Below are 57,671 nucleotides of genomic sequence, written 5' to 3' on the forward strand. Positions count from 1 at the left end.
TTAGGAGAGAAAACAGCAGTTTTATTAGGAATTATGTACCAAGAGAGTAGAGGTGAGGGAAACGACCCTATGCAGTCATCCGAATCACTTGGATTAAAGCCAAATGAAATTCAAGAGACAAGCTTGAGCATTAAACAAGGGGTAAAGCACTTTGTTAAAATGTACAAGTATGGAACGGAAAAAGATGTTAGCATGGATACAATTATTCAAAGCTATAATATGGGGCCAGGGTATATTGATTTTATTGCTAGTCAAGAAGTTAAACAACACTCGGAGGATTCGGCCAAAAAATTTTCTAAGATGAAAGTTGATCAAAATCCAGCAATGTATACTTGTGGTGGAAATAAAAATAATTTTAGGTATCCATATTGTTATGGTGATTTCACATATGCCACAAAGGTAAATGGAAAAACAAAACTTATTGAAGAACTTCTTCGAAATGTACATAGCTCTTCTAAATAAGTTGCAGAATGAAATATAATGATACCGTCAGTCATTAACAATAATATCTAAGAAAAAACTATTTTATTTCTTAATTCACATAATTTTCAAAAATAAATTCTGTAGATGTTAATATTTGTTATATAATATATTTGTCAAAGCATTACCCTTGAAGTTTCTACGGTCAATCTGTAAGATAGTTTGTTTGGTCCTTATATTCGCCTTAAACTAAAAAGAACTTGTAGAGATTCCTACAAGTTTTTTTGTTTTAAGGGTTAAATGTGGATTTCAAATATAGTTGTAATTTTTTGAGGGGGAAAAGTAAATGTTTATAAAAACAGAAAGGTTATTAATACGGAAATTTGAGTTCAAAGATTGGCAAGCTGTTCATGAGTATACATCAGATATCAATGTTATGAAATACATACCTGAAGGGGTTTTTACTGAAGAAAATACAAGAAACTTTGTGAATGAAAACATTGGTGAAAACGCTAAGAACTTTCCTGTAGTATTAATTGATAAAGATATTCTGATTGGTCATATAGTTTTTCATAAATATTTTGGTGAGCATACATATGAGATTGGTTGGGTGTTCAATCCTAAATATTTCAATAAAGGATATGCTTCTGAAGCAGCACAAGCTACATTGGAATATGGCTTTAAGGAAATGAAATTACATAGGATTATAGCTACATGTCAACCACAAAATACCCCATCATATCGAGTAATGGAGAAGATTGGAATGAGAAGAGAAGGCTATTTCAGGAAGTGTATACCACATGGGAATGAATGGTGGGATGAATATTATTACGCTATTTTAGAAGAAGAGTAGTGTTTCAGAATGCATCATTTAAATTGACACTCTTATTCCTAAATAGGCAAGTTGACTATCTTTATTGGGGATTCTTGCTACTAAAGGCGAAGTTTATTTTCAGTATCGCTGACGTGCAAAACTTTGTATAATCTGATCTTATCTCTAAATCACAACTGTTACCCCATCACCATCAAGTTAAAGTTTCATTTTATTTTGCTAACTTGATCGTGATGTGACGTAACCTTAATTATTTAAAAATTTTAAAAAGGCCCCTTAGTCATGTTAAAGGGACCTTGATCACGCAAATGATCTGTAAACCAATTCATTTTTTATATATAGATCATTTGTATAATAATTTTTATAAATAATTGCTAAATAGTGAATTTACATAAATGCTTTTAGTAGTTCTTGAATTAATGGGATTGCTCCACCTATAAATTTTAAAACTGCCATTGCGATTTCCATATTATTCTCTCCTCTTTTTCGTATTAAGATGTAATAAATCTTTATAACCTTATTATAGTAAGCGCTTACAATTATAACGATACATTTTCGTATGCAATATTGCATATTTATACATTAGATCTCTATTATTCATTTTTTAATGGTACTATAGCGAGGTGAGAGTCTTTAAGGGTTCTGCTTAATAGGAGGAAATATGGAAAGAGTGCAAGCGATTTACAGTAATCAAAAATTTAAGAGTTGGGTTAAACAGGTATTAGCTGTAGGAGGAGTAATAGGGTGCTGTTATTTGGTGTTATATGTTTTCTGTTTCTTAGTTATCATGTAAATAGTATACAACTAAACTAGTAGAGTCTTGCCTAGAAAGGTAAGGCTCTTTTATTGTAGTACCTGGAGATGAGCAAACTACATACAATATCTCTCAGGTTTTTCAGATCACTTTGTACGGTTTCTTGTTTAGAACACTAATTCCTAGCATTGAAAACAGAATTCTATGGATAAAAAATATGTTTTTACTAGATACATATTAAAAAGACAAGCATAAATTATATTAGATTTTGACAAAGTCTTTTTGATTTCGAAAAGGATTTAAATCTTACTTATAGATTTGATTCCTTTTTATATAATATAATCCTTATATTGATACGTAAATATAATACAGTAATAATGATTTAAAAGCAAGAATTTTAGTAGCGGTACATTCACACATCCATCAACTTAAGATTTTAAAGTAGCTCTTAAACAAAAAAATTCTTTTTTTAATTAATTAATAGTAAACAAAAAAGATTGGCAAATTAACAACTAAAGAGATTTATTCAGGTAAAATCTATCAAAAGGTCCTTTACAAAATTTATACATAATTCAATTACAAAATAATGTAAAAATTATTCATTTTTGTAAAATAAATTCATTGACACTTGTGTATATAAGTAACTATACTCGTTACATCAAATTGGATGCGTGTTAATACGATTTCATTATTATGACAAACATGTAAATATAAAAATAGAAAATCTCAATTTGATAAATACAATGGTAGAGGTGTTTATTTTAATGAAGCACAAATTAATTGCAACAGGTATCCTTGCAGGAGCTATATTATCCTATTCTTCTAATATTTTAGCAGATACTCATAAATTCCCTGATGTTCCTACATGGGCTGATAAATCCGTTAATTATTTAGTTGATAAACAGGTATTAAATGGTTATCCAGATGGAACTTTTGGTTCAAATGACTCATTAGACAGAGCTTCGGCTACAAAAATTATGACAAAAGTTTTAGGTATACAAATTGATCCTAATGCAAAACCATCTTTTACAGATTCACAAAACCACTGGGCTACTCCTTATATTGCTGCTGCTGAAAAAGCTGGGATTGTTAAAGGTGAAGGTAATGGAATCTTCAATCCATCCGGAAAAGTAACTCGCGCTGCTATGGCTACGATGCTAGTAAATGCATATAAACTACAAAGCACACCAAATCATAATGATCAGGTTAGATTTGAAGATTTAAAAGGGCATTGGGGAGAAAAATATGCCAATATTTTAATAGATTTAAAAATCTCTAATGGTACCGAGAACGGTTGGCAACCAAATAGATTTATAACACGTGCTGAAGCTGCTCAACTTACTGCAAAAACAGATATGTTACAACAAAATTTAAACGATGAAAAAGAGGTTATTACTGCTACCTCATATGAAGATTTAAATTTAACAGTGGCTTCGAAAATTACAGCTCAAGAGATTGATAGTTTTATTGCGAAATATCACTCGGATAGTCCTTTAGTTGGACATGGGCAAGATTTTATCAATGCGCAAAATCAATATGGCGTGAGTGCTCATTATTTAGCAGCGCATGCGATTTTAGAATCTGGATACGGAAAATCAGAAATCGCATATCAAAAACATAATCTATTCGGTCTACGTGCATATGATGGAGATCCGTTTAAATATGCAAAATATTTACCAAGCTACGGGGATAGCATTGCTTATAACGCTAATTATGTACGAGAAAGATATTTAGAAGAAAGTGGTATGTATTATAACGGCCCAACATTAACTGGCATGAATGTGAAATATGCATCAGATAAAGGCTGGGCTAAGAAAATTGCGGGTATTATGGAACGTATTAAACCGTTTCATGTAGAAGACTATACATATGCAAAAAAATTACCAAAGAATCCTGAAACATTAGATGTCGACGCGTTATCGAATGAAATTCCATATAAAATGTATGCAGACGGTTCAAGCTCAAATGTTGTATCATCAGCTGCTTACTACCAGGTACCTTATCCATTTAATTTAAAAATTAAAAGTAGACCAGATGTAGCTGTCGAGGAGAATAAAGTTGGTACAGTAACCCCTGGAACAACCATCTTTATTTATCGTGAAGATCCAAATGGATGGGTAGAATTCTCTTTTGAAGCTAATGGAGAAAAATATTGGACATTAAAAAATAAATTAAGTATGTAATTAAAAAGATCTATTTCATTAGTTTTAATCGTTTAGATTTTAATCTCATATAATTGGGAGACAAGTTTTTTAATTTCTTAAAATAAAATTAAGTATACAAGAAAAGTTAGAGAATTATTTTCTCTAACTTTTCTTCGCTAGTATTTGAAATTAAAAAGATGGTGGAGTTACCCCAAATATAACAGTGACTTTGTTTAAAGAAGTGTTTTCCCATTTATGCTTTGTATAAGGTGGGATTTTAACACTATCACCTGTATTGAGAAGTAAAACCTCATCATTTAGATATAGTTTTACTTGTCCCTCCATAATAAATGCTATTTCTTCCCCTTTATGTGCCACAGGCTCCATAGATGAAGCAGTTTCAGGGAACAGATTCATTAAAGCCAATTCTAGTGCTCCATCTAAATTAGGAGATAATAACTCATATGAAACATTGCCGCTTTCAGGAAAAGTTATTTTTTTCCTTTGGTTAGCTCTTACAACTAATTCTTCTGTATTGGTATCCTCTAAGAAAAAGTTAAACAATGGAATATTTAGTGCTACAGAAATTAATTTTAGTGTTTGTAATGAAGGATTTGTGATTCCTTTTTCAATCTGACTTAACATGGAAGGTGTTATATCAGCTAACTCTGCTAAACGTTTACTGGTTAATCCGGCCCCTTTTCTAAATGCCCTAATTTTGTGACCAACATTAATATCGTTCATATATGTAATCCCCTTTAAATAAGTAAATAAAATTAAATTATTATTAATTTTATTTACTTATACTTAATATATTGTTAATATATACTTAATTATAATAAATTATTATTAATTTTAAAACATCATATGTACATATGGCAGCAGCTGCGAAAAAATGGGAAAAAGATTTAATTAGAAACAAAGGGGTTACTATTTTTAAATATACAGCGGGCTATAGTAAAGCAGTAGAAGAAGGAAGAATACAAGTTAATAAGAATCAAATGTGCTATTTGATTGACGATGAAAAATCAAAGCATTTATTTTAAGGTTATGCAGTAGCTGATACTCGTCTGAATAATTGATATACAAATAAAAGTTGGTGAATGGCATCCTCTTTTTGTATATCTACCATGTGGAATAGGATTTGGTGGAGTTTCATTCAGTTTAAAAATTATGGTATGTGATCATGTACATGTAATTTTTGCTGGGCCTACCCATTCTCCGTATATGCTATTAGGTATGATGACCGGATTATATGATGGGATTTCCATACAAGATTTTTAATGAAAAGGAATCTAATAAGTAAAGGACAACTTAAGAGTAGACTTCAATGCTGTATTGTAAAATTTTTAAGGAAGTGAAAATAGTATGAAATCAGCTTTAAATAGTATTATGATCTCTTCGATTCTTGCAGTAGGAGGGATCATTGCGCTTTTGTTTAATTTAATGGGGGATCAAGATTGGATCTGGAATTGGGTAGGGCTATTACTGGCATATCTATCTTTGGGCATTTTAATCGGTTTATATAATAAAACTGTGGATCACAAAACATTTCCTAAAATACTAAAAAGAACTTTGTTTATTTCCTTTAATGCTACTATATTAGGGATAATAATAGGGGTAACATACCAACTATTAGGAAAGTGGAATCTTACTATAATGATGTATTATTGGTTGATAATTTTATTACTACATTTAATTACTATAATAACATTAGTCATCCTAGTATTTGAAAACCGTAATAGTAAAAATTATAGCTTACTATATAGTTTTATTATAATTTTAAACATTGTCCTTACCTTAGGACCAGTATTATTTCCAGTAGTTCTGACTATTATAGGAAATGCCATGAACGCTAGTGCAGGGCACTAATTTTCACCTATACAGATTATTATTAAGATAGAAAGAAGATTATAATATGAAAATTAAGCTTAAGAAAAAGAGAATTATAAGTGTATTGTTGGCTATTACTTTAGTAGCAATAGGGTATTACGTGTTTCAATCTATTACGAATCCTAAGCTGGTAAATGCGGAAGAGGCAAATAGTGTTCAGCAAGTGAGCAGTCTACCTAAAAATGAATTAAAAAAATTGATACCTAATCGTTTTGATGGTAAAGAAAGAAAAGTTGCATATTTAACTTTTGATGATGGACCTGGAAAATATACAGCTAATCTATTAGATGTACTAAAGAAAAATGATGTGAAAGCAACATTCTTTTTAATTGGCGATAATGTGAAAAGGTTCCCAGATTTAGTGAAACGAGAGCATGTAGAAAACAATTATGTGGGCATGCATAGTATGACACATGATTTTAAAAAGCTATACACCAATCAGGAATATGTGAAGGAAATGAAAGAAGATCAATCTTTAATTAGAAACGTTATTGGATACACACCGAAATTAACACGTCCACCATATGGATCAATGCCTGGCTTAAATGAATCACTTCGAAATGAAGTGGTAGGAAATAATTTGAAAGTATGGGATTGGACAATTGATTCTTTAGATTGGAAATACAATAAATTACCCGTTGATGTAGCAGCTGCAAAGATTGTTCAAAATGTCTTAGCAGGTGCGACGTCTTCAAAGGAAATTGTTTTAATGCACGATATTCATCCACAATCTGTCGCGGCAGTTCCAGCAATTATAAAAGGGTTAAAAGAAAAAGGGTACGAATTTGAAGCTTATGATGAGAACAATCATTTTCCAATAAACTTTTGGCATGATAATCGTATATAAAGAGATATATTAGTTAAAAGAAAATCAGAATGGAATAAGCAATTCATATAGGGTTTAAATATTTGTAAGAGCGTGTTTAGATAGATGAAAACACGCTCTTTTTACTGAACTATTTTATTGTAGATTTAAGTATAGGCTTTCTAATTTTAGAAAAATTTATATGATTTTTTCATTCATTTCTACATAAGCGTTGGATATTTCGTATGTTTGGCCAGAATGAAAAGAGTTTATTAAACCATTCATTATTCACGTTCTTCTTCATATATTTGTACCACAATTATTTTTTTGTTGTTAAAACTAGTTTTTAAGAAGCATATGTTTTAGCAACTGCAGAAATTCTGTATCACTTTTATCATTTTTTATATAATCCTGTTCGTAGTTAAAAATCATTCGTACTAACATAAAAGCTGTAAGCGGTAATGGTACCTTATGCAAAGCTCCTTGCTGATAACCTTTTTCGAGCAAATTACTTATCATGTTAATTGCTTCTTCTTCAGATTGTTTAAAACAAGTTGTAATTTCAGGTGAATGGTACTCTTTATATTCTTGAAAGAGTGTAGAAACAAACGGATCTTGATGATATTCTAGGCTGATATAATGAAGAATTTTTTGTATTCGAAGTAAAACATCTTTTTCTTCTTTATATAAATTAAATAATTGTGAGCGTTTGAGCTGAATATGACGCATATAGCAGTCACATAATATTTCAGTTTTATCTGTATAGTAATAATAAATAGTACCTTTACCAACTTTAGCTGTCTTTGCAATTTCATCAACCGTTGTGTTACGGACACCACGCGTAGAGAACAGTATTGTGGCAGATTGAATGATTTTCATTTTTTTATTTTCTTTTTCTAATTTGATCATTGTCTACACCCTATCCTTGAACTATTTAGCGAAGTTTTCTATCTTTACATTCTGTATTAGTTCATTTGTAATTTTGTAACTCCTAATAGAAAGTCCTCTATTTGCTTCTTATAGAATAACATACACCATTCTTATTTCTAGTATATAACTATAATAGAATGCAACTGTATCACTTAAGATAAAAATGAAAGTTTAAGGTAATAATTTTTTAATCGGACGATGATTTCTTTCTTGATTGAATTATTTGATTTTTTATTCAATTCATTTTATTATATAAACATGACTAAAAGATGTTTTTAGTCGGATTTTTTTACGGAAAACCGACTGATATTCAATTTTAGTCGGTTTCTATACTATTTGAGAGAAGGTAGACACTATGTGTGGAATTGTAGGGTGGATAGACTGGTCTAAAGACCTGTCTAATGAACAAGAAACGTTAAAAAAAATGACAGATGCTATCATTCACCGAGGACCTGACGCAGAGGGGCATTGGTTTTCAAAACGAGCGGCATTAGGTCATCGACGTCTCATCGTCATTGATCCTGAAGGTGGCCTTCAACCTATGCTCTATAAAGATGGAAATGATATGATTGGCCTTACGTTCAATGGAGAAATTTATAACTATCAAGAATTACGTAAAGAACTTGAGGAGAAAGGTCATAAATTTCAGACCAAGTCGGATACAGAGGTATTACTACATGCTTACTTAGAATGGCAAGAAGATTGTGTTCAACATCTAAATGGGATTTTTGCTTTTGGTATTTGGGATGAAAGATTTGGGAAATTGATGCTTGGTCGTGATCATCTAGGTGTGAAGCCTTTATTTTTTGCTCAAAGGGGAAGCGCAATTCTTTTTGGTTCAGAGTTAAAAGTTTTACTTTCGCATCCATTTGTAGATGCAGAGGTAGATAAAGAAGGACTTTCTGAAATATTCTGCCTTGGACCAACACGTACTCCTGGTCATGCTATTTTCAAGGATATACATGAAGTGCGTGCTGGCCATTATATGACGTTTACCTCTAATGGCTCGACTACGACACAGTATTGGAAACTTGAAAGTAAAAAACATGTAGATGATATTGATACAACAGTCGAGACAATCCGCTCCATTTTACAAGATACGGTTAAACGGCAGTTAATTGCTGATAAACCAGTGGTATCTATGCTTTCCGGAGGTTTAGATTCCAGTGGTTTAACAGGTTTAGCAGGAAATGAATTTGGGAATAAAGGGGAACGCCTTCATACATATTCCCTGAATTTCATCAATGATGAAAAAGACTTTGAGCAAGACTTCCTTCGTTTTGATCGTGATGAACCTTGGGTGAAACGTGTGGCTGAATATGTAGGAACAAAGCATCATTCTATAGAGTTAGGATCAGATAGTTTAATAGAGTATTTATTAACTCCAATGCGAGCGCGTGATCTACCTGGAGTTGGAGAACTGGAAACGTCTCTTTATTTGCTATTTAAGGAAATGAAAAAAGACGCAACAGTTGCACTTTCAGGCGAATCCGCAGATGAAGTATTCTCAGGATATCCATGGTTCCATCAAGAGAAGTTTCTAGATGCAGAGATATTCCCTTGGAGTGTTAATTTATGGTATAGTACAGAAATTTTATCAGATGATTTTAAAGCGAAGATTAGCCTTGAAAAATATCAAAAACAAAAATTTGAAGATGCAGTTGCTGAGGTTCCCTTTTTAGAAGGTGAAAGTGATCTGCAAATGAAGCAACGTCAAATGTCTTACATGTTTATTACACGTTTCTTGCCATTTATGCTAGAACGAAAAGATCGCACAAGTATGATGAATGGCTTTGAAGTACGAGTTCCATTTTGCGATTACCGGCTTGTAGAATACCTATGGAATGTCCCATTCGAAATGAAAAGCATAGACAATATTGAAAAAGGTATTTTACGTAGAGCTTTTGAAAATGTACTTCCAGAGGATGTACGTTATCGCAAAAAAAGTGCATATCCAAGCACTAAGGATGCCTCTTATCTACAAGGTATTAGTGATTGGATGTTACATGTGTTGAACAATCCTGAATCACCTATTTTGCCATTAATTAATGTAGAAAGAGTTCGTGCTATTGCAGAAGGAAAAGACGAAGTAATTTCAGGTAATGATGCACGAGGTATAATAGATTATTTACTTCAAGTTAATAGTTGGCTAGAGGAATATAATATTAAATTAATATGGTAGATGTAATTTTCAAATAAAGAGAATAGCTGAAACATCAATGACCTAAGTGAACCGCACCTCCAATGTATTAGATAGTTATCTAATAATTGGAGATGTGGTTTTATTATTTTGATTTGCAATAACCCTAATCAGTTAGTTAATTAGAATCAAATAAGAAACATAGAAATAGGGGTAATAATATGAATTGGAGGTTCCTTCCTGAGAATAGGGAGTCTCTTTAATCTCGCTACCGATAATTAAATAATATGTTAATTAGATTTGATTATTGTATGCATCGCCTTTTCTTCAATAAATATTAAGTGATAAACTTCATATATAGTATATAAGGAGATTATCTCATGGGTTATTTGTAAATATTAGATGGGGAGTATTTGACACATACATAACCTAAAGATTTAGATGAAATTAATATAGATAAGTATTTACTACGATTGCCTTCCTATTTTTCTTAGAATTTTTTTAGTGAATCAAAATTTAAATTGCGTATACATCTTTTGTACTAGTAGACCTAAGTCTAAAAGTATGTACAATTACACCATTTGACTAATGGGTAAACTTCACAAACTGATATATACTAGTATTGTGTCTTGCCTTTTTAGGTGTAGTACACAGCCGGTGATTGGCTAGTGGATGTTCTTCCATTTTGCCAGTGCCGGTTTTTTGTTGGATAATAGAGAAAATGAAGTTTTTATAGGGAAAGAAGGGGTTGTTTTGAAAGATGTAAATTCTATCTTTATGAGAGAAAAGATTGCTAGTTTTTATCTTTATTTTATTTCTTTTCTTGGTTTGGTTACTATAACTATATCTTTACTTGAAATTAAAATCCCTTCTCATCTAACAATACTAATATTGTTGTTACTTTTTATGGGGATTGCAGAGTATTTTCCTGTAAGATTTTGGAGAGGAACTAGTTCGCTTACCTTTCCGATAATTTACGCTATGAGTTGGCAGTTTGGAATCCATATAACTATTGTTGCTATTGTACTTGTGACGCTAATTATTCACCTGCATCGTCGTTCACCGATACAAAGAATGTTATTTAATAGTACTCAACATGCACTTAGTTTGATCTTTGCCAAATGGTTTTCAGACAAATGTATGTCCTTAATAATTAATAAGATAGGTATGTCAGTTCTGTATGAGAATTTAATATCTTTGTTATTATTTTGCATGTTTTTTTGTTTTTTCAACAATCGCTTTTACGATTTGTTAATGATACTTCTTCCGCAGCCATATTTAATTTATCAATGGTATAAAAAAACTATTACGGTATTTCTTTGCGAAACTTTTGGTTTCTCTTATGCGGCACTGATGCATGTACTAATTAGTACATATAGTGTGGAAGTAAACGAAGTTACAGTGCTGTTTTTCTTTTTTCCACTTGTAGCAACTTCCGTTATTAGTTCTTTTTCTGTACGGATAAGGATGGAGAAAGAACGATTATATGAGTTATTTCTTATTACGACCGAAATTAGTCGAGGATTAACTGGAGGAAACTTGAAGCATATTAAACAAGCACTTAAAGGTTTTTTTGGCATACAAGCATATGTAATATGGACAAAAGATGATGGAAACTGGAATATTCTATTAAAAGATGGGAAAGTTCGCCCTGATATTTCTGATCATTTAGAAAATTACGATGCGTTTGAGGGACTTTCTAAAAATCTTGTATTTAATGATTGGAAAATTGGTACGGCTCCTGGAGATGAAATATTTGAAAGTGTCATACGCTCACTTGTATATTTTCCTCTTATTGTTAATGATGAACTAGTCGGAATGTTTGTTGCAGGGAAAAGTAGAAATGCGGGCTTCTTTCCAGAAGATGTACAGTCGTTAGCTACATTTTCTAACCAATTAGCTAACGTAGTTAAAACAAGGATATTAATTTCTGAACAGGAAAAAAGAATGATTTTAGAAGAAAGAAATAGAATTGCTCGAGAAATTCACGATGGTATTGCGCAAACATTAGCCGGGGTGATATTCCAACTAGAATCCGCGCAGAAAAAATACCGTGATAAACCAAAAGATATGCAGCAAGTAGTAGAGAAAAGCATAAAAGATTTAAGAGGAAGCCTAGGAGAAGTTCGCTATTCTATTTATGCTTTAAAACCATATCCGACACAACAATTGGGACTTAAGCAGGCGATAGCAAGTAAAATAAAATCTTTAAGACAAGAATATGAACTAGACATTACATATCATGAAAGAGGTCATGCACGTGCGCTTAGTTTTTCAAAAGAAAGAATTATATTTGATACATTACAAGAGAGTTTGCAAAACATTGTAAAACATGCACAGGCAAAAAAGGCTGATGTTTTACTCAGCTATCAAAGTGAACACGTGCTTTTAAGGGTTAAGGATAACGGAGTTGGCTTTTCACTATTTGAGTCTATGGTTAAAACGAAGAATGAGCCACATTATGGTATATTACATATGAATGAACAAGCTGACCAATTAGGGGCTACTTTACAGATTGATAGTTCTGTAGGAAAAGGGACAGAAATTACACTGTTAATTCCAGATTCACAAACAAGGGGTGCGTAAAATGATTAAAATATTAGTAGTAGATGATCATGCTTTTTTACGGGATGCAATTCGGAGCATACTAGAGGATGAATCTGATATGAAAGTGGTTGGAGAAGCTAGCTCTGGGGATGGAGTATTGGGAAAAGTAGAAGAATGCCGACCAGATTGTATTTTGATGGATATTAATCTTCCAGAGAAAAATGGGATTGAAGCTACAGAGTTAGTGAAAAAAAAATATCCGAGTTGCCGTGTACTTGTGTTTACAATGTATGAACATGACGAGTATTTAATGGATGCACTCCAGGCCGGTGCTGATGGTTATTTATTGAAGGATTCATCATCAGATCAGGTAGTAGCAGCAATTCGAATGTTATATCGAGGCGATTCAGTCATTCATCCGCGTATGACTAAAAAATTAATTACATATCATCAGCAAAAAATGAAAGTAGAATCAAATGAAAATGAACTGACGGAACGTGAAAAGGAAATTCTCTTTGAACTAGTAAAAGGACTTAGTAATAAAGAAATTGCTGAAGTTTTATATATTAGTGATAAAACAGTTAAAATTCACATCAATAAAATTTTTAAAAAGCTAAATGTGAAAAGTCGATCGCAAGCAGTGATTTATGCAGTCCGAAATCAATTAGTTCCGCTAGATTAAATAAGAAATCTATCAAAGAACTATCGTGTCGCTTTATTCTGTATTACAAAGAATAAAGGACAAGGTAGTTCTTTTGTACTATGTAGGCATAGAATCCTTAGAGAAAAGATACTCCTTTTGTTTAATTTTCAGAATAATCAAAATGTGAAATAATAAAAATAGAATTACATTTTAATCTTGTTAATAATTCATTTTGTGAAAATCTTTTGTTGGAAATAAATGACGGAGGGCTCTTATAGAAAGAGTAAAGTGAGTGGTTAGCTATGTGAGGTATGGGGATGGTAGTAGTGTTGGAAATCTTTCATGATACAAAAGATTAAGATTAATAGAGTTTCCAATGCTACATGGGAATTTAAGAATCAATTTGTTTCAAAAAATAATATTAATAATGGGGAGATGTAATATGAAACGAGGGAAATTTGGAAAGATTCTTATTGGAACGTTAACAGTTGGAATGTTATTGTCTCAAGGAATTCCATATAACGTATTAGCGGAAGAGGTAAATACATCTACTTTAACTGGAATTGATGATGCAAATGCTATCTTAAAAGGTCTTACAAAGGAACAACGTAATGCCTTAAAAACGTTAGATACAAAACCAGGTTTTGTTATTTCGCCAGGTATCAATACAACAAGTCCTAATAATGTGAATGTGATTATAGAATTTAAGCAAGCGCCTAGCAAAATAGAGGTATTAAAACAAGCGGCTAAAGGGAAAAAATTAGCTCTTTCAAATGCGGAACAAAAGGTAGAGGCATCACATAAAGGATTTAAAGCAGAGCTTGAGCAGCTTCAAAAGAATAAAGAGAAAGGGACAAATGTAAAATCTGCAAAAATAACAAGAGAATATAAGAATGCTTTTAATGGTGTAGCGATTTCTTTACCAGCAAATATGATCGAAGACTTAGTTCGTACCGGTATCGTTAAGCGCGTATGGGAAGATCATGAGGTTAAAATTGATTTGCCGAAAGAAACAACTAAGACTGTTGTTGAACCGAAAATGGCGGATAGTGTACCGCAAATTGGTGTGGACAAGCTGCATGATGAAAAAATAACAGGGAAAGGAATTAAGGTAGGTGTACTGGACACAGGTATTGATTACAACCACCCGGATTTGAAAGATGCATATAAAGGATATCGTGCAAAACAAGGTGAAGATCCAAGTAAAATAGATCCGAACTCCATAAAAGGATGGGACTTTGTTAATAATGATGCTGATCCAATGGAGACAACGTATAAGGATTGGCAAAATTCTGGAGGATATCCAGAGATTTATGAGGGGAGTGCATATTATACATCCCATGGTACGCATGTAGCTGGGACAATTGCTGCAGACAAACAGAATAGTGTGGATTATGCAGTGAAGGGTGTTGCTCCAGATGTAGATTTATATTCATATCGCGTATTAGGCCCATATGGAAGTGGACAAACAAGCGGTATTCTTGCTGCGATTGATAAAGCAGTGAAAGATAATATGGATGTTATCAATTTATCACTAGGTGCGTCTATTAATGATCCTTTATATCCTACTTCTGTCGCAGTGAACAATGCGATGTTAGCTGGTGTTGTTACAGTTGTAGCAGCAGGTAATAGTGGTCCGGAAGAAGGTACCATTGGATCACCTAGTGCAGCGGCACTTCCGATTACAGTTGGAGCCAGTAACGCTGCAATGAAAATCCCAACGTTTTCCGTCGATGCAGGTGATTTACATGTGGATAAGATGATGCTACTTGGAAAAAGCTTTACTGATAAGATTGAAGATTTGAAAGGTCAATCCGTATCAGTTGTATATGCAGGGCTCGGGAAATCAGATGATTTTACAGGAAAAGATGTAAAAGGAAAATTAGCTCTTATCCAACGCGGTGAGATTACATTTGATGAGAAAATTAAGCATGCTAAGGAAGCAGGCGCAAAGGCGGTAATCGTATATAACAATGTAGATGGTGAAATTACAAGTTATCTTGGGGAAAGTACTGCATCTATTCCATCGTTCCGCTTAACAAAAGTAGATGGTGAGAAATTACAAGCAAAAGCTGTACAAGGAGATGTGTCGTTAGCGTTTGGGGAACTAAGTAATATAAAAACAGAGGGAGATCACTTAGCTGATTTCAGCTCCCGTGGTCCTGCAACTAAGACAGATGATATTAAGCCAGATATTGTAGCACCAGGTGTGTCTATTTTCTCAACTGTTCCTGAATATATTAATGATCCAAAAGATGGAGAAAATTATCCGATAGCGTATGGACGTATGTCAGGTACCTCTATGGCAACTCCTCATACTACAGGGGTAGCGGCACTCATTTTACAAGAACATCCAAATTATAGTCCATTTGAAGTAAAAGAAGCACTCATGAATACCGCAGTTGACTTAAAAGAAGAGCGTTCTGTATTTGAGGTGGGCTCAGGACGAATTGATGCATACCGTGCAGTTCATGCAGATACATCAATCGAAGTTGTTGATAAAACATCAAACGTTGTAGGTGATGAAGAAGTAGAAATTGAAGAAAAAACAGGTTCTATTGCATTTGGGTATAAAAATCAAATTGAAAATGGTCCTATTAAAGATAGTCGAAAAGTTTTAATTAAGAACAGCAGTAAAACAGATGGGAAAGAGTTTAAATTAGAGGTGAAATTTTCACCTACAAGTGTAGGTGTGCAAGATGCAGCGAAGAATGGTGTGAAGCTAAACGTACCAGATTCTATTAAAGTAGCTCCTGGTGCATCAGAGGAAATTAGCCCTGAAATTACCATTCCAGAAAACGCTGAATTTGGTAGATATGAGGGCTATATTCATATTTCAAATAAAAACAATGAAAAAGAAGTATATCAAGTACCATTTGCAGTTAAATTCACAGAAAAAGGGATTGCGTCTGTAGATTTACTGAGAGATGCAATGGCAACAGATGCTTCTAAATTCCATCCATTTATGGAAAGACCAAGTTCGCCGTTGACATTTAAATTAAATAGTCCTCTCGAAACCATTGATGCAATTGTAAAGGACCGAACGACAGGGAAGGCATTAGGAGTCGTTGGTACACTTAATGCAAGTAGTCTAACACCGAATGTTGAATATATGATGTTTTCTGGTATGGGAGGGTATGTACTTCCATTCACAGGAGATCCAGCTCATCCAATTGCGGATAAACCTGTTATGTTGCCTGATGGAGATTACGAATTGAACTTCGTTGGATATGATAAAGAAGGAAAATCTTATACAAAAGGCGATAGCATTATCATTGATAATGTAATACCTGAAATGAAATTTAAGGATGTACAACCTGGTATACACGAAGTCAATGATTCTATGTTTAAAGAAGAAGACGGCCAGCGTGCATTATGGGTGCATGGTAATATTTATGATTCTACAGTAGATGCATTAAAGGCAAAAGGCTTGCAATATGATCAAAAAGCGAATCAAATTGTATATTATCAAAACTCAGCCTTCCCATCAGGATGGTTGAATACAATTCAAGCAAATGGTGATTTTAAATTTGGAGTACTTCCAGAGGAAATAAATGAGCCGTTAAATTTAAAATTATTTGGATATGATCTTGCAACTGCAGGGAATATGGCAACTGGATATAAAGATTACGTCTTTGTAAAAGAAGGGACAGAATACGCTGTTCCAAGTTATGACAAAGATAAAATCAAATTAGGAGAGAAAATTACATTAACTTTGAATCTTAATAATGTAAAACAGCTTATGTCAGGTACATTTGAAATTCCTTATTACAAGCAGCTATTTAAATTTACAGATGTGAAACCGAATCCAGCACTTACGGAATATGTAGAACAACATGGATTGAACCTTAAATTAGAAGATCCGAAGATAAGTGAAGCAGGAGCTTGGGAAAACAAGGTGAAAGTTGGCGCATCATTGGAGGGAAAAGAATTTAAAGGATTAGATGGAGATAAACCATTTTTAGATGTTACATTCGAGATGACGAACGATGAATACTTTAATGATTTGACTGCATTTGGAGTAGATAAGTTCTCTTATACAAAAGTTGGTGCATCAGAAGGCATTGAGATTCCTGCGTTTAAAGATAAATCTTTTGCTATTGTTTCGAAACATTCAACGGTTACAGGATATATTGGCCCGGAAGCTTTCTTGAATGAAGAGGGGTATTTAGGTAAGAAAGACTATACAAAACTAGGAGCAAAAGTGTACGCAGTTGGCAAGGATGGAAAGAAATATACAGGAACGATTGGTGATAACGGACAATTTGAAATTCATAGTGTTCCAGTAAGCGATAAGGAATATGATATTTTCGTAGAAATGCCAGGTCATTTAAATAGTAAATTAACAACAAAAATAGGGAAAATGCAGGATGGAGAATTAGTGGGACAAAACTTTAGAGCTGACGTGGATGATAACCTTGCGGGTGATGTAAACGGCGATAAAATGGTAGATATTCAAGATGCTAGAATAGCAGCTTTATCGTATGGAAAAGGAAAAGTATCTGTAAAAGATGGAGATATAAATCAAGATGGTGTTGTAGATGAAATGGATGTTCGTTTAATTGAGAAAAACTTCTTGAAAAAGGGCCCAGATGCTAAAGGAAACGAGAAACCGAAAGAAAATGTAGGGCCAGTGACGTTAGAGAAAATTTTACGCTCTATCGGTTTAGAACCCAAAAAATAAGTGGACAAACTTCTAGAGTAAATAAAGCCATCAGACAATGGATATTAAATGAAATGGATTGGTTAACAAATGACCGGTAATGATTTACGGTAACATTACCGGTCATTTTAAGAGTCATAGTCGTTTGGGTACATGAAGTAACTAGTTTAAAGTAAGTTCGCTTTCATTATGGGACAAGGAAGTTGCTTAATTATTATTGTTGTTTGTGGGATGGAAATAAGGTTTGTAGTTTAAACTTTAACAATAGGGGGACTTGTGAAATGGGTATGAAGAAAAAACTTGGTATGGGTGTTGTAACTGCAGCGCTTGGCTTATCCTTAATTGGCGGGGGAACATATGCATATTTTAGTGATAAGGAAGTATCACAAAACACGTTTGCAGCGGGTACTTTAGATTTGAGTGTGAATCCAGAAGTTGTTATTAATGTCGACAATCTGAAACCAGGTGATGAAATGGAACGTGGTTTTCAATTAGTAAACAAAGGAACCTTAGCAATAGAAGATGTGAAACTCCTGACAGATTACAGTGTAATCGATGCGAAAGGGGATAATGGAAATGCTGATTTTGGTGATCATATCCGTGTTGATTTCTTGTGGAACTTGGATAAAAATGAGGTTCCAATTTGGTCTACTACATTATCTGAATTAAAGGTAGCTACGCAAAATGGAAATATTCCTAATCTTGTAAAGAACGGTATTGTAGATCGAGAAGGAAATGGACTTGCTCCAGGTGATGATGATACATTTTATGTAATGTTTACATTCGTAGATAACGGTGAAGAACAAAATGTATTTCAAGGAGATGCGTTGAAATTAAATTGGACTTTTAATTCCATGCAAGCAAGCGGTGAAGAAAAGTAAGGGTAATAATTTGTATACTATATGTGTGAGACATATCGTATACAAATGAAAAGAACTGTTTTGAAATGAAGGCGTTTATCCTCAATGGTAAAACTCCTTATAAAAATATGGGTGAAAAACTTGATGATGATTTCCCTTTTAAAACACATCGTAAAAATATTTTGCGATGTGTTTTGTTGTAAGTTGGAGAGTATAGAAATATTAAATGATTATCCAAATTTTGAGATATTTTGAGGGAATTTAGCACCTTACGCTAGCTTAGCAACTTTCCTGTCCCCTTTATCCCCAAGAAGACGTAATCCAGTTATGATGAGCATACATCCTCATACGCGAAATTGAAAGTAACAACTAGTGCATGCTCACAAAACTTTTCATCCTATGGCAGAGAAGTTCTAGAAAATCAAGAACACCCTGCAGAGAATAAGCTGAGGGACTTACTGGCTCATGTAAAAGAGAAGTATATGAAAGTGAAGGGCTAAATTTTAAAATTCTAAAAAGGGTGAATGGATGATGTTAGGGATAGGGTTGATTGTATTAAGTATTTTACTTGTCAGCATTGTATTTTTACCATGATGCTTTATTCCAAGTGAGACAGAAAACATGTAGTATTTTTATTCGTAATCATCCAAAAAAGAAAGAGGGATATTTGTTACAATCACGGCATTGTAGAAGAAATAGAATAAAAGAGGAAAATATATACTGTTACAAATTAATATTCCATGTGTTTTTTGAACATACATTACTTATCTTTAATGTATATATTGAATATATAAATATATTGTGTTATGATGTGAATTAGAAACTCGCGTGTTTCAAATACAACATTTTTATCTTTTTGATGACCTCTTATCTTTCCGTAAGAGGTCCTTTTTTTATCCCTCCGTATTGTATAGCCGCTAAAATACTATGAAAAGATACTAGAGACTACTACACTGTGATATCCTCTAGTATTTTTTCTTTATCTATATTATCTATTGTTAGGTAAACGAAGAATTAGTACTTTTTGTATAATTTTCACAAAATAACTTTGAATCATTATTTATTTCAATATAAAGTAATGAAAGAACATATTTGACTATCGTCTTTAATTTTTCCGACAGCAAGCAAAGTTAGCATGTTTAATGCATAATCAGACGCCTGTAAATGAGCATTACTATTTAAATTTTTACCAGAGAGTAATTTAGTTAATTAGTAGAAAAAGGAAGGGGCCTATTTGGCTCCTTCCTTTTTCTCATACATACATAACGCTTGTTGACAACTTATGAAATAATAGCATTCATCGCTATTAAAATATAACATTAAAAGCAATTAATTAGATATGTAATTTTGCATATATTGTACTATTTCATGAATAGGAACAAAACTATTTATTCCTTTCTGTATGGAGACAAATAGATTTAGGTTTACTTAGGGTAAGAAGACCTGATCATTGATTGCTGGTTAAACCATATTTCTACGTATTTGAAACAAATTATTTCACTGAATTGTATGTTAAAGAGAGTGCGGGATTTATGAAATGTAGATTATTCCTTGATTTCTTACTCGTGATTTTACTTGGACATCGGAAAAGAAGTTACGTTATATACGATTTCAAAAGGGGATATTATTCAGTGCATCCAAAGATGCACTCCGTTTCCTGTTTCCTATCCTACTAAATTACCATTCCAAGCAAATTTCTTCTCTTTCAAACAATTCATCCATTGAATAAAGATAATTCGGCCATACGTATCGGAGGACATGAAACTTTCTTAATACCATTTGGAATATATTTCAATATACTTCCGATACTATAACAGATCGAAAATTTCTTTATTGGAGGTATATAATGGCATATCCATTTCGTAACTTAGTATTTGAAGGTGGCGGGGTAAAGGGAAGCGCTTATATAGGTGCCATCCGTGCACTAAATGAAGAAGGGATTTTACCAGAAATACAACGATTTGGAGGGACTTCAGCAGGAGCGATTACTGCATTACTTTTAGGTCTTTCCATTCCATTCGCAGATCTTGTAAAAATCCACAAAGACATGAATTTCAAAGCGTTTAAAGATGATGATTTTTCGATTGTACAAGATAACATTCGTTTGTTTTTTGATGGTTTTGGTATCTATAAAGGGGATTTCTTCACTGAGTGGGTAGGAAAGATCGTTGAAAAGTGGACAGGGAGTAAGGACACAACTTTTCAGCAGTTGTATGACAAAACAGGAAAAGACGTGTTTTTCCAAGGAACGAACGTTTCTACACACCAGCTTCGTACGTTTTCTCGCGAAACGACACCTGATGTCCCGTTAGTAGTTGCTGTGCGGATTTCGATGTCCATCCCATTCTTTTTTAAATCTGTGGAATGGGATAAAGATTATTATGTAGACGGAGGTGTACTCGATAACTACCCAATTCGTTTATTTGATCGGAAAAGTTTTGTGAATAAAGAAGAACACTTCACGACCACAGATACGATTGACGAGGTTAATAAACTGATAAGCAATATAGAGGATCATTCTATACTAAGAAGCTTACACACGAAATACAATGCATCTTTCTTTGATCCTACAGATGAAATTGTCTACAACAAAGAAACACTTGGTTTCCGTTTAGAATCTCAGGCGGAGGTTGCCATGTTAAAACATATCGCAACCTCAACAGAACATCATATTGGCCATTCTCTTATTCATTTTGCATGGAATTTGTCTCAAACCATGATCAAAGGTCATGAGAGCGGAAAAACCACCAAAGAAGATGCTGCCCGCACTGTATTTATTAATACATTCTTTACGTCGTCGTTTAATTTTGATATCACAGAAGAAGAAAAGAAAACACTCATGAATTCAGGTTATACTTCTACTAAAGACTATCTACATCAGTTTAATACGTCTGAAGTAAAATTGTTTAATCGACCATAAAGCCGAGTGCAATGCACTTGGCTTTTTTTTATCGTCCTGTAAATTCTTTTTTTAGTAGCTAATAAAAATTTAGATAGACTATGCATAGAACAAGAGAGAGGAGATAACAGAAAGTAATAAATATAAGTTTTGATGACTTCTTATTTTGTAAAACTAGGGTGTAGAAAGGGTGAAACAGGTGGAAGAAAAACGAATTATGATTTATACAATTTTTCGGCTAACACAGTACAAAAGAGAAGCCTAAAACGGTGGATAGGAATGTATCAAAAAATGAATAGAGTAGCAAGGCGGATTTATTGTGAAAGTAGGGATTTTCCTTTTTCTTTCTACTGATAATAAAGCGTTATGTAGACTGGGAATGTATAAGGTATTCATTGCTATTCCTTCAAAATGCTGATGTTACATCATATTAAAATAACCTCTAATTTAAGTATTGAAATTCTCTAGATCTCGATGTATTATATTCTTGTATTTTCTCACTTTGCTAAGCCTAGAAAACATCATCACTTCTGAAAGAACTCGAACTCCAGCGGGTTCTTTGAATTTACTTGAACTTATTTTGAATCATTGTATTATATTTCCGAGTCTTACTCATATAAATCATTATCAGGAGAATCTGCAAATTTGCAGGTTCTTTTTTATTTTATTGAAAGTAAAATTTTAGCCAGTCGTTTATTTTCATATTGTTGGTTTTTATACGTGTTTGGTAAAAATCAATGAGTTGCAAAAAAATACTATGCTGAAATCTAGTTCGGTATAGCAATGTGCATATAAAAGATCCCACTTTGCTATATCCCCTAAAAAGAGTCATAAAAATCTATATTTTTTTAATTCAGTTGCATACTACAAAACTTCTTTTAAAAGAAATGTATGTACATACACATTATATTTTGTTCCATAACTCTCTAACTTTCGTTCACGATAGTCTGTTAAGTACAGGATTATTGGCGGGTGGTGCAATAGGTGCAGAAGATGTGAAAACAAATGAAAAAGTACAAGTTGCTGTTGCAGGTAAAGAGGGAAATATAACGTATAAAGAAATTGATAAAGCAGAATCTCCATTGTTATTTGGAATGTATCCTTTATGTTAAGATCCTAATAAGAAGTTAGTTTTTTTTGATAATTAATATTTATACAAAATGTATAATTAATATACTAAAACGTTTTTAAATTTTATAATGTATTCCTTTTCATATGAATGAATTATTTATTGCAACAGGTTTCCCGTTCAAAATAAGATGTTCAAACAAAAGACAATATAAGTATCTTTATAATGATTTTTCAATATAATCAATGTGTTTATGAAAGGAACTCTGTGTTATTTTTGCTTTTTTACTAACTAATACAGCTTCAAACAAAGGACACAATTGCTACATACTAAGTGTAATTTATTACCTATTCAAAATTCTGTCTATTCAATCTTTCTAAAAATAAAAAAAGATTAAACTTATAAATATACAAGTTATAATGAGGGCGTCGAGACACAATTTATTACCTCTAGAGAAAATATCAAACCTCGTTTTGGATTAAAAATTCTAAAGAACTTGCCAGTAATTTTTTAAAATTGGACATACTGATATGATTACTATACGGAGGATAGCAGATTAGAAGGGAAGTTTATTCAACTCAATAAAGAAAGCGTTATCAAACAAAACTTGTTTTGAATCGATCATTCTAATAACTTAGATTCAACTACAGCTAAAAATAATAAATTATGGGGGTGCTTATATGAACATGAATGTAGCATCTATTAAAGAAAAAAAGATTGTTAAATACAAAAGTTGTTTTGATGTGATTGGGCCCATAATGATAGGCCCTTCAAGTTCACATACTGCAGGTGCTTTGGCTATTGGAACAGTTGCTAATAAATTATTTCAAGGTCTTCCCAAAAAAGTTGTGGTAAAGTATTATGAATCATTTGCTGAAACCCATAAAGGTCACGGAACTGATTTTGCAATTATTGCTGGTATATTAGGCTTAGCTGCTGATGACAGCAAAGTGCCAGATGCTATTAAAATAGCAGAGTCTAAGGGAATTGACATTACCTTTATTGAACAATTGGGTAATAGTCCTGCTGGTCATCCAAATACGGCAGATGTATATGCAGAGGATGAAAGTCGAAGTATTAGAGTAATGGGTATTTCGGTCGGTGGTGGGTTGATTGAAGTCAAAAATGTTGAAATTGATGGATTTAGCTTAAATCTGCAGGGGCCATTGCCAGTTGTTATTGCGATTTCAGAAAGAGCTGACTTTGAATTTGTTTTACGCAGGATCTTTAAACAATATGATGTGGAAATTAACAACTTTCATAGTTTGGAAGATAAAACAAAATATTTATATGCATTCGCTTTGGATTCGATATTGCCAGGTAATGCTCAGAAGGAATTAGGAGATTTAAGCAATATAGCTAATCTTATTATTCTTTAGTCACATTAAGGAGTGAAAAATATGTATATGGCCATAAAAGAAATTGTGGATGCAGCTAATAAAAGCCAAAAGCAAATTTATGAATTAGCAATCGAACAGGAAATCAAACAAACTAAAACTTCTTATGAAGAAGTATGGAGTAAAATGGAACGAAATTTAGCGACTATGCAACATGCAATAAATAAAAGTATCGAGGGCGACGGTGTATTTTCTCCAACAGGTTTGACCGGAGGGGATGCTGTAAAAATTAAAAACTATCGAGAAAATAGGAAAACTCTTTCTGGAGATTTGATGGTGTTAGGGATTCAAAGTGCTATCGGTGTTAATGAAGTAAATGCTGCATTAGGAGCTATTTGTGCAACTCCAACAGCAGGTGCGAGTGGGACGATTCCGGGAGTCCTATTTAGTATTAAAGATACGTTGCAGTTAAGTCATGAAGATATGATTCATTTTCTATTCACTTCAGCGTTATTTGGAACGATAGTCGCAAACAACGCTTGTATTTCAGGAGCGTATGGAGGATGTCAAGCTGAAGTAGGAAGTGCCTCAGCGATGGCGGCTGCAGCTGCGGTAGAAGCTGCGGGTGGAACGCCACAGCAATCTTCTGAAGCTTTTTCGATTGCATTACAAAATTTACTCGGTTTAGTTTGTGATCCGGTCGCTGGTTTGGTAGAAATTCCTTGTGTAAAGAGAAACGCCATTGGAACGGCAAATGCTTTAGCAGCAGCGGACATCGCATTAGCTGGCGTAAACAATCTCATCAATGCTGACGAAGTGATTGAAGCCATGTATAGAGTTGGAAGACAGATGCCTCGCGAATTAAGAGAGACAGGTTTAGGTGGTATTGCAGCTACACCTACAGGAATTTCCATTAAAAATAAAATCTTTGGGGAGAAACAATCAAATCAATAAGTTATCGAATATATTGTGAAGTTTTTAACAATCTTTACTCTATTGTTCGCCTAAGGATGTCTGTATATTGGGGGAGTTATCAATAAAATATACTACTATATAATTAAAATATTTTATAAGTGGTAACAAACCCTTCAGGTTGATGCTTCGCTAATTTTTTGATTTTTATTAACCTAGAAGGGGGATATTCGTTGTGGGGCACTATATAAGCTATTCATTTTTCAAGAACGGTCTATATTCCTATATCTTAAAAAGAGAATTAAGAATAGGACACAAGGAGGAATTATTATATGGATGGGAATACTGCAAAAAACATAGAATTTCAAGCTGATAACACTGCAGTAAAAAATGAGAAATATCTAGACCCTAAAAAGTGGCATAAACAGGATACTACCTGGGCATTGAGCCTTTTTGGAACAGCAATTGGAGCAGGAGTACTCTTTTTACCGATTAATGCAGGTTCAGGTGGTTTATTATCATTGCTGTTAATTACATTACTTGCATATCCTGTTATGTATTATTCACATAGGGCGCTTGCTAAAATGATTTACGCTTCGAACTCTGCCGATGAGGGGATTACAGGTACAATAAGAGAGTATTTTGGAAATAAGGCAAGTATCATTTTTAATCTTGTATATTTTGTCTCCATTTATACGATCGTGCTGATGTACTCGGTCGCACTTACAAATACCGCTAGTAGCTTTATTGTGCATCAATTGCACATGTCGGAGCCTCCAAGGTCCATTTTATCGCTTGTTTTAGTACTCGGTCTTATCGCTATACTAAATTTTGGTCAAGATATAACTGTAAAGATCATGAGCATGCTAGTGTATCCTTTTATAGCTTCTCTACTTTTTATCGCAATATCTTTGATTCCACAGTGGAATACGTCAATGCTTAGTTTTTCAGCTGTTTCTACTGCTTCAACAGGAACAGGATATTTAGGAACGATATGGATGATACTTCCAATCATAGTATTCTCGTTTAATCATTCGCCTATGATTTCGTCATTTGTTATGAAACAGAGAGCTACGTATGGAATAGATGCTACTGATGCTAAATGTGCCCAAATACAAAAAGTTTGTTATATTATGACATTCGTAGTTGTTATGTTCTTTGTTTGGAGCAGTACCTTAAGTTTGACTCCAAATGATCTTAAGGTGGCAAAAGAACAGAACTTGTCAATCCTATCATATCTTGCTAATGAGCTTAATTCGCCAGTAATCACTATTGCAGCTCCTATCATTGCATTTGTGGCTATTACAAAGTCTTTCCTTGGTCATTATATAGGAGCGTATGAGGTAATGCGTGACATGATTATCAAGTCCAGTAAAAAACGTGGGAAAGATATAGGAGAAAAAACAGTTAAGACAATGATTCTTACTTTTGTCGTATTAACATGCTGGTATGTTGCTTATACAAATCCAAGTATTCTTGGAATCATTGATGCCCTTAGCGGTCCGCTAGTTGCTGCTATCTTATGTATACTACCAATGTATGCAATCCATAAAGTATCAGTACTTGCTAAATACAAAGGGAAATCTAGCAACGTATTTGTCATTATTATAGGTATTCTTACTGTCCTAGCAAGTATTAAGTCATTATTCTAATCCACTATTGTTAGTATCGATGCAAAAACCGTGGGATATGGAAAAAAGAAAGATTCTTATCGGAACTGAATTCTATATTGTTAAACTAAAGAAATCATATTTTTGGACAAACTCCTCACATTGGAGAGTTTGTCTTTTTTTATTATATGCATAACTTTTATCATTTTAGCCAAGAAGACCCCTTTCTCAAGGAACGCGAAATAAGTAGGTGGGAGATGAATTGGCTAAAATGATAAATTGGTGACCCAGTATGTAGAAGTAAAAAAGGGGAAAACTATTGTATAATTATCGATAATTTAGGGGGCGCCAAATGAAGCATAATAAAGAAGTAACACTTGGGGATTACGTTCAATTTTCATATCGTAAAAATCCTAATTTGCAATTAATGGGATTTGTGGTGAATGTTTTACAAAATACAATTGTTGTAGATATTGCCGAAAGAATGGATATCCAGGTAGATGATTTTAGGCAAGTTGTAAAGCATGGTTATTATAATAAAGTGGTTCATAAGGAAATAAAGAATAGTGTTTCATAAAAAAGTGCTCCTATATAAATTTAGGAGCACTTTTTATGGAGAGAATTTCCGCAAAGATTTTTTTCTGAGGTATAAAATTTTCATATGAAAATACGTTTTGAAGATATTTTCTTATTTGTTAATTAATAATTTTTTCAATCTTTATAGCTGTTATGGATTTAAAATATTATTTATAAAGATTTCACATAATTTTATTAAAAAGAAAAATACTAATACTTGTTTTAATACTTTACTTCGAGTCATTAAAACAAATTTACTAACTACGAAACAAGGAGGCATCACTGTGGACATTCGTGAAGGATTAATTCCAACAGCTTTAGGTACAGCAGTGACAGCAGCAGGTTATGCTCTTAAACAAACTCGTGGAACTAATAAAATGATTGCAAATACAGTATTTGGTTTTGGTTTAGCACACGTCGTTTTAGGTGTAATCGATCTTGTTGAACATCGTCGTTAGAACGAAAGGCAAGCATTGATATATGCTTGCCTTTTTGGGAGTACATTTATTATTCATTTTTCAAAATATGTTTGTATGGCGTAATCATTATCAATGTAATTAAATAGTTACACTACAAGGAAATTAGAAAGTAAAACTGTGAGCATTGAATTTTATGAAATGAGATGGTGATGGAATGGAATTTTCTTCTGAAAGTAATACGTATCATGCTGGTGACATTGTCTATATTTTTTACCGAAATCCTCATACTCAAGACGTAGCTAACATACAAGCTGCAGCAGTTGTAAATAATCCTGAAAGACCTAATGAATTAGCACTATTTCTTTACGAAACGTATTATCCACTAACAAATGAGATGGCTATATATGCTACCGAAGATGAGGCAAACCAAGCTTACACTTACTATTATGGTGATATTTCAGAGGGGATGTTAGAATGAATAAGCCATTTATGCCTAAGCTCGTATATTTTGAACCTAAAGCATTAGATTATCCTTTGGGGAAAGAGCTGTTTGAGAAGTTTTCAAAGATGGATGTTGAAATTCGACATACTACTTCCCATAATCAAGTAAGAGATTTGCCAGGGGATAATGATTTTCAAAAGTATCGAGTAGCAAAATCCACGCTGGTTGTTGGTGTTAGAAAAACACTGAAATTCGATACTTCCAAGCCTTCAGCAGAGTATGCAATTCCTTTTGCAACGGGATGTATGGGGCATTGTCATTATTGTTATTTACAAACAACGATGGGAAGTAAGCCTTATATACGAACGTATGTAAATGTTGAAGAAATTTTAGATGCTGCTGATAAATACATGAAAGAGCGTGCACCTGAAGTAACAAGATTTGAAGCGTCGTGTACTTCAGATATTGTAGGAATCGATTATTTAACGCATACCCTTAAACGGGCCATTGAGCATTTTGGAGAATCTGAATATGGGAAATTGAGATTTGTTACGAAATTCCACCATGTAGATCATTTACTTGATGCTAAACATAATGGAAAAACAAGATTTCGCTTTAGTGTAAACGCTGATTATGTGATTAAAAACTTTGAACCAGGAACTTCTCCCTTAGCTAAACGAATTGAGGCAGCAGGAAAAGTAGCTAGAGCTGGATATCCTCTTGGTTTCATTGTAGCTCCTATTTACCTGCATGAAGGCTGGAAGGAAGGATACTATCATATGTTTGAACGCCTAAATGCTGAATTACCTCTTGATGCACGGGATGATATTACATTTGAATTTATTCAACATCGTTTTACAAAGCCAGCTAAGAGAGTAATTGAAAAAAACTACCCGATGACAAAACTAGAATTAGATGAAGAGAAAAGAAGGTATAAATGGGGGAAATATGGAATCGGAAAATACATTTATCAAAAAGAAGAAGAAGAGGATATAAAAAACTATCTGTATTCCTATATGAAACAGTTCTTTCCTAATGCAAAACTAGAATATTTTACATAAAAGAAACGAACAAAATTCATTACATCATCAATCTAAAAAATTACTCACTCAAAAAAGTGATATTGGTCAACAATTCGCTAATAAATCATTTGAAAAATTTATATACGAAAGTCTTTTATGTAAAAATATGTTTCATTATGAACTGAATCCCAACAGTTAAACAGAAAAATACAGCGGTTGTATGAATATAAGTCCGGTATTGTACCGGGCTCATTCTTTTTAACGTTGCATCAATTCTTTTGTGAACATATTAATTTGAACATGTTTAAAAACGAACCATCTTTTGACAATGGTATTAGCGCTTTAGAAAGAACTTTCATAAAAAATGGTACTAATAATCCCTCCAAGTATTACTCCCATAGTAGAACCTAATAACAAAAATCTAATTGTTTAATTAGTAATTCTAATCTACCATTTTTTGCTGTACTATCAACTAAAGAAACAGTAAATGGTTGTTGAAACATATTAGAAAATCGAGCAATTAAAGACATAATATTATATTTAGCAAAAGCCGATGCAACTAAAGCTAATTTCGCCCCAACAAGTTGAACTCCATATCCTAAAACTTCTATAGAAGTCGTAAGCATTAAAAATAAAAAGATACAAATTACTTTAAAAGTAATAAACTCCATAATCATACCCCTTAAGTTTCTATAAATACATAACTCAATAATTATATTAAAAATATTCAATATTTTCATTAAAATGCAAATCAATTTCTATTTTATAATCAAAAACTATACTCCTTTATTTTGAATGATGGCATCACCTTTTATTAGAATTGTCCCTTGGTTTAGCAAATGTTTTTTTGTAAATAATATATTTGTTAAACCATTAATTAAGGGGGACTAGTATGCCGCAGGATCGAAAAGAAGAAGTGCAAAACGATACATATGAAGGAAAAGAGGTTATGCCAGATAATCCACAATATCTACCGCGTCACGTGCAAATGGAGCTGCCTCCCGAATTTTCTATAAATCCTCTTTTTGCCCGCAAAGGAGAATCAGTCGTTCCGCGCTTTCACATGCCTGATGAAGGCATGTTACCAGAAACAGCGTATCAAATCGTCCATGATGAAATGACTCTTGATGGCAATGCACGCTTGAATCTTGCAACATTCGTTAGTACATGGATGGAACCTACCGCAGAGCACTTATATGCTAAAGCATTTGATAAGAACATAATTGATAAGGACGAATATCCACAGACAGCTGAAATTGAGGAGCGGTGTGTCCGCATTTTAGCCAACCTCTGGCATTCCCCCAGCCCCCTTACAAATATGGGCGTTTCAACAACTGGATCGTCGGAAGCCTGTATGCTCGGGGGGCTTGCGTTAAAGAGACGCTGGCAAAATGTACGAAAAAGAGAGGGTAAGCCGGTGGATCGGCCTAATATTGTGTTTAGTTCTGCTGTTCAAGTCGTTTGGGAAAAATTTGCGAACTATTGGGAGGTTGAACCACGCTATGTGAAGGTTAGCCCTGAGCATCCCCGATTAGATCCTCAAGGGGTCCTTGCAGCCGTGGATGAAAATACGATTGGTGTGGTACCGATTCTCGGTGAGACTTATACCGGACTTTACGAACCGGTTGCCGCCATTGCAAAAGCGTTGGACGATTTACAGGAGAGGACGGGACTCGACATTCCTATGCATGTAGATGCGGCTTCGGGCGGATTTATAGCACCGTTTCTTCAACCAGATTTAGTCTGGGATTTTCAGTTGCCGAGGGTGAAGTCCATCAATGTATCGGGACATAAATATGGATTAGTCTATCCTGGCTTGGGTTGGATAATTTGGCGGGAAGCTGATGATCTCCCTGATGATTTAATCTTCCGCGTCTCCTATTTAGGCGGAAACATGCCGACTTTTGCCCTGAATTTTTCACGTCCTGGCGCACAAGTGCTCCTACAATATTACAATTACCTGCGTTTGGGGAAAAGTGGGTACTATGATGTCCAAAGGGCTTCTCAGAATGTCGCTCTTTTTCTTAGCAAGGCAATTCAGGAGATGGAACCGTTCGAACTTTTGTCCGATGGTTCGGATATTCCGGTTTTCGCTTGGCAACTGAAAAAAGGTTACACATTAAACTGGAACCTTTATGATTTATCTCGACAATTGCGTGTGTTCGGCTGGCAAGTACCCGCATATCCATTGCCTCCAGATCTAGAAGCAGTGACGATTATGCGCGTTGTGGTTCGAAACGGATTTTCTATGGATCTCGCGCATTTATTTTTGAGGAACCTCAAACAGGCCGTTGCCTTTCTGGATTCCTTGGATGGACCTATGCCACATGATACGAAATGTGATAATGGGTTTCATCACTAATTAGGGAGCAGCTCTCGTCGTCGTTAAATTGAGCTCAACACCCATAACTTTTCGAGCTATCGACTGGGAAGTGGTACAGAAAAGCTGATGGTTTCAACCAAGGGATACATGATGATAGGTGATGAACAAATTGATGCCTGAGGGCTTTACAATATCAAATCATACGCCTAGTTTTCAGAAATCTATTGGCTTTTCTTCTGGTTTCAAAAGACACAATTCAAATCTGTTGAAGAGTTAAAGAAATTTGTAGCTAGTATTTCCTTTTGGGAGGTACCATTAGCTGCTTTAGGAGTTACTCCACCATTACATTGGATTTTAGCGGATAAATGGGGTAAATCTATTGTATTAGAATCGACAAGGAGTAGTGACTAATAGTCCTGAGTTTAATTGGCATTTATAAAATTTAAGACAATATATAGGTCTTAAATCGCAGCCATGCGCGGGGGATGTACCATTAAGTGCTTTTGGACAAGGTTCAGGTTCAATGGGACTTAATGGAGATTTCACCCCACCATCAAGGTTTATACGGGCAGCGTATGGTAAACAAAATATTCAGGGTATAGATAACGAAGAAGAGGGTATATCGGTCATTTTTCGTATTTTGTAAAATTGTGAGGTTCCAAAAGGAGGAGTAATAACGGAAGAAGATACATTAGATAATACTATTTATACAAGCGCAACGTGCATGGAGTCTGGTACATATTATTACCATATCTATGATTGTAGATAAATTATTGCCCTTCGATATTAGTAACAGGATAGCTGCTTAACGATAAAAATGAATTTGCCAATTTTCTTGCAAAATGTAACGGGTGCTCTACCGATTGGATATGAATATACATAATTAAGGGATTCATGTATAACCAGTGATTATGTAAAGCACTGACAATAATTCCTTGTTGTACAATTGATTTCATAAATGCAGGGATCTCTTCTTGTAGAACCGCGATTTCTCCTAAATTTAATGCATTGCCATTTTGATCCAACGATTCAAAACTTACTCCGACGGGAACTACATAGGCACTTGGTTTTCCTTGAACCAGGACCTTAAAATTGCGGTGAAAAGACACCGAACAACCACCTTGATTTATTTTACTCTTTCCTTTAAGAATTGCAGCAAATTGATCAGAAATGAAATTTAAATTAGACATAAGTTCAATTCCTTTCTCGTGCTAAATTTATTCATTTAGAAATTTAATTTAAAAAATGTAGTTCCTTCTTTTAAAGAAAAGAACTACTTATAAACAACTTTTCTCTAAAATAAACAGGCCGATATGTGCAATTTGTACCCTGTTTATTTTAGAAGAAATATAAATGCTATTTCCCAACAAACATAACTTAATGAACCCTTTCTATATATCGTTATAAAGAACTCATAAAGTAGGCAATTGTACATCTTTATTTTATGTAGGTTAGATAAATATGTGCCTTAATAAGTCTGTGCTTTCTTTATGAAATTCTTATTGGTAATTAAACAATAAATTTAATATATTTTAATGATTGTATAGGGTAAAACTTAATTTGTTTTTTCATTTTCTCTTTTACAATTGCTTGTGGTCCTTTGTTAAAATTGTAGTAATATATTGAACTGTATATAAAGATAGATATTTTAAATTTTTCATCCTAAAATAACTTACTACATCTAGCTAAAAATGTTGTTTTTTCAATGAAGAAGTAAATTTTGGGTGTATGGTTTATTGGTTATATTAAGTGTTTTGTTAATGTTAAACATAACTCTTATTGCACATACATTTTTTTAGATTGCAAAGAAGAATTTATTTGTCTGTCAAATTCTATGTTAACTGGTAAAACAGACTAATTTTAGATGAAAGATTCTATAATAAATCTGGAGAAACAAAAATAATTGAAAACATTTGAGCATGGAGATAAAAAACGCTTAACGAAGGATATTTCAAAAGAGATGGATCAAAGAATTCAAAAATCAATAAAGCTTGTTCAAAAAAATATAAGGTGGATGTATTAGCATTAGGAGAAGTATATAAGCGGAATAATTATAAAGAATGGAAGAAAATAAGTAAGAATTGGGATCAAGGTGAAAATTATTTTAGTAATGCTGACATTAATGTTTATGTTCATCCAGTAATTGAACATTCAGGCTCAGCTTTACCGAAGAGAGTGAAATAAGGTGATTTAAGTCGTTAGCGGATTAGGAATACGCTAAACGATATTAATGCTGGTTCTGCATTTTCAATCAGTGCAGACTTATGTACTTTAAACGTGATTAATAAATTATATTTGGCTTATTATGATCCTTTGGTTAGCACTAGTTAGAGTTATAGTAAAAATATTAAGCAGAAACGACTTATTTTTAATAATAAGAGGAAATATGTTACTGAAAAGTAAGGAGACAAATTATTACTTTTTTAAAGAGTAATTAGGTCCGTACAATGACGCATTAAAGTGATTCATAAGGGATTCTGAATGCTAAGAGAGTGAGAATGAATTACAAAAGAAAGGTGCATAGGCGCCTTTCTTTTTTTGAAGGGATTTTTTGTTACGAGTTAGTACAAAATTGGGTTCAGGGGGTACTATAAAATTTTAGCTTGATGGCGATGGGGTAGCATCCACGTCTATCAACATCACTACACCTATATTTAATACTGCGTTACGTGCCTTGAATCAAGTGAAAAACAAGACCTATTTTGTAAAAACTGAAACCAACGTTTTCTAAACTGAACTTGAGCCATATCTGCATGAACATGGGCCTCCATTTTTAAAGCTTCTGGTATAGGTCTAGGATGTTGACTTTCTACAATAATTTGATCCTCTTTTAGTACTCTTAAACTAAATTTAGCTAAAATTTGGTCTAGTAAAGGGAAGTACTTTAAAAATGTCCTTCCGGTATATCCCATAATTAATGTCTCTTCTTCATCAATTGGTGTAAACGTAATGTACTGAATAAATGACTCATTCTCCTGTTTGCCACTGTGAAGCATCCACTGATGTGGGAATTTGTATTCAAGGTAAGCATCACCATTTGAGAATATAAACTGATCCAGTGTTCCCTCCAGCTTATAATTGGTTGATTCGGCTTTTGTTTTTCTACCAATCGTTTTTTTATGTACATAAGCAAGATGAGCAATATCCAGCACAGATTCGATTGATCGAGTAAGGTGTGCATTCCAAGTGGCGTGGAAGAAAGAGAGTTTAAAAGGAGTGTTCTCCATTACATGAAAAGTTTGCCATTCAGGTGGAGTTTCCTCATTATCAGGATATATCCAAATCAACCCAATCTTTTCTTTTACAGGGTATGAGAGGGTATGAGCAAATTTCGGGATAGGTTTATTGGGTTGGGATGGAATTCTTACACAAGTACCACAACTATCGAACTCCCAACCATGGTAGGGACAGACTAGTTTACCATTTACTACTTGTCCCAGTGATAAGTCAGCGCCACGATGAGGGCAGTAAGGTGATAGGGCCTGAACTTCGTCTTTTTCATCCCGATATAATACAAAATCTTTGCCAGCAACTCTTTTTTTTACTGGAATCTTTTTTATATCTTTTGCATAACTCACAGCATACCAATTACGTGGGAATACTCTATTTATATTTAGAGTCATTTATTTTCTCCTTCTTTTTTATTCACCTAGTAGATATTAGTGGTGTCTACTGTATACTGTCTATTCTATGCTATAAAATATTTTAAATGTTCGTCTAAAATTAAGAAATCTACAGTTTGATCAAATCATTATGAAAGCCTGTATAATCTCTCTAAATGTAACAAAAATGACTATAGTACAATAGATTTTAAAAAGGAGAATGTCTTATTTTATTGAAAATTGAGATATTAAGCAATATTCCTATTGCTATTAAATTGACCATTAAAGAACTTCCACCAAAACTTACAAATGGAAATGGAGTACCTGTAAGAGGAAATAGTCCCGTAATACCACCTAAATTTACAACTGATTGCATACCAATCATACATCCTATACCAATTGCTATAAAACTGCCGAATGGATCTACACATAATTGTGCAATTTTTAAGGAGCGAAGTACTATAGTCAAAACTCCCACCAATAGAATAAATACACCAATAAATCCTAGTTCTTCAGAAACTATTGCCATTATAAAATCAGTATGTGGTTCCGGAAGATACCCTGTTTTTTGTATGCTATTTCCAAATCCGCGACCAGTGATTCCTCCAGAGCCAATGGCAATAAAAGAGTTTACAAGCTGATATCCATTTCCTTGCGCATCAAGAAAGGGATTGAAAATCGTAGTAATACGTGTCTTTTGAACTGCTGATAAACTATATTGAATCAAATAATATAAAATAGGTAACCATAAAATAGAACCGATGGTAGTTCTTTTGATTAGTAGATTTATATTTATTCCTGAACAAAGAAATATGCTAATACCTATACCTAATATTAAAAGTGCAGATCCTAAATTTGGTTGTTTAAAGATAAGAAAAAAAATTGTAGCTAAAAAAAATAAAAGTTTTCCGATACCACTCCAGTTATTTTTAGCTTGTTCTTGTCGCAATGCAAAAAAACGGGCTGTTACAAGTATTGTTCCTAATTTAAGAAATTCAGCTGGCTGTATTCCAAAGATCCATGACTGAGCATTATTTACCACTTTTCCTTTCCATAAAACCATAATTAATAAAAAAATCCCCCCAACCATAATACAGATTGAGACTATTCGTTTTTTCCATATTTCATATGGGAGTAAAGCACAAATTATTAATCCTATTGTTCCTAAAAGTAGCTTTGTTAATTGAGAATCAACAAAATGTCTACTGTTATAACCGTAATGTTGGACAGCGACAATGGAGCTTGCACTATACATCATGATAATACCTAAAGTACATGTTATGAATAGAGGAAGGAGCAATAGATAATCGAGTTTTAATATTTTTTTCATTTTAATATCCTCCTGATTTAAAACAAAACATAATATTACATTTGCTAATGAATAGAATCTTGTTCTCGTCAATTACTAAATATGACTTTTGTTTAGAAAGATTCTATCACTTATTCCCTGTTTTTTACGCAAAAATCCCCCTAGTATGTAACTAGAGGGATTCAAAATGGCATGACTAAATAAGGCTTTTTCCCCCTAGTAGAGCTTTGGCACTATACAACGTAAAGTAATGAAAATTCATTACTTAGCTATCTTAAGAAGAGCCTTAATCCGACAATTCCTGTTCTACCCATTGGCGTCTTTCGACATTTTTGGGCAATAGCCTGTGTTTGCATAGGAGCCTCACCTAACAGGTTAAGCAATATAAATTTTATGTGTTTGTTTCGTGTAGCAAGCATAAATATATTTTTTTTGCTTGTCAAGCAACCGTATTGCTAATTTTATTTGTTTTATTGCTTTATAGTCCTTTGAGAAATGATATAAAAAAATGTCTGTAATCATTCTGTATAAGTACATATTTTTGACTTGTAGTGTATCGTTTGATTAAGTAGTTTAACCATATAAATTTGATAAACAGTAAAGAAGATTTTAATCATAAAAGAAGATTTTTTGTGAATGTTCTTTTTATATACAGAATGACTAATTATTCATCTTTTGTTATAAAGTTGGAATTTGATTAAAAATAATAAGTTTCATATGTTTTATTACGTTTCTTCGAATTAAATCTATTTGAATTCTATGTTTTTTAAGGGGAATTTTAAATTTATAATAAAATATAATTTCATTTTCTATAAAAGATTTTTTTATAAATGGAATTGAAAGTCAGTTGACAAATATTAAATTCTGGTTTAAATTTTGAAGTAATTCAATAAACTTTGTTAGGTGAGGCTCCTGTATAGAGAAACGCTGCTGCCCAAAAATGTCGAGAGACGCCAATGGGTCAACAGGAACGGTCGGATTAAGGCCCTTCTTAATGTAGCTGGTTATAAAAACCTATGCTATACAGTGCTAAAACTCAACGAGGGAGTGGTATACGATTTGATAGAAAGGCACCTCTGTGATTTCGGCAGAGCTGTCTTAATAATCATTTATTTGTATTGTGAAAAAACCTTTACTCCTTTTTGAGTAAAGGTTTTTCTGTTTAATGTTATTTATTTTTATCTTGTCTATATTCAAAAAGGAGGTAATTCTAACTAATGAATTGATTGCAATGTAACTATTATTGCTCTAATAAAAAATTTAAGACAGATAAAATAAAACAAAACCACTCATGAAACTCTAGAGTCTCCCTTAGCAATATGAGGAGGAGTTAACATGAAGAAATTATTAAAGGAATTACTTATAACCAAAAATAACTTGGATGCAGAGAAAGTTTTACGTCTTCCGTCGTATGATATTGCGCAAGAAGTAAAACAGTTTTCAATTGAAGATCAAGTCATATTACTAAATATGATTCCTGTATTAAAAAGCTCTAAAGTTCTTCAATATATGAGTGCAGAAGAAAAATATAATATCTTAATTCACTTATCTGAAAATAAAGCTAAAAAGTTACTGAATTTACAACCGATTGATGAATTAGTAGATTTACTTCTAGCGGTTCATCCGGAAAAACAGGCTAAATTAATGGCGTATCTAGATAAAATTACAAAACATAACGTAAAAAAATTAATGACTTTCAAACCTGAAACGGCAGGAAGTCTTGTTACAAGTGATTTTGTTGCAGTTAGAGGAAATTGGTCAGTAAAAATGACATTGAAGTACATTAGGGAACATTCTGAAAATGTAGAATCAATATCTTATAGTTATGTTCTTGATAGTCATGGTTATCTTGAGGGAATCGTTTCCATACATGAGTTATTACTAGCAGCAGATGAAGAGATATTATCTACTATCATGATGCCAGAGGTAATTTCAGTACACGCTGAAATTGACCAGCAAGAAGTTGTAAAAAAGCTACTGAATTATAATTTAGCAGCAATACCTGTCACAACAGCAAATAATAAAATGATTGGTATTATAACATTTGATGACGTAATGAATGTTATGGAAGCAGAAGCTACAGAAGATATTCAAAAGTTAGGCGGAAGTGAACCATTGAATCAATCTTACTTTGAAGCTAGTATTTGGAGCATTTTCCTAAAACGTCTACCATGGTTATTACTTCTTTTTGTTGCTGAGGCATATACAGGTACAGTATTAAAGTATTTTGAAGACGAAATTGAAACTGTAGTTGCCCTTGCTTTCTTTGTTCCATTATTAGTAGGTACTGGAGGGAATACAGGAACACAGGTTGTAGCAACAATTACTCGTGCAATTGGTATTGGAGAGTTAAAATTTAAAGACATTTTCCGTGTAATGAAAAAAGAATTTGCAATTGGTATGCTTCTTGGACTTGCACTTGGGATAGCTGGGCTCATTCGTGCTTATATGTTAGGAGTTGGAGCAGAAGTTGCGCAAGTTGTAGCAATTACTTTATTATTTATTGTTATTTGGGCTTCTCTTGTAGCAGCTGTTTTACCTTTAATTCTAAGAAAATTAAAACTAGATCCTGCAGTTGTTTCAGGTCCATTTATTACAACATTTGTTGACGGAACAGGATTAATAATTTACTTCATGGTTGCAAAAACGTTATTAAATTTATAAATATACACTAAAAAAATGAAATCCGGAATAAGTGTGTTGCCTTAATTGCTAAAACATAGTGGGGAATTCAGGCATGAGGAAATCAAACACTTTTGTCTTTAGATAAATAATATTTTAATGGATTTATTGAATGTAATGAATGCTGGAGGATAAAACTATGAAACATCTAAGAAAAATCTTCAAACGAATTTTGCTTCTATTTTCTATTTTAATGATTATTGGCGTAGGAATACTATTTGGTACTAGCTATGGCCGAGAGCTTCGTATAACAATCGCTGGGAGTATATTAACTTCTCAGCATCCACAATATGCGAAATATACATTCCTATCCCAAAAGGAACTAGATAAACTGCAAGATAGAATTAATCATCCAAAATGGTCAAACAGTGATGAGCATATTTATAAAAAAATAGTAGGAAAAAGATTAGAAGAATTAAAAAATCAGCCATTAGAAATTGATGTAGAAACAATTAAAAGTAATAAAGATAGTCGCTTTCTTTTCGAAGGAAAGTTAGTAACAATTAGTAATCCTTTCAATGTTAAACTTGTTAGCCATCAAGGAACACAGGGTGCTAACAGGGGAGAAAAAATTAGTGTAATGGCAAAACGTAATCATGCACTTGTTGCTGTGAATGCAAGTGGATTTGCTGACGAAACAGGAAGGGGTGGAGGAAATGTTGCTACTGGAATTGTGATAGAAAATGGGAAAGCTATTGATACAAATATGGATAGAAATGCCCCTACAATTATTACAGGATTAACAAAGTTTGGTCAAATGATAACAGGAAATTATTCTACCCAACAACTGTTGGATAAACAAGTCGTTTCCGCAGCTGGATTTATGCCACAGTTAATTGTAAATGGAGAAAAAATGATTACAGAAGGAGACGGCGGTTGGGGGTCGGCTCCAAGAAGTATTATGGCCCAAAAAGAAGATGGTACAATTATGTTTCTAGTTATTGACGGTAGACAGACACATAGTATAGGAGCTACGTTGAAAGAGTGTCAAGATATTCTATATGAAAAAGGAGCTATAAATGCAATGGCAATGGATGGAGGTTCTTCTGCTACGCTATATTTAGGAGGAAAGGTTATAAATTCACCGTCTACATTATCCCATGAAGATCGTTATTTACCGAACGCTTGGGTGGTAACAGCAAACCAAAAACAAAAAATAAAGATGACAATTGATGGGAGAAAAATAGATACCAAAACATCAGATGAATTTGATGCGAACATTTCAACGAATTTATGAATTATTAAAAATAGAACAAATACATGATTTTTATCTCGTTAGTTGGAAAATTAAAATTATTTTTTAAAATTAGAAATTATTATTTCATATTCATGATTTGCACAATATCAAACGAGAGTGATGAGGATTCCAAATTTACGGAATTCTTATCACTCTTTTTTAGTTTTTTGTAAATATGGAACAATATCCTTACTTTCACTGTCTATTAAGCGTTAAAACATTTTTTATTAAATAAATTAAGAAAGGAATCATCATTTTTAACTAAGGGAGAAGATTGAATTGAAAAAATTATGGATGCTGCTTTTCGTTTGTTTCGCGGTTATGTTGGTAGGATGTAATAAAAACGAACCGCCAAAACAAGCATTTGAAGAATATATCAATTTATGGAATGATAGAAAATTTACAAATATGTATGATCATTTATCAGATCATGCAAAAAAATCAATTTCTAAAAAAGAATTCACAGAAAAATATCAAAAAATCTATGAGGGGATTGGAGCTAAGAATTTAAAAGTTAAAATGAAAGGAGAGAATACGAAAGATAAAGAGCTTTTTCTTTTTGAAGTTAAGATGGATACCGATGTAGGATCAGTTTCATTCATCCATGAAGCAAAACTTGTGAAAGATAAAGAGTCTTGGAAAATAGATTGGACGCCAGACTTCATTTTTCCAGGAATGAAAAAAGATTACAAAGTACGTATGCAAATAGAGCAAGGAAAACGCGGAGAAATATATGATCGAAATGGAAAAGGGCTTGCAACGAATGGTAAAGCGACTGAGGTTGGAATTATTCCAGAGAAACTAGGCGAAACAGCAGCGCAAACGAAAGAAATAGTAGCACAATTACTTGATATGTCTATAGAAGAGGTCGAACAAAAGCTCACAGCAAAATGGATAAAACCAGACTCCTTTGTACCAATTGGTATTTTAAAAGAGGGAACCAGACAGAATGATTATATTGAATTAGAAGGAGTTTCATCTCACCCAGTAAATATTCGTACGTATCCATTAGGTGAAGCAGCGGCACACTTAACTGGATACATAGGAAAGGTGAATGCGGAGGAGTTAAAATCACTTCAAAAACAAGGTTATCAAGCAGATGATTTAGTAGGTAAGACCGGTTTAGAGAAAGTGTTAGAAAATAAATTGCGTGGTGAAAAGGGTGGACGCGTATTTATAGAAGATGAGAAGGGGAAAGAGATTAAAAACGTAGCAAAAAAAGAAGCAAAAGAAGGAGAAAATGTTACGTTAACAATTGATGCTGCAATTCAAGAAAAAATCTTTAATGAGATGAAAACTGAAGCAGGGTCTAGTGCAGCGGTCAATCCTAAAACAGGTGAAACAATCGCACTTGTAAGTAGCCCTGCTTATAATCCAAATATAATAGTTAGAGGAGCATCGAAAGCCCAACGAGAAGCATGGAGTAACGACTCGAAACTACCAATGACGAATCGCTTTACACAAGCATTTGTACCAGGTTCCGTATTTAAAACGATCACAGGTGCAATTGGTTTGGAAACAAACACAATAAATCCGAAGGAAGAATTTAAAATTCAAGGATCGAAGTGGACAAAAGATTCGTCTTGGGGAAATTACTATGTAACGCGTGTAAAGGATGCAAGTCCAATTGATTTTGATAAGGCAATGAAGTACTCTGATAATATTTATTTTGCTCAACAAGCTTTGAAAATGGGAAAAGATCAGTATGTAAATGAATTTAAAAAGTACGGATTTCATGAAAAATTACCAATCGAATACGAACTTCCTATTTCAATCATTGCAAAAGATGGGATAAAAAACGATATTCAACTAGCAGACACGGGCTATGGACAAGGACAAGTACTAATGACACCACTTCATTTAGCATTAACATATGCACCGATTGTAAATGAAGGGAATATTCCGTCGCCACATCTTTTAAAAGAAGCAAAAGTAGCGGGGAATTGGAAAGAAAATGTGGTTTCTAAAAAGAATCAAGAGATATTAAAGAGTGCATTAATCAAAGTCATTAATGACCCTGATGGCGCAGGGAGAATTGCACAGGTTGATGGTGTGACGCTTGCTGGTAAAACTGGTACAGCAGAACTGAAAGAGTCGAAAGAAGCAGACGGAAAAGAACTGGGATGGTTCGCAGCTTTCGATGCAAATGCGCCAGACATGATTGTTACAATGATGATTGAAGATGTAAAAGGAAGAGGAGGAAGTAACGTTCCAGGTGAAAAAATAAAACATGTATTTCAGAAATAATACTTAATTATAAGGTGAATTTTTCACTAAATTTATTACATGTTTGCTTAACTCAAAGATATAAATTGGGGGAAATATAGAACAATTAAATTTCAAAAAAGCATTCTCGATTAGAAAGAATGCTTTTTTGCTGTCATTCTAGAAAAGTTGACATTGTTAATGGCAAATAGAAGGAGATAGCAAATTGAAATGGACAAGTGGAGTGTTACGTTAAATTCAAAAAACAGATTTTCATGAGTAGAATTTTATCATTGTATGCTTTACTTGTTTTTTAGTATTATTATTCTGCTTGAAAAAGATAAACAATGGAACAAATGAAACTTGTATCTTGTCTATATATTGAAACCATAATAAAAGTGAGGGCAGTTTTTATGTTTATTCAAATAAGTTTGAGGTGTGGAAATGGAACAGACGTTTATTGAAAAGTGTAATCATGATGAGCTGGACTATGTTATAAAAGACTATTGGCAAGATGTATGGAATTATTCATTTATTATTACGAAAGATCCACACTTATCAGATGATATCACGCAAGATGTATTTATAAAGGTGTTTAAAAATTGGAATTCATTTCGAAAGGAGTCATCTATTAAAACGTGGATATTAAAAATCACAAGAAATACGGCAATAAACTATTTGAAATCCTCTTATTTTAAAAGGATATCTTTAATAGGATTTTTTAGTGACGATAAGCAATCCCTGTCAGCAGAACAAGAATTTTTTAAGCAAGAAGAAATGAATGATGTGTGGAAGGTGGTATTAGAACTACCTAAAAAGCACCGTGAAATAATTATATTGGATGCAAAATATGAATTATCTTATGAAGAAATGGCTGAAACATTAGGAGTATCCATTGGAACTGTAAAATCGAGATTAAGTAGAGCGAGAAGTAAGGTTTCAAAATTAATAGGGGAGGGTAGTAGTGATGAACAATAAACAAAATCCTGACTGGTATAGAAAAATAAAAAAAGGCCCAATGGAGAATCGTAAAGATGAAGAAGAATTTATTTCTAAAATAAAGCAGTCTATATATGAAAATAATGAAGTGGATTTTGAAAAACATAAAAGACCATTTCGTAAAAAAGCATTACCTATTGTAGTTGTTTTGGTTTGTACAATGTTATTTTTCATTGTTCAACAACCTTGGCTTGATGATAATAAATCGCCGGTACAAAGTAGTACTCAAATTAAGCCTAAAACAAAAGATGAGTCTGCTCAAGATCCATCATTAAAACAATTTATGAATGAACTATATCAAAGTACGAACTCAAAAAATGAAAATAACTTGTACAAAGCGTTAAATGATGAAGTTCTATTTAAAGGAAAGAGTTATAGGAAGGATGAATTGAAGTTTGATGAAGATATCTTTCATGAGTTGCAAGTCGCCCTTACAATGGGGGGAGAGTTTGCAAAAGATACAAAGCAAGTATATAAAGTACCAAGTGGATTGACAGAAAGTAACCAACCAAACCAAGCGCATTATATATATGCAACTGTTACTGGAAATAAAACGAAAATTTTAGCTGAACCAAAGAGAGAATCACAAGTTTTATATGAAATATCTAATGAAATGGTAAAAGCTTGGATTCCAGAAAAAGTGCAAAATGATGGATATATAAAAATTTCGACAATTAACGGTAATACTGGATATGTACAGAAAGAGTACGTTTTAACTGATATTAAATATTCATTTATGTTCGAAAAGAATAATGAAGGAACATGGAAAATAATAAATATAGATTCTATATGGTAAAAGAGGAAGGTTCACTTTAATGAACCTTCCTCTTTGTTTTTATTCTCTTTTTGAAGAGTATTCCAGTACTCTAAAATTTCTGATGTAACGAGAGCGGCAATGTTTTTTTCTGAATTACTACCAGGAATAACGACAGAAACGGCAATTTGTGGATCTTCAGTAGGAGCATATGCAATGAAAAGAGAATGATTTATCATTCTTTCTTGCTCATTCGGAAAACCTGTAATACCTGTTTTACCTGCGACGTCAAAGGGCAACTTTTTAATTTCCTCTATATTTTGACTCATTCCACCTTGCACGACACTCCAAAAGTTCATCGGGTAACGATTTGAACTTTCTAAAATTGGTTTAAACTTTTTTGTTTCCTTACCGTCCGGACTAATAATTGCACTTACAGTTTGAGGTTTATATTTATCACCTTTACTTGCCAAAGTTGCTGCATATTGAGCGAGTTGAAGAGGGGTATGCACTTCATTTCCTCCCCAAGAGGCGTTTAATAAAGCGGAGATTCCATTTTCAAACTTATTAGATGGATGGAATTCATATTGTCCGTCTTCTTCAAAGGGTAAATCAATCCCAGTTTTAGAACGTAGGCCGAATTGCATTAAATAATCTGTCCATATATGTGCCACTTTTTCTATATTTCCATTATTTTGGTTGAATAAGGGCAGAGCTACTTTTGCTGTCATAAATGTGTTAGATGAATTAATGATAGCCTGCCTCGGTGTAATCTCCCCTGTTGGTGTTCCAGGCGCATTCGTAATGTTATTTTGATTATCATACTGAAAAGTACCTTTATCTAAATAAGTATCTTCGGGTTGGAAAAGCTTTTCGTTTAATCCAATTAAAATAGTGAGTGGTTTTATAGTAGAAGCCATATTTACATAAGATTCACCATACTTTAATTTTTGAATTGCTTTATTTTGCGAAAGAGAGTTAATGTTTTCTTTTCTAGAAGATACACGTGTATTTAATATATTTGGATCAAAAACTGCCGTGTTGGCCATAGTTAAAATTGCGCCAGTTTTTGCATCGCTTACTACAGCATAACCAGCTTTAGCATCAGGTATTTTCTTAATTTGAGATCTTAATGCTTCTTCTGCTTTTTGCTGCAACTCAGAGTCTAAAGCTAGCCGCACATCTTTTCCTTTTTGTACTTTTTGAATGTTCCATAAGAACTTTTTATTATTCAATTTAAAAATAAGAGTTTTGCCTGGTTTTCCTTTTAAATCATTTTCATATTGCAGCTCAATCCCGCTTTTTCCAACAGCCATATGCTTTGAATTAAGGTCATTTTCTACATACCCAATTACTTGTGAACCAATTTCGTGTTTAGGATAATATCGAATCCATTCATCTTTAATTATTACATTATTGGGTTTGTTTTTGTTTATGAATGCAAGTTCATTCTCAGTTATATGAGAGTATAACGGTATATCATTCATAGTCTGCTTTTTACAAGATTGTTGTAATTGAGATTTTATGTTCTCTGTAGAAATATCATGTTGAAACTCGCTTGAAAATTGATTAAAAAAAGCTAATGTGTTTGATGTATCTTGTTTCGATAGCTTTTCATCATTAGAAGTGCAATATAGAGACTTAACTTTCTTATTTGTAGCTAGTATTACACCATTTTGATCAAAAATCTTTCCTCTTTCAGCTGAAGAAGTTGCGATAGTAATTGAAATGAAGTTGATTTTTAATAAAATTAGTAAAATCAAACCTACAATAGAAAGAACCGCAAAAAATCTCCATCTTTTTGTATGTAACATATAACCCTCCCTTATGTAGCCTATTTCATCTTATATTTAATTATTTTTTTTGTAAATGTGGAACAACTTTATTGTTTAGGTTGTCTATTAAGTATTAAAGCATGAAGAAAGGAATAATTAGCATGAAAATTTACTAGCAAGTCTATATGTAAGTTTAATAAGAGTCATTATACAGTTTAGCACTTCTAATGCAAGCGGCAAAAAAATAGAGAGAAAACAAGAAGGGAGAGTTATTAATGCCGTAGCTAAACGAAAAAGAATGGATGCTTACAAGGATTAAGCAAAAAATTGAGGCGATATTTATAACCGATTAGCGGTATCTAATATATAAGAAATGCTTTTAGTATTTGTAGCAATTTCTGAAAGGATTAAATGGAGGATTTATGAAAGAACAAAAAGGCAAGAAGCAGAAGACATATATATCTATTCGATTAAATATAATGTTCCTTTGCATATTTGTACTATTCTCAGCTATTATTATGCAGCTAGGAAAGGTACAAATCGTTGAGGGAGAGGCTTATAAGAACCAAGTGGAAAGTAGTCAAAATGCAATAACTAGTATTCCAGTTCCACGTGGACAAATTTTAGATCGAGAAGGGAAAACAGTTGTTAATAATAAATCTCTTCGCACAATTACGTATACAAGGGTGAAGGGAATTACGAGTGAAGATATTTTAAAAACAGCAAAAGACTTGGCGAAAGTACTTGAAATGCCTGAACAAGATATAAATAAATTAACAGATATCGATAAAAAAGATTTTTGGATGCAGTTGAATTCGAAACGTGCGGAGACAAAGATTACTAAGAAAGATATAGAAAAGTTTAAAGAAAAGGGTATAGAGGGAAAAGAGTTAGATAAAAAAATAGAAGACTTAAGACGAGGTCGGGTTACAGAGGTAGAATTAGCAGAATTAACAGCACAAGATTTAAAGGTGTTAGCTATTAAAAGTAAAATGAGTTCAGGTTATCAACTAACACCACAAATCATTAAAAAAGATGTAACAGATGAAGAGTATGCGCGGATAAGCGAAAATCTTGCGAATTTTCCAGGAGTAGATGCAACTGTTGATTGGGAACGTAATTATGTAAACGGTAATTTATTTCGTTCTGTATTAGGAAATATTACGAGTAGTGAAGAAGGATTACCGAAAGAAAATTTAGATTCTTATTTAGTACGTGGATATAACCGTAATGATCGTGTTGGAAAAAGTTATATTGAACAACGATATGAAGATGTATTACACGGCACAAAAGAAGAAGTAAAAAATATTACTGATAAATCAGGAAACATTGTTAGCACAGAAATAATCTCTAAAGGAAAAAGTGGTAATAGTTTAACATTAACGATTGATATGGAATTACAAAAGAAAGTGGAAGAAAGTATAGAAAAAAACTTGAGAGCTTTTAAGAGTTCAGAGCCACTGCTCGATCGAGCTTTTGTTGTCATGACGAATCCAAATAACGGACAAATTTTATCAATGGCAGGCAAAAAGATTGTAGAAAAAGAAGGGAAAATAGAGGTTGAGGATTTGGCATTAGGAAACATGACAACTTCGTATGAGCTAGGGTCAGCTGTAAAAGGTGCTACTTTATTAACTGGATATGAGACAGGGGCAATACATCCAGGAGATCAATTTTATGACGCGCCGATGAAATTTAAAGGTACACAAGCTAAGAAATCGTGGAATGTATCCGGATTTGGTAATATTAATGATTTACGGGCTTTACAAGTATCTTCGAATGTATACATGTTCCAGACAGCTTTAAAAATTGCGGGGGTCAATTACGTACCAAATGGCTCATTGGATATTAAACAAGGAGCATTTGATACGATGCGCTATTATTTCAAGCAATTTGGTTTAGGTGTCCCAACAGGTATTGATTTACCGAATGAAATAATTGGACAAACGAGAAAAGTAGATAGTCAACCTGGGTTTTTACTAGATTTTTCTATCGGTCAGTATGATACGTATACGCCGTTGCAATTAGCGCAATATATTTCAACGATTGCGAATGGTGGTTATAGAATGCAACCTCAAATTGTACAAGAAATACGAGAACAATCAATAAAAGAAGAGGTTGGCAAAGTTATACGTTCCATAGAGCCTGTCGTATTAAATCGAATTGATATGAAGAAAGAACATATTGATCGGATAAAAGAAGGGTTTAGATGGGTATTCCAAGAAGGTGATGGAACTGGCGTGAAATATTTCAAAAACGCGCCATATAAACCAGCAGGAAAGACAGGAACAGCCCAAACTGTATATGGTGGAGATGACCCGATTGGTAGAAATGCAAAAGGAGAACGTATGGAATGTTACAACTTAACGTTAGTTGGATATGCTCCATATGATAATCCAGAAGTAGCATTTTCCGTAGTAGTTCCATGGCTTCATGATGATAAAAATGGAATTAATTCTATAATTGGAAAGGAAGTATTAGATGTATACTTTGATTTGAAACAGCAACGTATACATGGTGAAGCTACTAGTACAGGTAGTTCTAAGCAAAATTAGAGTACTTTTCTCAGGGAAGAGACCCTGTTCATATAAAGCCATTTATAAGTAAAAAAATGAAATATGAAATAAGAGATAGAGGCGTCGTAGCTACTATCTCTTATTTTGTTAATAACTCTCATACTAGCTATAATTTTTTTAGTTTGTGGAACAAATTTGGTTCGGTGATTGTCTATTATGTGTACGTATAAAAAGGTGCTAAAAATTTGGAAGGAATGATGATTTTGAAAAATAAGAGGATGCTAAAAATAGGAATATGCGTTGGTATATTAGGTTTAAGTATTACAAGCCTAGAAGCTTTTACAGGAGGGGCACTGCAAGTTGAAGCGAAAGAAAAGACTGGACAAGTGAAACATAAAAATCAGGCGACGCATAAAGAGTTCTCACAACTTGAGAAAAAATTTGATGCTCGATTAGGTGTATATGCGATTGATACTGGTACAAATCAAACAATCTCTTATCGACCTAACGAAAGATTTGCCTTCGCATCAACTTACAAGGCTTTAGCCGCGGGAGTATTACTACAGCAAAACTCAATTGATTCATTAAATGAAGTAATCACATATACGAAAGAAGACTTAGTGGATTATTCACCTGTTACAGAGAAACATGTAGATACTGGAATGAAACTAGGAGAAATTGCTGAGGCTGCTGTTCGTTCAAGTGATAATACTGCAGGGAACATTTTATTTAATAAAATAGGTGGACCGAAAGGATATGAAAAAGCGCTTAGGCAGATGGGGGATCGGATTACTATGTCTGATCGCTTTGAAACAGAATTAAACGAAGCTATTCCAGGAGACATTCGTGACACTAGTACAGCGAAAGCAATTGCTACGAATCTTAAAGCTTTTACGGTCGGAAATGCACTTCCTGCTGAAAAACGTAAAATTCTTACAGAGTGGATGAAAGGAAATGCTACAGGTGACAAACTTATTCGTGCAGGCGTACCAACTGACTGGGTAGTTGGAGATAAATCAGGTGCTGGCAGTTACGGGATAAGAAATGATATTGCTATCGTTTGGCCTCCAAATAGAGCACCAATTATCATCGCAATTTTATCTAGTAAAGATGAGAAAGAGGCAACCTATGATAATCAACTCATTGCAGAGGCAACTAAAGTTATAGTTAAGGCTCTTAAATAGTATTTTAGTTTTCGCATTTTTAACATGAAAGTATTAAAAGTATAAAGTTAGAAAACGACTCTTTTCTTGTGATAAGAGTCGTTTTTGTATTCTTATTATTAAAAAGGTAAAAGTAAAAATATAACGAATATATATGACATATCTCATACGAAATTTCATGTACTGTATTATTTTATTAATTTAAATAAATTTCAAGAAAGTATAATATAATTCAGTTAGCATATAGAAGTGTTTGATGAGAATGTAAAGGAGAAAATATGAAAAAGAAAATTAATAGAATTGTAATGATTATTTGTATATTAGTAGGTTTTACAATCTTTTTATATTTACAGAACAATTTAATAAGTATAACTGAGGTTAAAATAACCTCTAGTAAAATACCATCCTCTTTTAAAGGGTATAAAATTCTACAAATTTCAGACTTACACAATAAAAAATTTGGCGATAATCAAGATGTGTTAATTCAAAAAATAAAAAGTATAGACCCAGATATTATTACGATTACGGGTGATTTAATTGACAGTAAATCATACGATGCAGAAGTTAGTATGCAATTAATACGAGAAATGGTAAAGAAGTATCCTGTATATTTTGTGACAGGAAACCATGAACAATGGTCTGGAAAGTATAACAGTTTAGAAAAAGAGTTGAAGAAATATGGTGTCAATATTTTAAGAAATGAACATGTAGGCATTCGAAAGGGTGAGCAAGAGATAAACTTGCTAGGTATTGATGATCCAGAGTTTGGTACTGGAAACCGTGATGAAGGAAATATTATAATAGATGAAATTAAAAAAGCAAAAATTGAAATGCAGCCAGATAGATATAATGTATTATTATCCCATAGGCCTGAATTTATAAAGGAATATACGAATGAGAGGTTGGATTTGGTTTTATCGGGACATGCTCATGGAGGGCAAGTTAGATTGCCATTTATCGGTGGATTAGTTGCTCCAAATCAAGGTGTTTTACCTAAATATACAGCAGGTTTATATGTAGAACAAAATACATCAATGGTAGTGAGTAGAGGATTAGGAAATAGTATCATTCCGCAAAGAATTTTGAATAGGCCAGAGATTGTAGTCGTGCAGTTAAATTAAGCTGTACGATTTTTTTATACAAAAGTGAGTAAAGAGATTTTATGTATTTTACAGGAGTTAACATTACAATTTTGTTAAAAATTTTCTACGTTACATAAAGTAACAAAATTTGACCCTGATTGTTTGTTATAGTGTAAATAATCAAAAAACTTAAAATTTGTCGAGTGAAAATTGTGATAAGTAATTCATGTAAAAAACTTAAAGGGGTGTACACATGCATAAAGAATATGAAATTGAAGAATACACGGCGATTGAGGAACAAATACATTATTATTGTAAATGTTTATTAGTAAGTCATCCTGATCAAATAATAAAGTATTTAGAAAAAAGGTTAGAAAAATATGCAGAAACATTACAATATGCACATTTATATCCTGACACAGTTATTTTACCGTTACAGCAATTAGTTATTGAATATTCTTTAGATGTTGCTAGAATTCGGAAGTATATGAATTTAAAAACGTAAAGTGAAATTTATAGTTTAAATGAAACAGAGTCGACTTTAGGAAATGAAATTCTAATGTCGACTCTGTTTCATTGTTTAATATCGTTGATTGAACATACATACTAATCAATGAAGTTTGACATATAATTAAGCAAGGGTAAAATAAAAGTGAGTACTCACTCATTTTATTGGAAAAGGAGGATGAAACGTGCAACAACCTTCCATTATTTTACGGACTGTATCAAAAAGTTTTGGGAAAAAAGAAGTGTTACACAATCTTTCATTGCAAGTTGAAAAAGCAGAAATTTTTGGTTTTGTTGGACCTTCTGGATCGGGGAAAACAACGCTCATTAAAATGATTGCAGGTATTAATGAGGCAACGAAAGGTGAAGTGCTTGTTAATAATACTAATATGCCTAATTTAAATGAAATGAAAAGAATTGGTTATATGGCCCAGGCGGATGCATTATACGAAGAATTGTCAGCATATGAAAATGCAGATTTTATAGCAACGATGTATGGACTAAAGGGAAAACGTAAAAAGACAAGAATTGCAGAGGTTTTTGAACTTGTACAATTGTCTCAGTATATGAAAAAGCAAGTACAACAATTTTCAGGTGGAATGAAAAAACGCTTATCATTAGCAATAGCGCTCCTTCACGAACCAGAAATATTAATTTTAGATGAGCCTACAGTGGGGATAGATCCGCTTCTTAGAAAAACGATTTGGGAAAAATTTTATGATCTTAAAAAGAAAGGCACAACGATTATTGTAACGACGCACATTATGGATGAAGCTGAATTTTGTGAGCGTCTAGGGTTAATTAGAGAAGGGAAACTAGTTGCGGTTGGAACAACTGAAGAATTGAAAAAACGCGTGTCCTCTGGACGGATTGAAGATGTCTTTTTGCTGGAAGAGGTGGCTCCATCATGAGAGTTACTGGTGTAATCATTCGTATTATCCGTCAATTTTTTCGAGATAAGCGTTCGTTAGCAATGATGTTTGGAGCACCGATGTTATTACTTTGGCTTTTGTCACTAGTGTTTACACAGAAAGACTATATACCGCAAATTGCTGTTGTTGATATGCCCGCTCAAATAGTAAAAATGATGAAAAATCAAGAAGCGTCAATTTATGAATACAGTAAGGAAAAGGCGATTTCTGAGTTGGAAAAACAAAAGGTAGATGCAGTATTTCGTATAGAGAATGGAAAAATGAAACTTCTGTTGGAAGGTAGTGATTCGTCAAAAAATCGTGCTGTACTTCAAGTATTGCAAAAAAGCACAGAGAAGAATGATGTATCGATTATGAAACCTGAAGTAAATTATTTACATGGCTCTAAAGACTTTACGATGTTTGATGGGCTTGGTCCTGTATTAATTGGTTTCTTTACATTTTTCTTTGTATTTATATTATCAGGTGTATCTTTCGTAAGAGAACGTTTAAGTGGTACGCTAGAAAGGTTATTATCCACCCCAGTAAGAAGATGGGAGATAGTCGCAGGTTATATTATTGGTTTTGGAATCTTTGCCTTTATACAATCCATTATTATCGTAAGCTTTTCCGTTTATATTTTAGATTTATACGTAGCTGGCTCCATATGGCTAACGCTACTTATTACATGTATGCTCTCTTTAACTGCACTAACATTAGGTACGTTTTTATCGGCATACGCAAATAATGAATTTCAAATGATTCAATTTATACCGCTTGTTATTGTGCCACAAATCTTCTTTTCTGGATTGTTTCCAATGGAATCTATGAATAAGTGGCTACAAATGTTAGGGAAAGTATTTCCACTCACATACGGCGCTGACGCAATGAGACAAGTGATGATTCGGAATCAAGGGTTTACAGAGATTGCATTAGATCTTACTGTATTATTACTTTTTTCACTATTATTTGCAGTAGGAAATGTATTTGCTTTAAAGAAACATCGCAAAATATAATAATGACAAAAAGGAGCTTTATAAATGCAGAAGGATTGGCTGGAGGAATTAATAGCTGCAACTAATACGGATAAACGAAATGAACGTCAAATGCGAATATTAGAGGCGGCTGTTGATATGTTTGGAGAAAAAGGATACGCTTCAACTTCAACAAGTGAAATTGCAAAGCGTGCTGGTGTAGCGGAAGGAACCATCTTCCGCTACTATAAGACGAAAAAAGATTTATTACTAGCGGTCGTAATGCCAACTTTAACTAAGTTCGCTGCACCATTTTTCGTACAAACCTTTGCAAAAGAAATATTTAAATCAGAGTATGAATCGTATGAAGGACTTTTAAGGGTTGTAATTCATAATAGATTTAAATTTGCTCAAAAACACTTTCCTATGATAAAAATATTAATTCAAGAAGTACCATTTCAACCAGAACTAAAAAATGAAATACAGCAATTAGTAGAAACAGAACTGTTTTCACATTTCAAAAAGTTGATTGTGAAATTTCAAGAAGAAGGAGAGATTATTGAGATACCACCATCTTCCGTACTACGTCTTACTTTATCAGCTGTATTAGGTTTATTATTAACACGATTTTTATTATTACCTGAAGAAAAATGGAATGATGAAGCAGAAATTGAAAATACGATTCAATTTATATTGTATGGATTAACTCCACGAATTTAATCGTCGAAGTGTGAATTACATATATTACTTTTTAAGTAAAAATAAATCGCCTTTAAAAAGGCGATTTATTTTCGTTATATATTTTTGATAAATAAGTACTTGTTTATTAAAAACATTCTAAATCAGCGTGTTTCTTTGTCTCTTCTTCTAAGACCTAATAATCCTGCTAGTCCTAATAAACCAAGCCAAGCCCAATTATTATTTCTATCACGATTATCATTTAAATCATTTGTTGTATTTACATTTCGAGTTCTTACATCATTATTAACTCTGTCTAAATTATTGTCATTTACTCGAGTTGAAATATCAGTGTTATTCACTCTATTCATATTATTTCCATCGTATTCAGCTTGCGCAGATGTACCTAAAAACATAATAGAGAGTGCTAAAACACTTAAAATAGATGATAATTTCTTTTTCATAACAATTCCCTCCTTTCTTAATCATTAATTTCTCCGGAGCATCTGTGTATTATTCATTTCACAATATCTAAACCAGTATAATAGGGCGCACATTTATTGAAAATAGAGTTGAATGATTGTTAATATATTATTGGATATATATTTCTCATAAAAATAAATGAATCAAACTTTGCTTAAAATGTTAATCTTAGTACAATTTATAGTATACGGACTAGCACTAAGGAGGTAATGAGATGCGACAATTTGCAAAACCTACAATCGTCGTAAGTAAATGTTTAGAATTTGATGCTTGTCGATATAATGGAGAGATGATTCCAGATGTAACAATACGAAATTTGCAGCCATTTGTTACATTTATACCTGTTTGTCCAGAAGTGGAGATTGGATTGGGAACTCCTCGTGAAACGATACGAATTGTAGAAGAAAATGGTGAGAACAGACTTGTGCAACCGTCGACACGAGAAGATGTAACTGAAAAAATGGAGCAGTTTTCAAATGACTTTTTACAAACGATATCGGATGTGGATGGTTTTATTTTAAAGAATCGTTCACCAAGTTGTGGTACGCGTGATGTGAAAATTTATTCTGGTTTTGAAAAAGCGCCAGCAAAGGGAAAAGGATCGGGCTTATTTGGCGGAGCAGTAGTAAAAAAATTTTCGCATCTTCCTATTGAAGAGGAAGGCAGATTGTCGAATTTTATTATTAGAGAGCATTTCTTTACAAGACTATTTACAATCGCATATTACAAAATGATTAAACATAATAAAAATATGAAAGACCTTGTATCGTTTCAGTCGGACAATAAATATTTATTTATGGCATATAATCAAGTGAAACAAAAGGAATTAGGGCGTATAATTGCAAATCACAAAAATGAAAAGATTGAAGTTGTATTTGAAAACTATGAGAAGACTTTATATGAATTATTTATGCGCACCCCCCGCTATACATCGAATGTAAATGTATGCGAGCACATTTTTGGATACTTTAAAACAAAGCTAAAAAAACAAGAAAAAGATCATTTTATAGAACTGTTACAAAAGTATGCAGAAAAGAAAATACCACTTAGTAGTTTACTTACAATTTTAAAATCATGGGCCATTCGATTTGATGAAAAGTATTTATTAAGACAAACGTATTTCGAACCATACCCTGAAGCATTAGTAGAAATTTCTGATTCGGGAAAAGGTAGAGATTATTAAACAATAAATTACATAATTCGACACAAAATATCCTATGTTGTTGTAGAACAATGTAGGAATTTTTTTGTGCATTAGTACAGAATCTGTTTTAAAATTAAGTTATGACAGAATTATAGCAATTGTCTAACTAATATTCTTGTCTTTTAAGTTGTTATGTTTGTAGTAGAAACTCGCACGCTGTCGAAACTCAATATTCGATAAGGGGTGTGTAGCGGAATGGAATTTACTCTAACTCGCGAAAAACAAATGATTAAAGAAATGGTACGTGACTTTGCTGAAAAGGAAATCGCACCGAAAGCTGTATATTATGACAAAACTGCAGAGTTTCCATATGAAACATTTCAAAAAATGGGCGAACTAGGATTATTAGGCATCCCATTCCCAGAAGAGTATGGAGGTTCAGGTGGCGATACTGTATCGTATGCGTTAGCAGTTGAAGAAATTGGTCGCGCTTGTGGTGGCACTGGTTTAAGCTATGCTGCAACAATTTCATTAGGTGCTTCTCCAATTTATTATTTCGGTACAGAAGAACAAAAACAAAAGTATTTAGTTCCAATGGCGTCAGGTAAAACATTAGGTGCCTTCGGATTAACGGAGCCGAATGCTGGATCAGATGCAGGTGGTACTCAAACGAAAGCGGTACTAGATGGCGATGAGTATGTAATCAGTGGTGAGAAGTGTTGGATTACAAACGCAGAGTATGCAAATACCATTATTGTAACCGCTGTCAACGGTGTTGAAGAGAATGGTAGAAAACGCATTTCAGCATTTATCGTACCTACTACTAGTGAAGGATTAACGATTTCTAGTCCTTACGATAAAATGGGCGTTCGCGCTTCTAATACTTGTGAAATCGTACTTGATGGTGTTCGTGTACCGAAAGAAAATATTCTTGGTGATGTAAATAAAGGTTTTAAACAATTTTTATATACACTTGATGGAGGACGTATTTCAATCGCAGCATTGGCAGTTGGTATTGCGCAATCAGCCTTTGAACGTGCATTGCAATATGCGAAAGAACGTCAACAATTTGGAAAGTCAATCTCTAATTTCCAAGCGATTCAATTTAAATTAGCTGATATGGCGACTGAAGTAGAGCTAGCACGCAATTTAGTACATAAAGCAGCTTGGTTAAAAGATAACGATAAACCTTTCGGTAAAGAAGCGGCAATGGCAAAACTATTTGCATCGGAAGCGGCAAGCCGTATTGCGAATCAAGCAGTACAGATTCATGGTGGATATGGCTATATGCGTGAATATGAAGTTGAACGACATATTCGTGATGCGAAACTATTAGAAATTGGTGAAGGAACTTCTGAAATTCAACGTCTCGTAATTGCTAGACATTTAGGATGTAGATAAAAGGGAGGAATCACTATGTTTCAAAAAATATTAATTGCGAATCGCGGGGAAATCGCTGTTCGTATTATGAAAACTTGTCAAAAACTTGGCATTCGCACTGTTGCTATTTATTCTGAAGCAGATGAAAATGCCCTTCATGTGAAAATGGCAAATGAAGCTTACTTAGTAGGTGGACCGCGTGTTCAAGAAAGTTATTTAAACCTTGAAAAAATTATTGAAATAGCTAAGAAGACAAATGCAGAAGCGATTCATCCGGGTTATGGTTTATTATCAGAGAATCCGTCTTTTCCGGTTCGCTGCAAAGAAGAAGGAATCGTATTTATCGGTCCTTCAGAAGAAATCATTACGAAGATGGGAAGTAAAATCGAATCACGTATCGCAATGCAAGCAGCAGATGTCCCAGTAGTCCCAGGTATTACTACAAATATTGAAACTGCTGAAGAAGCAATTGAAATTGCAAAACAAATTGGTTATCCATTAATGCTTAAGGCATCCGCAGGCGGCGGAGGCATTGGTATGCAGTTGATGGAAACTGAGCAAACGCTCACCAAAGCGTTCGAAAGTAATAAAACAAGAGCGCAAAACTTCTTTGGTAACGGAGAAATGTATTTAGAGCGATATATAGCAGACGCGCATCATATTGAAATTCAGCTTTTAGCAGATACACATGGTAACACAGTGTATTTATGGGAGCGTGAATGTTCGGTACAGCGCCGAAATCAAAAAGTAATCGAAGAAGCACCTTCACCATTTTTAGATGAAGGTACACGAAAGGCGATGGGAGAAGTTGCTGTACAAGCTGCCAAAGCACTTGGTTATACAAATGCAGGTACAGTTGAGTTTCTTGTAGATGATCAGAAGAACTTCTATTTCTTAGAGATGAATACGCGATTACAAGTAGAGCATCCAGTGACAGAAGAAATTACGGGATTAGACCTTGTAGAACAGCAACTCCTTATCGCAAGTGGAGAGAAACTATCATTTACTCAGGATGATGTAAAACGTAGTG

At 33.4% G+C, this 57,671-nt stretch carries 44 protein-coding genes, 3 pseudogenes and 2 riboswitches (1 of these 49 running past the window's edge); of the genes and pseudogenes, 38 read left to right on the forward strand and 9 right to left on the reverse strand.

Annotation, left to right across the window (positions count from 1 at the left end; genetic code table 11):
- Both HFD78_RS20025 and HFD78_RS20030 read left to right on the forward strand, forming a co-directional pair.
- A partial coding sequence (locus HFD78_RS20025; RefSeq protein WP_191968104.1) for a lysozyme family protein occupies positions 1–462 on the forward strand: 462 nt, incomplete at its 5' end.
- A gap of 304 nt (positions 463–766) precedes the next feature.
- Entirely contained in the window at positions 767–1,273 is a 507-nt protein-coding gene (locus HFD78_RS20030; protein ID WP_000470144.1) for a GNAT family N-acetyltransferase, read from the forward strand.
- Between the two features lie 366 nt (positions 1,274–1,639).
- Here HFD78_RS20030 and HFD78_RS20035 read toward each other — a convergent pair whose 3' ends face one another.
- Complete coding sequence (locus tag HFD78_RS20035; protein WP_001987408.1) at positions 1,640–1,825, reverse strand: hypothetical protein; 186 nt, start codon at positions 1,823–1,825, stop codon at positions 1,640–1,642.
- A 945-nt stretch (positions 1,826–2,770) separates the two neighbouring features.
- Here HFD78_RS20035 and HFD78_RS20040 point away from each other — a divergent pair.
- The gene (locus HFD78_RS20040; protein WP_016090209.1) at positions 2,771–4,189 is read left to right on the forward strand and encodes an S-layer homology domain-containing protein; all 1,419 of its coding nucleotides are present in this window, start codon (positions 2,771–2,773) and stop codon (positions 4,187–4,189) included.
- A gap of 150 nt (positions 4,190–4,339) precedes the next feature.
- Here HFD78_RS20040 and HFD78_RS20045 read toward each other — a convergent pair whose 3' ends face one another.
- Entirely contained in the window at positions 4,340–4,894 is a 555-nt protein-coding gene (locus HFD78_RS20045) for a helix-turn-helix domain-containing protein (RefSeq protein ID WP_000997924.1), read from the reverse strand.
- Positions 4,895–5,518: 624 nt separating this feature from the next.
- Here HFD78_RS20045 and HFD78_RS20050 point away from each other — a divergent pair.
- Both HFD78_RS20050 and HFD78_RS20055 read left to right on the forward strand, forming a co-directional pair.
- Complete coding sequence (locus HFD78_RS20050) at positions 5,519–6,022, forward strand: DUF3902 family protein (RefSeq protein WP_000833545.1); 504 nt, start codon at positions 5,519–5,521, stop codon at positions 6,020–6,022.
- A 46-nt stretch (positions 6,023–6,068) separates the two neighbouring features.
- Positions 6,069–6,890 carry a peptidoglycan-N-acetylglucosamine deacetylase gene (locus tag HFD78_RS20055; protein WP_000694605.1) on the forward strand — a complete coding sequence of 274 codons (822 nt, stop codon included), beginning with the start codon at positions 6,069–6,071 and terminating at the stop codon, positions 6,888–6,890.
- 297 nt (positions 6,891–7,187) lie between these two features.
- Here the strand turns inward: HFD78_RS20055 and HFD78_RS20060 are convergent, their stop codons facing one another.
- Positions 7,188–7,757, reverse strand: coding sequence for a TetR/AcrR family transcriptional regulator (locus HFD78_RS20060; protein ID WP_000593070.1), 570 nt, complete (start codon positions 7,755–7,757; stop codon positions 7,188–7,190).
- 376 nt (positions 7,758–8,133) lie between these two features.
- On the opposite strand from HFD78_RS20060, the gene asnB reads away from it, so the two are divergent.
- The 14 genes from asnB (at position 8,134) to splB (ending at position 28,956) form a co-directional block, all read left to right on the forward strand.
- The gene (asnB, locus tag HFD78_RS20065; RefSeq protein WP_098204784.1) at positions 8,134–9,960 is read left to right on the forward strand and encodes an asparagine synthase (glutamine-hydrolyzing); all 1,827 of its coding nucleotides are present in this window, start codon (positions 8,134–8,136) and stop codon (positions 9,958–9,960) included.
- A 711-nt stretch (positions 9,961–10,671) separates the two neighbouring features.
- Positions 10,672–12,504 carry a GAF domain-containing sensor histidine kinase gene (locus HFD78_RS20070; RefSeq protein ID WP_033668276.1) on the forward strand — a complete coding sequence of 611 codons (1,833 nt, stop codon included), beginning with the start codon at positions 10,672–10,674 and terminating at the stop codon, positions 12,502–12,504.
- 1 nt (position 12,505) lies between these two features.
- Positions 12,506–13,147, forward strand: a complete 642-nt coding sequence (locus tag HFD78_RS20075) for a response regulator (protein WP_000590674.1) — start codon at positions 12,506–12,508, stop codon at positions 13,145–13,147.
- Positions 13,148–13,550: 403 nt separating this feature from the next.
- Positions 13,551–17,792, forward strand: coding sequence for a S8 family serine peptidase (locus HFD78_RS20080; protein WP_000820233.1), 4,242 nt, complete (start codon positions 13,551–13,553; stop codon positions 17,790–17,792).
- Positions 17,793–18,052: 260 nt separating this feature from the next.
- The gene (locus HFD78_RS20085) at positions 18,053–18,652 is read left to right on the forward strand and encodes a TasA family protein (RefSeq protein WP_000525503.1); all 600 of its coding nucleotides are present in this window, start codon (positions 18,053–18,055) and stop codon (positions 18,650–18,652) included.
- 1,825 nt (positions 18,653–20,477) lie between these two features.
- Positions 20,478–21,551 (forward strand): patatin-like phospholipase family protein, encoded by a 1,074-nt coding sequence (locus tag HFD78_RS20090; RefSeq protein ID WP_000331136.1) that lies wholly within the window; start codon positions 20,478–20,480, stop codon positions 21,549–21,551.
- A gap of 866 nt (positions 21,552–22,417) precedes the next feature.
- Positions 22,418–22,642 (forward strand): hypothetical protein, encoded by a 225-nt coding sequence (locus HFD78_RS20095; protein WP_098878368.1) that lies wholly within the window; start codon positions 22,418–22,420, stop codon positions 22,640–22,642.
- A gap of 637 nt (positions 22,643–23,279) precedes the next feature.
- Positions 23,280–23,978, forward strand: a complete 699-nt coding sequence (locus HFD78_RS20100; RefSeq protein ID WP_001056999.1) for a serine dehydratase beta chain — start codon at positions 23,280–23,282, stop codon at positions 23,976–23,978.
- A 21-nt stretch (positions 23,979–23,999) separates the two neighbouring features.
- Positions 24,000–24,890, forward strand: a complete 891-nt coding sequence (gene sdaAA, locus HFD78_RS20105; protein ID WP_000281779.1) for an L-serine ammonia-lyase, iron-sulfur-dependent, subunit alpha — start codon at positions 24,000–24,002, stop codon at positions 24,888–24,890.
- 290 nt (positions 24,891–25,180) lie between these two features.
- A complete protein-coding gene (locus HFD78_RS20110; protein WP_000348959.1) occupies positions 25,181–26,500 on the forward strand; it encodes an aromatic amino acid transport family protein in 1,320 nt (439 codons plus the stop codon).
- Positions 26,501–26,810: 310 nt separating this feature from the next.
- Positions 26,811–27,035: a DUF2187 domain-containing protein gene (locus HFD78_RS20115; RefSeq protein WP_000682219.1), complete on the forward strand. Its 225-nt coding sequence runs from the start codon at positions 26,811–26,813 to the stop codon at positions 27,033–27,035.
- 283 nt (positions 27,036–27,318) lie between these two features.
- Positions 27,319–27,492 (forward strand): hypothetical protein, encoded by a 174-nt coding sequence (locus HFD78_RS20120; protein ID WP_000354585.1) that lies wholly within the window; start codon positions 27,319–27,321, stop codon positions 27,490–27,492.
- Between the two features lie 175 nt (positions 27,493–27,667).
- Positions 27,668–27,931: a transcriptional regulator SplA gene (locus tag HFD78_RS20125; protein ID WP_000396091.1), complete on the forward strand. Its 264-nt coding sequence runs from the start codon at positions 27,668–27,670 to the stop codon at positions 27,929–27,931.
- Positions 27,928–28,956, forward strand: coding sequence for a spore photoproduct lyase (gene splB / locus HFD78_RS20130; RefSeq protein ID WP_001039638.1), 1,029 nt, complete (start codon positions 27,928–27,930; stop codon positions 28,954–28,956). The genes HFD78_RS20125 and splB overlap by 4 nt, the downstream gene beginning before the upstream one ends.
- 368 nt (positions 28,957–29,324) lie before the next feature.
- On the opposite strand, the gene HFD78_RS20135 is transcribed toward splB, so the two are convergent.
- Positions 29,325–29,588, reverse strand: coding sequence for a lipid II flippase family protein (locus HFD78_RS20135; RefSeq protein WP_033667966.1), 264 nt, complete (start codon positions 29,586–29,588; stop codon positions 29,325–29,327).
- Between the two features lie 221 nt (positions 29,589–29,809).
- Between HFD78_RS20135 and gad the strand changes: the two genes are divergently transcribed.
- Both gad and HFD78_RS20145 read left to right on the forward strand, forming a co-directional pair.
- A complete protein-coding gene (gene gad / locus HFD78_RS20140) occupies positions 29,810–31,279 on the forward strand; it encodes a glutamate decarboxylase (RefSeq protein ID WP_001135430.1) in 1,470 nt (489 codons plus the stop codon).
- A 207-nt stretch (positions 31,280–31,486) separates the two neighbouring features.
- Positions 31,487–32,006 (forward strand): annotated as a pseudogene (locus HFD78_RS20145) (linear amide C-N hydrolase); the annotation flags it as partial.
- A 4-nt stretch (positions 32,007–32,010) separates the two neighbouring features.
- Here the strand turns inward: HFD78_RS20145 and HFD78_RS20150 are convergent.
- Positions 32,011–32,430: a DUF1259 domain-containing protein gene (locus HFD78_RS20150; RefSeq protein WP_000067577.1), complete on the reverse strand. Its 420-nt coding sequence runs from the start codon at positions 32,428–32,430 to the stop codon at positions 32,011–32,013.
- Between the two features lie 734 nt (positions 32,431–33,164).
- On the opposite strand from HFD78_RS20150, the pseudogene HFD78_RS20155 reads away from it, so the two are divergent.
- Together HFD78_RS20155 and HFD78_RS20160 are read left to right on the forward strand one after the other, a co-directional pair.
- Positions 33,165–33,424: pseudogene (locus HFD78_RS20155) on the forward strand (Ger(x)C family spore germination C-terminal domain-containing protein); the annotation flags it as partial.
- A 181-nt stretch (positions 33,425–33,605) separates the two neighbouring features.
- A pseudogene (locus HFD78_RS20160) lies at positions 33,606–33,674 on the forward strand (HXXEE domain-containing protein); the annotation flags it as partial.
- Positions 33,675–33,894: 220 nt separating this feature from the next.
- Here the strand turns inward: HFD78_RS20160 and HFD78_RS20165 are convergent.
- Positions 33,895–34,863 carry an aromatic ring-hydroxylating oxygenase subunit alpha gene (locus tag HFD78_RS20165; protein ID WP_000174196.1) on the reverse strand — a complete coding sequence of 323 codons (969 nt, stop codon included), beginning with the start codon at positions 34,861–34,863 and terminating at the stop codon, positions 33,895–33,897.
- A gap of 187 nt (positions 34,864–35,050) precedes the next feature.
- Entirely contained in the window at positions 35,051–36,172 is a 1,122-nt protein-coding gene (locus tag HFD78_RS20170) for an FtsW/RodA/SpoVE family cell cycle protein (RefSeq protein WP_000722117.1), read from the reverse strand.
- A 184-nt stretch (positions 36,173–36,356) separates the two neighbouring features.
- Positions 36,357–36,533: riboswitch (M-box (ykoK) riboswitch) on the reverse strand.
- 506 nt (positions 36,534–37,039) lie between these two features.
- Positions 37,040–37,205: riboswitch (M-box (ykoK) riboswitch) on the forward strand.
- 281 nt (positions 37,206–37,486) lie between these two features.
- Here HFD78_RS20170 and mgtE point away from each other — a divergent pair.
- The 5 genes from mgtE (at position 37,487) to HFD78_RS20195 (ending at position 44,070) form a co-directional block, all read left to right on the forward strand.
- Positions 37,487–38,815, forward strand: a complete 1,329-nt coding sequence (gene mgtE / locus HFD78_RS20175) for a magnesium transporter (protein WP_000734819.1) — start codon at positions 37,487–37,489, stop codon at positions 38,813–38,815.
- Between the two features lie 157 nt (positions 38,816–38,972).
- Positions 38,973–40,070, forward strand: coding sequence for a phosphodiester glycosidase family protein (locus HFD78_RS20180; RefSeq protein WP_000681825.1), 1,098 nt, complete (start codon positions 38,973–38,975; stop codon positions 40,068–40,070).
- Positions 40,071–40,349: 279 nt separating this feature from the next.
- Positions 40,350–42,317: a penicillin-binding transpeptidase domain-containing protein gene (locus HFD78_RS20185; protein ID WP_000737770.1), complete on the forward strand. Its 1,968-nt coding sequence runs from the start codon at positions 40,350–40,352 to the stop codon at positions 42,315–42,317.
- Between the two features lie 402 nt (positions 42,318–42,719).
- Positions 42,720–43,253 carry an RNA polymerase sigma factor gene (locus tag HFD78_RS20190; RefSeq protein WP_000438327.1) on the forward strand — a complete coding sequence of 178 codons (534 nt, stop codon included), beginning with the start codon at positions 42,720–42,722 and terminating at the stop codon, positions 43,251–43,253.
- On the forward strand, positions 43,243–44,070 hold the full coding sequence (locus tag HFD78_RS20195; RefSeq protein ID WP_001060753.1) for a hypothetical protein: 828 nt from the start codon (positions 43,243–43,245) through the stop codon (positions 44,068–44,070). Before HFD78_RS20190 ends, HFD78_RS20195 begins: the two co-directional genes overlap by 11 nt.
- An 11-nt stretch (positions 44,071–44,081) precedes the next feature.
- Here HFD78_RS20195 and HFD78_RS20200 read toward each other — a convergent pair whose 3' ends face one another.
- A complete protein-coding gene (locus HFD78_RS20200; protein WP_000903341.1) occupies positions 44,082–45,842 on the reverse strand; it encodes a peptidoglycan D,D-transpeptidase FtsI family protein in 1,761 nt (586 codons plus the stop codon).
- A 383-nt stretch (positions 45,843–46,225) separates the two neighbouring features.
- Here HFD78_RS20200 and HFD78_RS20205 point away from each other — a divergent pair, with 383 nt between their 5' ends.
- The 7 genes from HFD78_RS20205 to HFD78_RS20235 all read left to right on the forward strand — a co-directional run bounded on the left by HFD78_RS20205 (position 46,226) and on the right by HFD78_RS20235 (position 53,676).
- A complete protein-coding gene (locus HFD78_RS20205) occupies positions 46,226–48,358 on the forward strand; it encodes a peptidoglycan D,D-transpeptidase FtsI family protein (protein ID WP_000662990.1) in 2,133 nt (710 codons plus the stop codon).
- Positions 48,359–48,576: 218 nt separating this feature from the next.
- Entirely contained in the window at positions 48,577–49,503 is a 927-nt protein-coding gene (gene bla / locus HFD78_RS20210) for a class A beta-lactamase Bla1 (protein ID WP_033668278.1), read from the forward strand.
- A gap of 257 nt (positions 49,504–49,760) precedes the next feature.
- Entirely contained in the window at positions 49,761–50,603 is an 843-nt protein-coding gene (locus HFD78_RS20215) for a metallophosphoesterase (RefSeq protein WP_000727194.1), read from the forward strand.
- A gap of 214 nt (positions 50,604–50,817) precedes the next feature.
- On the forward strand, positions 50,818–51,069 hold the full coding sequence (locus HFD78_RS20220; protein ID WP_000548621.1) for a hypothetical protein: 252 nt from the start codon (positions 50,818–50,820) through the stop codon (positions 51,067–51,069).
- Between the two features lie 187 nt (positions 51,070–51,256).
- On the forward strand, positions 51,257–51,982 hold the full coding sequence (locus HFD78_RS20225; RefSeq protein WP_001187070.1) for an ABC transporter ATP-binding protein: 726 nt from the start codon (positions 51,257–51,259) through the stop codon (positions 51,980–51,982).
- A complete protein-coding gene (locus HFD78_RS20230) occupies positions 51,979–52,998 on the forward strand; it encodes an ABC transporter permease (protein ID WP_001266719.1) in 1,020 nt (339 codons plus the stop codon). The genes HFD78_RS20225 and HFD78_RS20230 overlap by 4 nt, the downstream gene beginning before the upstream one ends.
- Before the next feature lie 24 nt (positions 52,999–53,022).
- Positions 53,023–53,676 (forward strand): TetR/AcrR family transcriptional regulator, encoded by a 654-nt coding sequence (locus HFD78_RS20235; RefSeq protein ID WP_001168192.1) that lies wholly within the window; start codon positions 53,023–53,025, stop codon positions 53,674–53,676.
- 122 nt (positions 53,677–53,798) lie between these two features.
- Here the strand turns inward: HFD78_RS20235 and HFD78_RS20240 are convergent, their stop codons facing one another.
- Positions 53,799–54,098 carry a WGxxGxxG family protein gene (locus tag HFD78_RS20240; protein WP_000728151.1) on the reverse strand — a complete coding sequence of 100 codons (300 nt, stop codon included), beginning with the start codon at positions 54,096–54,098 and terminating at the stop codon, positions 53,799–53,801.
- Between the two features lie 233 nt (positions 54,099–54,331).
- Between HFD78_RS20240 and HFD78_RS20245 the strand changes: the two genes are divergently transcribed.
- From HFD78_RS20245 to HFD78_RS20255, 3 genes are all read left to right on the forward strand, one after another.
- Positions 54,332–55,300, forward strand: coding sequence for a YbgA family protein (locus HFD78_RS20245; protein ID WP_001248645.1), 969 nt, complete (start codon positions 54,332–54,334; stop codon positions 55,298–55,300).
- 216 nt (positions 55,301–55,516) lie between these two features.
- Positions 55,517–56,662, forward strand: coding sequence for an acyl-CoA dehydrogenase (locus tag HFD78_RS20250; protein ID WP_000397282.1), 1,146 nt, complete (start codon positions 55,517–55,519; stop codon positions 56,660–56,662).
- A 15-nt stretch (positions 56,663–56,677) separates the two neighbouring features.
- Positions 56,678–57,671 carry the 5' portion of an acetyl-CoA carboxylase biotin carboxylase subunit gene (locus HFD78_RS20255; protein WP_000486742.1) on the forward strand. Its footprint extends 344 nt past the window's final position, so only the first 994 of its 1,338 coding nucleotides appear in the window; the start codon lies at positions 56,678–56,680; its stop codon lies beyond the right edge, outside the window.

This window comes from Bacillus sp. EKM501B, from assembly GCF_011800505.1.
In the GTDB taxonomy this organism is placed as follows: Bacteria; Bacillota; Bacilli; order Bacillales; family Bacillaceae_G; genus Bacillus_A; species Bacillus_A cereus.

Bases quoted from the DNA above. Each gene is read 5' to 3' on its own strand.
- HFD78_RS20085 (WP_000525503.1), top strand. From the start codon at position 18,053: ATGGGTATGAAGAAAAAACTTGGTATGGGTGTTGTAACTGCAGCGCTT.
- HFD78_RS20150 (WP_000067577.1), bottom strand. From the start codon at position 32,430: ATGTCTAATTTAAATTTCATTTCTGATCAATTTGCTGCAATTCTTAAA.
- splB (WP_001039638.1), top strand. From the start codon at position 27,928: ATGAATAAGCCATTTATGCCTAAGCTCGTATATTTTGAACCTAAAGCA.
- HFD78_RS20165 (WP_000174196.1), bottom strand. From the start codon at position 34,863: ATGACTCTAAATATAAATAGAGTATTCCCACGTAATTGGTATGCTGTG.
- HFD78_RS20110 (WP_000348959.1), top strand. From the start codon at position 25,181: ATGGATGGGAATACTGCAAAAAACATAGAATTTCAAGCTGATAACACT.
- HFD78_RS20200 (WP_000903341.1), bottom strand. From the start codon at position 45,842: ATGTTACATACAAAAAGATGGAGATTTTTTGCGGTTCTTTCTATTGTA.
- HFD78_RS20245 (WP_001248645.1), top strand. From the start codon at position 54,332: ATGCGACAATTTGCAAAACCTACAATCGTCGTAAGTAAATGTTTAGAA.
- sdaAA (WP_000281779.1), top strand. From the start codon at position 24,000: ATGTATATGGCCATAAAAGAAATTGTGGATGCAGCTAATAAAAGCCAA.
- HFD78_RS20125 (WP_000396091.1), top strand. From the start codon at position 27,668: ATGGAATTTTCTTCTGAAAGTAATACGTATCATGCTGGTGACATTGTC.
- HFD78_RS20135 (WP_033667966.1), bottom strand. From the start codon at position 29,588: ATGGAGTTTATTACTTTTAAAGTAATTTGTATCTTTTTATTTTTAATG.
- bla (WP_033668278.1), top strand. From the start codon at position 48,577: ATGATTTTGAAAAATAAGAGGATGCTAAAAATAGGAATATGCGTTGGT.
- HFD78_RS20095 (WP_098878368.1), top strand. From the start codon at position 22,418: ATGTATGTACATACACATTATATTTTGTTCCATAACTCTCTAACTTTC.
- HFD78_RS20240 (WP_000728151.1), bottom strand. From the start codon at position 54,098: ATGAAAAAGAAATTATCATCTATTTTAAGTGTTTTAGCACTCTCTATT.
- gad (WP_001135430.1), top strand. From the start codon at position 29,810: ATGCCGCAGGATCGAAAAGAAGAAGTGCAAAACGATACATATGAAGGA.
- HFD78_RS20100 (WP_001056999.1), top strand. From the start codon at position 23,280: ATGAACATGAATGTAGCATCTATTAAAGAAAAAAAGATTGTTAAATAC.
- HFD78_RS20190 (WP_000438327.1), top strand. From the start codon at position 42,720: ATGGAACAGACGTTTATTGAAAAGTGTAATCATGATGAGCTGGACTAT.
- HFD78_RS20030 (WP_000470144.1), top strand. From the start codon at position 767: ATGTTTATAAAAACAGAAAGGTTATTAATACGGAAATTTGAGTTCAAA.
- HFD78_RS20195 (WP_001060753.1), top strand. From the start codon at position 43,243: ATGAACAATAAACAAAATCCTGACTGGTATAGAAAAATAAAAAAAGGC.
- HFD78_RS20220 (WP_000548621.1), top strand. From the start codon at position 50,818: ATGCATAAAGAATATGAAATTGAAGAATACACGGCGATTGAGGAACAA.
- HFD78_RS20115 (WP_000682219.1), top strand. From the start codon at position 26,811: ATGAAGCATAATAAAGAAGTAACACTTGGGGATTACGTTCAATTTTCA.
- HFD78_RS20250 (WP_000397282.1), top strand. From the start codon at position 55,517: ATGGAATTTACTCTAACTCGCGAAAAACAAATGATTAAAGAAATGGTA.
- HFD78_RS20055 (WP_000694605.1), top strand. From the start codon at position 6,069: ATGAAAATTAAGCTTAAGAAAAAGAGAATTATAAGTGTATTGTTGGCT.
- HFD78_RS20075 (WP_000590674.1), top strand. From the start codon at position 12,506: ATGATTAAAATATTAGTAGTAGATGATCATGCTTTTTTACGGGATGCA.
- HFD78_RS20180 (WP_000681825.1), top strand. From the start codon at position 38,973: ATGAAACATCTAAGAAAAATCTTCAAACGAATTTTGCTTCTATTTTCT.
- HFD78_RS20040 (WP_016090209.1), top strand. From the start codon at position 2,771: ATGAAGCACAAATTAATTGCAACAGGTATCCTTGCAGGAGCTATATTA.
- HFD78_RS20080 (WP_000820233.1), top strand. From the start codon at position 13,551: ATGAAACGAGGGAAATTTGGAAAGATTCTTATTGGAACGTTAACAGTT.
- HFD78_RS20045 (WP_000997924.1), bottom strand. From the start codon at position 4,894: ATGAACGATATTAATGTTGGTCACAAAATTAGGGCATTTAGAAAAGGG.
- HFD78_RS20230 (WP_001266719.1), top strand. From the start codon at position 51,979: ATGAGAGTTACTGGTGTAATCATTCGTATTATCCGTCAATTTTTTCGA.
- HFD78_RS20215 (WP_000727194.1), top strand. From the start codon at position 49,761: ATGAAAAAGAAAATTAATAGAATTGTAATGATTATTTGTATATTAGTA.
- HFD78_RS20090 (WP_000331136.1), top strand. From the start codon at position 20,478: ATGGCATATCCATTTCGTAACTTAGTATTTGAAGGTGGCGGGGTAAAG.
- mgtE (WP_000734819.1), top strand. From the start codon at position 37,487: ATGAAGAAATTATTAAAGGAATTACTTATAACCAAAAATAACTTGGAT.
- HFD78_RS20235 (WP_001168192.1), top strand. From the start codon at position 53,023: ATGCAGAAGGATTGGCTGGAGGAATTAATAGCTGCAACTAATACGGAT.
- HFD78_RS20050 (WP_000833545.1), top strand. From the start codon at position 5,519: ATGAAATCAGCTTTAAATAGTATTATGATCTCTTCGATTCTTGCAGTA.
- asnB (WP_098204784.1), top strand. From the start codon at position 8,134: ATGTGTGGAATTGTAGGGTGGATAGACTGGTCTAAAGACCTGTCTAAT.
- HFD78_RS20170 (WP_000722117.1), bottom strand. From the start codon at position 36,172: ATGAAAAAAATATTAAAACTCGATTATCTATTGCTCCTTCCTCTATTC.
- HFD78_RS20060 (WP_000593070.1), bottom strand. From the start codon at position 7,757: ATGATCAAATTAGAAAAAGAAAATAAAAAAATGAAAATCATTCAATCT.
- HFD78_RS20205 (WP_000662990.1), top strand. From the start codon at position 46,226: ATGAAAGAACAAAAAGGCAAGAAGCAGAAGACATATATATCTATTCGA.
- HFD78_RS20035 (WP_001987408.1), bottom strand. From the start codon at position 1,825: ATGCAATATTGCATACGAAAATGTATCGTTATAATTGTAAGCGCTTAC.